This window comes from Bradyrhizobium sp. AS23.2 (assembly GCF_001908185.1).
Classification (GTDB): Bacteria; Pseudomonadota; Alphaproteobacteria; order Rhizobiales; family Xanthobacteraceae; genus Bradyrhizobium.
This window is the reverse complement of record NZ_LGHM01000078.1, coordinates 1-41,365: the sequence shown is the minus strand read 5'-3', so window position 1 is coordinate 41,365 and position 41,365 is coordinate 1. Positions and strand designations below refer to the sequence as shown.

34 protein-coding genes, 4 pseudogenes and 1 riboswitch are annotated in these 41,365 nt (G+C 63.8%); of the genes and pseudogenes, 22 read left to right on the top strand and 16 right to left on the bottom strand.

The annotated features are described in order from the left end of the window. From AC630_RS17490 to AC630_RS17455, 8 genes and pseudogenes are all read left to right on the top strand, one after another. Positions 1-200, top strand: a pseudogene (locus AC630_RS17490) (peptide ABC transporter ATP-binding protein); the annotation flags it as partial. Between the two features lie 59 nt (positions 201-259). Further along, positions 260-1,753: an ABC transporter substrate-binding protein gene (locus AC630_RS17485; RefSeq protein WP_074119735.1), complete on the top strand. Its 1,494-nt coding sequence runs from the start codon at positions 260-262 to the stop codon at positions 1,751-1,753. A gap of 364 nt (positions 1,754-2,117) precedes the next feature. Next, positions 2,118-3,752 carry an amidase family protein gene (locus AC630_RS17480; protein WP_074119740.1) on the top strand — a complete coding sequence of 545 codons (1,635 nt, stop codon included), beginning with the start codon at positions 2,118-2,120 and terminating at the stop codon, positions 3,750-3,752. Between the two features lie 308 nt (positions 3,753-4,060). Further along, entirely contained in the window at positions 4,061-6,550 is a 2,490-nt protein-coding gene (locus tag AC630_RS17475; protein WP_167561232.1) for an arylsulfatase, read from the top strand. 462 nt (positions 6,551-7,012) lie between these two features. Next, positions 7,013-7,258: pseudogene (locus AC630_RS47040) on the top strand (arylsulfatase); the annotation flags it as partial. An 83-nt stretch (positions 7,259-7,341) separates the two neighbouring features. Next, positions 7,342-7,674: an HAD family hydrolase gene (locus AC630_RS17465; protein WP_083636303.1), complete on the top strand. Its 333-nt coding sequence runs from the start codon at positions 7,342-7,344 to the stop codon at positions 7,672-7,674. Between the two features lie 274 nt (positions 7,675-7,948). Continuing rightward, positions 7,949-8,542 carry a nucleoside deaminase gene (locus tag AC630_RS17460; protein ID WP_083636302.1) on the top strand — a complete coding sequence of 198 codons (594 nt, stop codon included), beginning with the start codon at positions 7,949-7,951 and terminating at the stop codon, positions 8,540-8,542. Positions 8,543-8,737: 195 nt separating this feature from the next. Beyond that, positions 8,738-9,040, top strand: a complete 303-nt coding sequence (locus AC630_RS17455) for a hypothetical protein (RefSeq protein WP_074119731.1) — start codon at positions 8,738-8,740, stop codon at positions 9,038-9,040. Between the two features lie 17 nt (positions 9,041-9,057). Here the strand turns inward: AC630_RS17455 and AC630_RS45480 are convergent, their stop codons facing one another. The 4 genes from AC630_RS45480 to AC630_RS17440 form a co-directional block, all read right to left on the bottom strand. Next, positions 9,058-9,261: a hypothetical protein gene (locus tag AC630_RS45480; protein ID WP_167561231.1), complete on the bottom strand. Its 204-nt coding sequence runs from the start codon at positions 9,259-9,261 to the stop codon at positions 9,058-9,060. Positions 9,262-9,268: 7 nt separating this feature from the next. After that, on the bottom strand, positions 9,269-9,493 hold the full coding sequence (locus tag AC630_RS47035; protein ID WP_074119730.1) for a GDCCVxC domain-containing (seleno)protein: 225 nt from the start codon (positions 9,491-9,493) through the stop codon (positions 9,269-9,271). Positions 9,494-9,559: 66 nt separating this feature from the next. After that, positions 9,560-9,790: a heavy-metal-associated domain-containing protein gene (locus AC630_RS17445; protein ID WP_502691521.1), complete on the bottom strand. Its 231-nt coding sequence runs from the start codon at positions 9,788-9,790 to the stop codon at positions 9,560-9,562. Between the two features lie 116 nt (positions 9,791-9,906). Further along, positions 9,907-10,290 (bottom strand): mercuric transporter MerT family protein, encoded by a 384-nt coding sequence (locus AC630_RS17440; RefSeq protein ID WP_083636304.1) that lies wholly within the window; start codon positions 10,288-10,290, stop codon positions 9,907-9,909. Positions 10,291-10,372: 82 nt separating this feature from the next. Here AC630_RS17440 and AC630_RS17435 point away from each other — a divergent pair, with 82 nt between their 5' ends. Then, complete coding sequence (locus AC630_RS17435) at positions 10,373-10,771, top strand: MerR family transcriptional regulator (protein ID WP_143198109.1); 399 nt, start codon at positions 10,373-10,375, stop codon at positions 10,769-10,771. Between the two features lie 332 nt (positions 10,772-11,103). Here AC630_RS17435 and AC630_RS17430 read toward each other — a convergent pair whose 3' ends face one another. After that, complete coding sequence (locus tag AC630_RS17430; protein WP_245330429.1) at positions 11,104-14,406, bottom strand: adenylate/guanylate cyclase domain-containing protein; 3,303 nt, start codon at positions 14,404-14,406, stop codon at positions 11,104-11,106. A gap of 664 nt (positions 14,407-15,070) precedes the next feature. On the opposite strand from AC630_RS17430, the gene AC630_RS47815 reads away from it, so the two are divergent. Next, the gene (locus AC630_RS47815; RefSeq protein ID WP_083636301.1) at positions 15,071-15,331 is read left to right on the top strand and encodes a CorA family divalent cation transporter; all 261 of its coding nucleotides are present in this window, start codon (positions 15,071-15,073) and stop codon (positions 15,329-15,331) included. 45 nt (positions 15,332-15,376) lie between these two features. Here AC630_RS47815 and AC630_RS17420 read toward each other — a convergent pair whose 3' ends face one another. Further along, positions 15,377-16,003 carry an alpha/beta hydrolase gene (locus AC630_RS17420; RefSeq protein ID WP_074119727.1) on the bottom strand — a complete coding sequence of 209 codons (627 nt, stop codon included), beginning with the start codon at positions 16,001-16,003 and terminating at the stop codon, positions 15,377-15,379. Beyond that, positions 16,000-16,938 carry a ring-cleaving dioxygenase gene (locus AC630_RS17415; RefSeq protein ID WP_074119726.1) on the bottom strand — a complete coding sequence of 313 codons (939 nt, stop codon included), beginning with the start codon at positions 16,936-16,938 and terminating at the stop codon, positions 16,000-16,002. The genes AC630_RS17420 and AC630_RS17415 overlap by 4 nt, the downstream gene beginning before the upstream one ends. A 129-nt stretch (positions 16,939-17,067) precedes the next feature. Here AC630_RS17415 and AC630_RS17410 point away from each other — a divergent pair, with 129 nt between their 5' ends. The 6 genes and pseudogenes from AC630_RS17410 to AC630_RS47030 form a co-directional block, all read left to right on the top strand. Next, positions 17,068-17,979 carry a LysR family transcriptional regulator gene (locus AC630_RS17410; RefSeq protein ID WP_074119725.1) on the top strand — a complete coding sequence of 304 codons (912 nt, stop codon included), beginning with the start codon at positions 17,068-17,070 and terminating at the stop codon, positions 17,977-17,979. Positions 17,980-18,291: 312 nt separating this feature from the next. After that, the gene (locus AC630_RS48345) at positions 18,292-18,573 is read left to right on the top strand and encodes a hypothetical protein (RefSeq protein ID WP_502691520.1); all 282 of its coding nucleotides are present in this window, start codon (positions 18,292-18,294) and stop codon (positions 18,571-18,573) included. Between the two features lie 244 nt (positions 18,574-18,817). Then, positions 18,818-20,548: a PQQ-dependent dehydrogenase, methanol/ethanol family gene (locus AC630_RS17400; RefSeq protein ID WP_074119724.1), complete on the top strand. Its 1,731-nt coding sequence runs from the start codon at positions 18,818-18,820 to the stop codon at positions 20,546-20,548. A 135-nt stretch (positions 20,549-20,683) separates the two neighbouring features. Next, the gene (locus AC630_RS17395; protein ID WP_074119723.1) at positions 20,684-21,115 is read left to right on the top strand and encodes a hypothetical protein; all 432 of its coding nucleotides are present in this window, start codon (positions 20,684-20,686) and stop codon (positions 21,113-21,115) included. 17 nt (positions 21,116-21,132) lie between these two features. After that, the gene (locus AC630_RS17390) at positions 21,133-21,705 is read left to right on the top strand and encodes a QcrA and Rieske domain-containing protein (protein ID WP_074119738.1); all 573 of its coding nucleotides are present in this window, start codon (positions 21,133-21,135) and stop codon (positions 21,703-21,705) included. A gap of 78 nt (positions 21,706-21,783) precedes the next feature. Then, positions 21,784-22,123 (top strand): annotated as a pseudogene (locus AC630_RS47030) (PQQ-dependent dehydrogenase, methanol/ethanol family); the annotation flags it as partial. A gap of 75 nt (positions 22,124-22,198) precedes the next feature. Here AC630_RS47030 and AC630_RS17385 read toward each other — a convergent pair. The 7 genes and pseudogenes from AC630_RS17385 to cobU all read right to left on the bottom strand — a co-directional run bounded on the left by AC630_RS17385 (position 22,199) and on the right by cobU (position 31,248). Continuing rightward, positions 22,199-24,533 (bottom strand): annotated as a pseudogene (locus tag AC630_RS17385) (xanthine dehydrogenase family protein molybdopterin-binding subunit). Between the two features lie 2 nt (positions 24,534-24,535). Beyond that, entirely contained in the window at positions 24,536-24,988 is a 453-nt protein-coding gene (locus AC630_RS17380) for a (2Fe-2S)-binding protein (protein ID WP_074119722.1), read from the bottom strand. Positions 24,989-25,493: 505 nt separating this feature from the next. Further along, positions 25,494-28,187: a hybrid sensor histidine kinase/response regulator gene (locus AC630_RS17375; RefSeq protein WP_074119721.1), complete on the bottom strand. Its 2,694-nt coding sequence runs from the start codon at positions 28,185-28,187 to the stop codon at positions 25,494-25,496. Then, positions 28,184-29,227 (bottom strand): ABC transporter substrate-binding protein, encoded by a 1,044-nt coding sequence (locus AC630_RS17370; RefSeq protein WP_074119720.1) that lies wholly within the window; start codon positions 29,225-29,227, stop codon positions 28,184-28,186. Before AC630_RS17370 ends, AC630_RS17375 begins: the two co-directional genes overlap by 4 nt. A gap of 98 nt (positions 29,228-29,325) precedes the next feature. Further along, positions 29,326-29,958, bottom strand: a complete 633-nt coding sequence (bluB, locus tag AC630_RS17365) for a 5,6-dimethylbenzimidazole synthase (protein WP_074119719.1) — start codon at positions 29,956-29,958, stop codon at positions 29,326-29,328. A gap of 4 nt (positions 29,959-29,962) precedes the next feature. Next, positions 29,963-30,745 carry an adenosylcobinamide-GDP ribazoletransferase gene (gene cobS, locus AC630_RS17360; RefSeq protein WP_074119718.1) on the bottom strand — a complete coding sequence of 261 codons (783 nt, stop codon included), beginning with the start codon at positions 30,743-30,745 and terminating at the stop codon, positions 29,963-29,965. Further along, positions 30,742-31,248 (bottom strand): bifunctional adenosylcobinamide kinase/adenosylcobinamide-phosphate guanylyltransferase, encoded by a 507-nt coding sequence (cobU, locus tag AC630_RS17355; RefSeq protein WP_074119717.1) that lies wholly within the window; start codon positions 31,246-31,248, stop codon positions 30,742-30,744. Before cobU ends, cobS begins: the two co-directional genes overlap by 4 nt. Positions 31,249-31,375: 127 nt before the next feature. Between cobU and cbiB the strand changes: the two genes are divergently transcribed. Both cbiB and cobD read left to right on the top strand, forming a co-directional pair. After that, on the top strand, positions 31,376-32,317 hold the full coding sequence (gene cbiB / locus AC630_RS17350) for an adenosylcobinamide-phosphate synthase CbiB (protein WP_074119737.1): 942 nt from the start codon (positions 31,376-31,378) through the stop codon (positions 32,315-32,317). 11 nt (positions 32,318-32,328) lie between these two features. Continuing rightward, positions 32,329-33,294, top strand: a complete 966-nt coding sequence (gene cobD / locus AC630_RS17345; RefSeq protein ID WP_074119736.1) for a threonine-phosphate decarboxylase CobD — start codon at positions 32,329-32,331, stop codon at positions 33,292-33,294. Here cobD and AC630_RS17340 read toward each other — a convergent pair. Together AC630_RS17340 and cobO are read right to left on the bottom strand one after the other, a co-directional pair. Then, positions 33,283-34,731 (bottom strand): cobyric acid synthase, encoded by a 1,449-nt coding sequence (locus AC630_RS17340; protein ID WP_074119716.1) that lies wholly within the window; start codon positions 34,729-34,731, stop codon positions 33,283-33,285. The genes cobD and AC630_RS17340 overlap by 12 nt on opposite strands. 13 nt (positions 34,732-34,744) lie before the next feature. After that, a complete protein-coding gene (cobO, locus tag AC630_RS17335; RefSeq protein ID WP_074119715.1) occupies positions 34,745-35,380 on the bottom strand; it encodes a cob(I)yrinic acid a,c-diamide adenosyltransferase in 636 nt (211 codons plus the stop codon). 39 nt (positions 35,381-35,419) lie between these two features. Continuing rightward, positions 35,420-35,639: riboswitch (cobalamin riboswitch) on the top strand. 95 nt (positions 35,640-35,734) lie between these two features. On the opposite strand from cobO, the gene AC630_RS17330 reads away from it, so the two are divergent. The 4 genes from AC630_RS17330 to cobG form a co-directional block, all read left to right on the top strand. Further along, on the top strand, positions 35,735-36,109 hold the full coding sequence (locus AC630_RS17330) for a DUF1636 family protein (RefSeq protein WP_074119714.1): 375 nt from the start codon (positions 35,735-35,737) through the stop codon (positions 36,107-36,109). Beyond that, complete coding sequence (gene cobW / locus AC630_RS17325) at positions 36,106-37,155, top strand: cobalamin biosynthesis protein CobW (RefSeq protein ID WP_074119713.1); 1,050 nt, start codon at positions 36,106-36,108, stop codon at positions 37,153-37,155. Before AC630_RS17330 ends, cobW begins: the two co-directional genes overlap by 4 nt. Further along, positions 37,155-40,403, top strand: a complete 3,249-nt coding sequence (cobN, locus tag AC630_RS17320; RefSeq protein WP_074119712.1) for a cobaltochelatase subunit CobN — start codon at positions 37,155-37,157, stop codon at positions 40,401-40,403. The genes cobW and cobN overlap by 1 nt, the downstream gene beginning before the upstream one ends. Continuing rightward, the coding region (gene cobG, locus AC630_RS17315; RefSeq protein WP_074119711.1) for a precorrin-3B synthase at positions 40,400-41,365 on the top strand (966 nt) is incomplete at its 3' end. The genes cobN and cobG, both read left to right, overlap by 4 nt.

Sequence of the window (41,365 nt, the reverse complement as noted above, 5' to 3'; positions counted from 1 at the left end):
GGCGGCGGCGCGGGGCGCAGGCGATTGCCTCGCAATCGGCCGCTGCGGCGGGATGCCCCTATGTTGCGCGCTGTGCGCTGGCCGACCAGCGTTGCCGCGAGGTTCTGCCTGAGCTACGCAAGGTCGGAGAAGCGCATTTCGCCGCCTGCCACAAGGCGGAGGCGGTGATGGCGTTGCCGCAGGCTGCCATGGAAGGTTAGTGTCCAGGGCGGAATTGGCGTAGGTTGAAAGAGAAGAGAGAAGGCCGGGGAGTTACGAAATGTTCAGGAAACTATCGATCGTCGCATTTGCCGCCGCGCTCGCCGCAGCGCCGCTGCCGGTGCTGGCACAGAGCAAGAAGGACAGCGTCGTCATGGGCATGACGCTGGAGCCGCCGGGGCTCGATCCGACGACGGCCGCGGCCGCAGCGATTGCCGAGGTCACGCTCTACAACATCTATGAGACGCTGACCAAGATCAACGAGGACGGCTCGGTGTCGCCGCTGCTCGCCGAGGGCTGGCAGGCTTCGCCCGATCTGAAGACCTATACGTTCAAGCTGCGCAAGGGCGTCAAATTCCAGAACGGCGAGCCGTTCGACGCCGCGGCGGTCAAGTTCTCGTTCGAGCGCAACGCGGTGCCGACCAGCACCAACAAGGACAAGAGCCTGTTCCAGGCCTTCGAAAAGGTCGACGCGCCCGACGCCGACACGGTCGTGATATCGGTGAAGTATTCGGAGCCGAACCTGCCGTTCCTGCTGGGACAGGCGAGCGGGTCGATCGTCGAGCCCAAGAGCGCGCCGACCAACGGCACGCAGCCGGTCGGCACCGGGCCCTATCAGTTAGGGGCTTGGGTCAAGGGATCGTCGATCACGCTGAATAAATGGGCCGATTACCGCAATGCTGCGGCGATCAAGCTCTCCAAGGTGACGATCCGCTTCATCTCCGATCCGGCCGCGCAGATTGCAGCCCTTCTGTCCGGCGACATCGACGCGTTTCCGCGCTTCACGACTCGCGGCGTCGCTCAATTCAAGTCCGATCCGCGCTTCACCGTGCTGGTCGGTGGCTCCAAGGCCAAGACCATCGTCGCCATCAACGAGAAGAAGAAGCCGCTCGACGACGTGCGGGTGCGTCGCGCCATCCTCGCTGCGATCGATCGCAAGGCGATCATCGACGGCGCCGTCGACGGCTTCGGAACGCCGATCGGCAGCTTCTACACGCCGGGATCGCTCGGCTATGTCGATACCACGGGCATCAACCCCTATGATCCCGAGAAGGCCAAGAAGCTTCTGGCGGAAGCCGGCGTCACCACGCCGCTCGAGCTGAGCCTGCGATTGCCGCCGCCGCCTTATGCGCGGCAGGGCGGCGAGATCCTGGCGGCCCAGCTCGCCAAGGTCGGCATCATCGCCAAGATCGAGAACGTCGAATGGGCGCAATGGTTGTCGCAGGTCTTCGCCCCGAACGGTCCGCACAACTACGACATGACCATCGTCAGCCATGTCGAGCCGTTCGATCTCGTCAAGCTGACCGAGCCCGACTTCTATCTCGGCTACAACAGTGAGGCGTTCAACGCGCTCTACAAGCAGATCGTGACGACGCCGGATGAAGCTGGCCGCGCCAAGCTGCTCGGCGATGCCCAGCGCATGATGGCAACCGACGCGGTGGCCGGGTTCCTGTTCCAGCCGCAGTGGCCCACAGTCATCAACAAGAAGCTGAAGGGCGTCTGGAAGGAAGTCCCGCAGTTCGAGAACGATTTCTCGGCGTGGTCCTGGGAGTAGGGACCGCTCGATCAAGTCCAGCTAGCGTTCGTGTCTACCTCTCCCCATCGGGGAGAGGTCGGATTGCGCCTGGCGATGCGAAGCATCGTCCAGTGCAATCCGGGTGAGGGGGCCTGAGTGCCCAGTGAGGCCGTAACCCCTCACCCGGATCGCATCTGTCGATGCGATCCGACCTCTCCCTACGGGAGAGGTGACAACAGGCCAAAACAAAAATCTGAAAAACAACCCCATGCACAGTAGCCGGTGATAGACATTTCAATGGTTTGCGCGGTCCGCGATGCCATTGACCCGTCGGGCAAAACACCGGCATGATGCCATCATCGCGGCCTCATGGTTCGAGACGCGCCGTCAGGCGAGGCACGCCGTGAAGAAGCCAACCCGCCGTGATGCTCGCCTCGCCGCGGCCAACGCCGAGGCGCCGACCAATCTAAAGCTCGATCATTCGCCTATGAGCGATATCGCCCATGCCTTGACCAGTGGGCGGGTCACTGCCACGGCGCTGACCAAAAATTATCTCGCGCGCATTGAGGCCTACGACCGCGATGGGCCCGCGCTCAACTCGGTGCGCGAGCTCAATCCGGACGCGCTCGCGATCGCGGGCAAGCTCGACGACACCAAGCCGTCGGTCAAACGGCCGCTGGCCGGCATCCCGATCCTGCTGAAGGACAACATCGCAACTGGTGACAAGCAACCGACGACGGCGGGTTCTCTGGCGCTGGAGGGCGCGCGCGCCAGGGACGACGCCACCCTCGTCAAGCTGCTGCGGGGCGCCGGTGCGGTGATCCTGGGCAAGGCGAACCTGACGGAGTTCGCCAACATGCTCGCGATCGACATGCCCGCGGGGTATTCCTCGCTTGGCGGCCAGGTGAAGAACCCCTACGCGCCGACACTGGTGGGCGATCACGGCATCCCGGTCGTGTCGCCAGGCGGATCAAGCTCGGGTTCGGCGGTTGCTGTAGCGGCTGGTCTGTGCGCGGCCTCGATCGGCACCGAGACCTCGGGCTCGCTGCTGTACCCCGCCAGCCAAAACGGCCTCGTCACCGTGAAGCCGACCGTCGGACTGATCAGCCGTGCCGGCATCGTGCCGCTCTCGCACAGCCAGGACACCGCAGGGCCGATGACGCGTACGGTGCGCGACGCGGCGATGCTTCTGAATGTGCTGGCCGCCAAGGACCCGCTCGACCCGGTGACAGAGCGGCAGAAGCGGCCGGCCGATTACACCGCCGACCTCGCAACCGATGCGATGAAGGGCGCGCGCATCGGCGTGCCGAGCGATCCCGCCGACGCGCTGAACGATTGCTACTACGGCAAGCTGCCACCCAAATGGGTGAAGGTGATGACGGAGGCGATCAAGGTGCTGGAGGATCTGGGCGCCGTCATCGTGCGCGCCAGCATGCCGACGCTTGGCTGGATCGGCGGGCCGGGCACGACCATGGCCGTGCTCAACCGCAATCCGCTGAGCCGCCACGCAGGCACTGTCGCGAGGCCGTCGATCGTCTTCCTCTATGAACTGAAGCGTGATCTCAACCTCTACCTGAAGGACTGGGCCACCAACACGGAGATCAAGAGCATCGCCGATATCGTGGCGTTCAACGAGGCGAACGCTGCCAGGGCGCTGCGTTTCGGTCAGGACCATTTCCTCGCCGCTGACATCACGAGAGGTGACCTAAGCGAGCGCGAATACAAGTCGGCGCGTGCCATGGACCTGCTCTCCGCCAGGACGCGCGGCATGGACGCCTACATGAATCAGCACAAGCTCGACGCGGTGCTGTTCGCCGGCAGCGGAGGCTGCGTGATCGCCGCGAAGGCGGGTTATCCCAGCGTCATGGTGCCGGGCGGTTTCGTCTCGGGAGCGGACGACAAGGACACGCCAGACTATCCGCTCGGCATCACCTTCGCGGGGCGTGCCTGGAGCGAGCACAAGCTGCTGCGTCTGGCCTACGCCTTTGAGCAAGCCTCCAACATGCGCAAACCGGCGCCCGGCTTGCCCGCGCTTTAGGCTTCACTGGCAGGCGCCCCATAGGGCATGCATTGATGAATTCGGATGTCTGCTTTCGGAAGACAGAGCGGACCAAGCATCTGGCAACCCCAGAGCTCCGCTTGTGGACCCGACCCGGACATTGTGGCCCCGACAACAATTCGGGTTCGAGCCGCTGCGCCGTCGCACTGGATCAACGGCCCACGAGCGGGGCGGTCATCGACCTAAAGCCAGTGCAGGTTGGCCGAAACCGCATAGCGCAGGGATCCTAGTCGCGCTCAGACTGCGGCTCCGCATCGGCGTGGACGGAGGGAACCATGAGCACGACAATGCGCATTCGGCTCGGACTACTGGCAGCGCTTACCACCGCAGCGACAATGTCGGGTCTGCCAGCAGCCGCGCAGCCAACCACCGGCACGCCAGGCTCACCCAGCGCCACAACGACGATTGATGGAAAGTATCTTCCGCCGCCACCAGCGAAGTTCGGCGGCGAGATCAACCTTGAGGCCAGCCAGTCGAAACCGTATTGGCCTGCCCGAGTAGTGCCGCCCAAGGGTGCGCCCAACGTGCTCTTGATCATGACAGACGATCAAGGCTATGGAGTTTCGGGGACCTTCGGCGGCGTAATCCCAACTCCTGCAATGGATCGCATTGCGAACGCCGGACTGCGTTACACGCAGTTCCACTCAACTGCTCTCTGCTCGCCGACACGGGCAGCGCTGATTACAGGACGCAACCATCACTCGGTGGGCTTCGGCGTGATCACCGAAATGTCCACTGGATACCCGGGGTATGACTCCGTCATCGGACCGGAGAGTGCCACCATCGGCACGATCCTGAGGGAGAATGGCTACGCGACGGCGTGGATCGGCAAAAACCACAACACTCCCAGCTATCAAATTAGTTTGGCGGGGCCTTTTGACCAATGGCCCAACGGAATGGGGTTCGATCACTTCTATGGTTTCTTGGGCGGCGAGACTGACCAGTGGACGCCGTTTCTCTTCCGCGACCAGACGCAGGTCTTTCCGTGGGTCGGACACCCCGGCTACAACCTCACCACCGACATGGCGGACGACGCGATCAACTATATGAAGGGGCTGAGTAACGCCGCGCCAGACAAGCCGTTCTTCATCTATTACGTGCCCGGGGGATCGCACGCACCGCACCAGCCTACGCCTGAGTGGACCAAAAAGATCAGCGGCATGCACTTGTTCGATCAGGGCTGGGAAAAGTTGCGCGAGACCATTTTCGCCAACCAGAAACGGCTCGGTGTAATTCCAGCGAATACCCAACTCACACCGTGGCCGGATGGCCAGCCCGAGTACGGCGGAGCGAAACTTCAAAAATGGGAGACACTCAGCCCCGACGAGAAGAAGCTTTTCATTCGTCAGGCGGACGTGTTTGCAGCCTACACGGCCTATACCGACCATGAAATCGGCAGGGTCATTCAGGAAGTCGAAGACGAAGGCAAGCTCGACAACACAATCATCATCTATATCAGCGGCGACAACGGCAACAGTGCCGAAGGCTCGATCCTCGGCACCCCGAACGAAATGGCTGCGATCCAAGGCGTCAACATTCCAGTCGCGGAGCAGTTGAAATTCTACGACGTTTGGGGGTCGGACCAGACCACGCCGCACATGGCGGTGGCGTGGACCTGGGCGTTCGATACGCCGTTCAAGTGGACCAAGCAGGTTGCGTCGCACTTCGGCGGTACCCGCCAAGGCATGGCCATCTCATGGCCCGGCCACATCAACGATGTGGGTGGCATCCGCACGCAGTTTCACCACATCATCGACATCGTGCCGACGATCCTCGAAGCCACCGGCATTCAGGCGCCAGTGATGGTCAACGGCGTTGCTCAGAAGCCAATCGAAGGTGTCAGCTTGGGCTACACCTTCGATAAGGCCAACGCGAACGCTCCATCAGCCCGCAGCACGCAATATTTCGAGATGGTCGGCAACCGGGCGATCTACCACGACGGTTGGCTCGCCGCCACCACGCCGCCCGAGCCGCCCTGGGATCTGGGCTTCGGCAAGTATCCCGACGTCGTCAACGGTTATACTTGGGAGCTTTACAAGCTCGCCGACGATTATTCGGAGGCCAACGACCTCGCCGCCAAGATGCCGGACAGGCTGCGCGACATGAAGGAACTCTTCATGGTCGAGGCGGCGAAATACAGCGTGTTCCCTCTCGACAACAGCTTCACGGCTCGCGCAGCCACGCCGCGACCGAGCGCAACCGCGGGTCGGACCGTATTCACCTACTCGGGTGAATCGTCTGGTCTTCCGTACAGCAGCGCCCCCGACATCGCCGGGAAGTCTTACTCCATCACCGCTGAGGTCGATATTCCGCAGGGAGGTGCGGAAGGCATGATCAATACGCTCGGGGGCCGCGGCGGTGGCCATGGCCTCTACCTGCTCAAGGGCAAACCAGTCTTCGTATATAATTTCTTTGACGTGGAACGCTTCCGATGGGAAGGCCCAGCGACGCTCACGCCGGGCAAGCACACCGTCGTGTTTGATTTCAAGTATGACGGTCCCGGTTTCGGCAAGGGCGGCACGGGCGTCCTGTCGGTGGATAGCAAGGAAGTCGCCAGTAGGACGATCCCGCACACCATTCCGTTCGTCGAGACGATCTACGAGACCTTCGATGTCGGTGTAGATACTCGCACGGGCGTGGACGACAACGACTACCAGCCGCCTTTCCGTTTCACCGGCATGATCGATAAGCTAACGGTCAAGCTGGCCCCGTTGAATGCTGCAGAGGAAAAGCTCCACCAGCAAAAGGTCCAAGAAACGATAAACAAGGCACAGTAAATCGCTCCGCCTGTGTTGCGTGGCACTTGGCCTTGAACTCGAAATTGCGACAGTCAAGTAAAAGGCGTCACTTCCGCTTGTGGCTCCTGAGCCGACGTGCAGCGAAAGCCCTTGGCATGTCCGCTATCGAAGACAGAGCGGACCAAGCCTCTGGCAGCCCCAGCCTTCCGCTTCTGACCCAATCGGACATCCCCGAGCGACGGCTAGCAAGCAGCATAGACGACGCTGCCCCAACGGTCTTTCGTTGGCGTGTTGCGATCGGTGCATTGATCTAAATCAAACAACCACGCGTTGAAGGCAGCGTGACGTTGGTGCTAAAACACAATTGCGACATACAGGGCGCTCCAGAGAGGTGTGTCGCAAATGACCGACTGTTGAGGAGCAGTCATGAGTATTCCAAGGAGCATCACGCACGGCATGCTTGCATTGTTCGGTGCCAGTAGCGAGCCCCAAGCAACGGTACACCATCTCGACGGGTACAATCAGATGGACTTGCTCACCGGCAAAGGTCGGTCGAAGCGCCACGAGCTGTTCTACTTCGGCGGTCCGAACCTCGGTGCGGTTCGGATCGATGATATGAAGATCATATTCTTCGACCGACCTTGGGGCTGGCCGGGCGAAAAGACCACCACGGACATGCCCACCCTAGTCAACCTTCGCTGGGACCCGTTCGAGCGCACGCCGCAAATGCGGGGTGAGTCGGCTAACACTGGCGCCCGCGTGGCGCGGGCGCGCTCCCGGCCCCATAGTTCGCATTCTGGTGAGTCCAATCTGACAATGGAGTGATTGCCATGAAGCGTTTGCCATTAGCTATCGGAATTCTCGCAGCTCTCGCTAGTACTGGCGCGTCGGCGCAGTCGGTCAACCTGACCGGCGTCTATACGTGCGTTGACATGTGCCGGGGGCAACTGCCTGCCCATGTCACGCAGAATGGATATGAACTCAATCTCTTGACCGAAGCAGGTGTGCCCGCACGCGCATGGCCGGACTGGTTTTCGCCGACGAGCCGGATCTGGATTGATGCCTTCAACCAAGGTGCGGTCTATTCGCCGGATGGTATGGTCATTCAGTTCGACAATGGGACCATCTGGCATCGCGGCGTGCCGCTGCACCGACCCCGATAGTTTGCTTGATCGTGGCCTTCATCGGCGCATTTTTTTAATTGCGCCACGAGTATGGAGTTGCGGTCCTTTTTATCGTCGCCCTCAGCTTCTTCACGCCGTCGCTGGTGGATCTGGCGCGCGAGGCCCGCATCTCATTGCATGACATCGGCCAGCACAAACGGTAGCTCGGATCGAGCATCGCGAAGGTCAGTCGCCGGATGGCCGCGGTACGGATTGATGGGGGATACTGCACCACGTGAGCAACTGTGATCTCCAGGCACCCGATCTGCAGTTAATGCGCCGCTGCATTGCGCTCGCAAAATCCGGCCGATCGGATGGAGAATACCCGTTTGCCGCCGTTGTCGGCCGATATGGAGAGTTCGTTTGCGAAGCGTCCAACATGGTGCGCCGCACAGGTGACGTGACACGTCATGCCGAGATGGTCGCCTTGTCGGCCGCCCAACAAAGGCTGCGCACCAGGTCGCTCGATGACTGCACGCTCTATTCTACGATCGAACCCTGCGCCATGTGCGCCTATGCCATTCGCGAAAGCAGGATCGGCAGGGTGATTTTCGGCCTGCAATCACCGCTTATGGGGGGCCATTCGCGATGGAACATCCTGAGCGACACGACGCTGTCGTCCGTGATGCCGGAAGTGTTTGCACCGCCACCTTTTGTGCTCGCAGGCTGCATGTGCCAGGAGGTGCGCAAGCTGTTTCGTTCGCAGCATCCGCTTGCCTGGCGCGTGATCGAGGGCCGAAGGATATTCGTCGAGCAGGCCGATGGCACCGAACCGGCTGCGGCCAACCCCGAACCGGCCCCGCGATGGAAGCGCCAATTCGCAAACTGGGCCAGAAGCCAGATCTTCGACCGCCTTTGGCGCGCCTAGCCGAATTGCGAATGATTTCGACGGCGAGTTGCAAACTGCTTGGGTCAAATACTGCCAGCTGCTGGAGCCGGTCTTTTCCAAAGTATCGGCGAGAGCGCAACAAGTGGCGGCCTACTCAGCGTTGCCAAATCGGTCGTAAACGTCAGCTATTGTTGCTGTGGACGGCTCCTCCACCGGCACGAGAGTGCTAAGGATGTGGGCGCCGTCATCGTGCGCGCGAACATGCCGACGCCTGACTGGATCGGCGGGCCGGGCACGACCATGGCCGTGCTCAACCGCAATCCGCTGAGCCGCCACGCAGGCACCGTAGCGAGGCCGCCGGTCGTCTTCCTCTACGAATTGAAGCGTGATCTCAACCTTTACCTGAAGGATTGGGCGACCAACACGGAGATCAAGGCCATCGCAGATATCGTAGCCTTCCACGAGGCAACGCCGCCAGGGCGCTGCGTTTCGGCCTGGACCTTTTCCTCGCTGCCAACATCACCAAAGGCGATCTAAGCGAGCGCGAATACAAGTCAATGCGTACGCCCGCAGCGCTGCGCATTGAAGATGCAAGCCACGCCCATCCAGGTAAGGGAAATAATCCAAATAGTGGTACGAACACCCGCGGGCACGAAGAGACCAGCAATGATCCCAGCTTGCGGTATCCACCACGCCAGCAGGTTGGCGCGCGTGCTGCCGAGCCAGTCGCGTGAGGCCCGAACAGAGTTGTCGGTCATAATGTCCTCACCCCGGACAACAGTTGGCAGCTCCGACGCCGGCACGCTCTGCCTGTATCGGCGGGCACGGCACTGAACCATATGAACAGAATACACAGCAGTCGCCCTGCTTGGGCCGCAGCCGAGCGCCACAGCCGGTGCATTCATAGAAGAACTGGCACGCATCGGTCGGCATGGTTTCCGATTTGGCGGTGGCGCAGTGCGGACAGGTGATGATGGATTCCAGGATCATGGGATTTCCTAAAGCATGTGCCGATGTCTGACGCTCCAGTAGGCTAACCGAAGTTTGTCGATGGCGTCAGCGGCGGCCCCTTCGCCGCGCGGCATACGGTCTACTTGCATCGCTAACCCTTGGGAGCGGACGGAACCCTGCGTTAGTGGTAGCGGTGGTCAATGCATCGAGGCCAGCCTTCGCGTCATCGAACGTTACGGTTGCGGTTTTATCCCTGTAGGAGACGGCGACCTTGGCCACGCCAGGCACTGCTTCAAGGCTTGCTTTCACCGTGTGAGGACATGCAGCGCAATACATGTTCTTAACGGCGAGGGTAACCGTCCTCTCGGCGGAGAACGCAGTCGAAGATCCAGCCAGGCACACGGCGAGCGCAACAGAGTTGAGCAGCAGTTTGTTCATGTGAAACCTTCCGTTCATGAGTTGAGAAGCAACGGCGCGAGCAAATCGAAGCCAATTGCAGCAACGACCAGGACGGTCGCGATCACGAGCATCCCTTTCACCAGCCGGTTTGGCAGGGGCCGGGCGCAAGCCTCGCCTGCAGCGCATGCGCGCTTCGATGCGCGGTGTACGAGCCAATAACCCGCTCCGAGACAAAACAGTGTCGCCGCGAGGAAGTAGGGTTGAAACGGCGCAAGCTGAGTGAAGTTGCCGATCCATGCGCCGCTAATCCCAAGGCTGAATAGAGCTACAGGCATAATGCAGCAGGAGGAGGCGGCGAGCGCACCAAGCAAGCCTCCTGCCGCCGTGATCGCTTGCCCGCGCCCTGAAGCAGCAGTGAAATGTTCCTTGACCGTCATGCCGGCGAGGCTACATCCTGTAGTGACTACAGGATCAAGGGGCCTTTCCATGCAGCAAATCACGGGTCCGCGAGCGGACAGGATGACCATCGGCGAGCTGTCACAGCTTACTGGGGTGAACATTGAAACGATTCGGTATTACGAAAAAATTAAGGTGCTCCCAGTCGCCTTGCGCGCCGAAAATGGGCGTCGTGTATACGGCCCGACGGAAAGACGTATTCTCGCGTTCGTGCGACGCTCGCGCGAGCTCGGGTTCTCGCTCGACGAGGTGCGCGCACTCCTGCGGCTTGGCGGTCCCGACAAGGCTTCCTGCCGTGAAGTTCGGGAGATTGCCGCACGCCACCTTGATGATATCCGGGCCAGGATTGGCGACCTCCGAAAGCTGGAGCGCTTGCTGACGAAAACCGTCGCCCAATGCACCGGCACGACGGCACCCGACTGCCCGGTGCTAGACATTCTCGACGTCCAGGGTTCGAAATGAGCTTTCGTTGTCATGTCTGCCTTTGGGCCCGCAGCGGACGCTGCAGCCGGCTCTGGCCTATGTCGCCTTTGCCCCCCAGGAGACCTTCACCTCTGTAGTTAGCAAAGGTTCGCGGTTGCCGATCAGCCGTTGGGTTGAAGAAGAATGGCAATTGCCTCTCGCAACCTAAAGATCCGTTTGATAAGTCGGAGTCACCTTACCGGATAGGAACGACCCGGACGTTTGCGGGTCCAACCAGGCTCGCCCTGGCAATGGGTTAAATCCCGATCTTCTTTTTTTGGGGCGTTCCGGCGAAATGGCTGCTGGCCAATGACTATGCTCGAAGCAGCTCTTCAGCTTCTTTGATTTCGGGAAGATCTTGCCCCGTGGCGACATCGACGAGGACCGGCGCGAGCACCTCGGATGCCGCCCCCCGCTCGGCCATTTGTGCTGTAAAGGCGCGCAAGTCCAAGTGCGGCGCGCAACTCGAAAGTCTTTGTCTGTTGGCCTTTGGCGATTTCCAGGGCTCTATTGAAGGACTCTTCGGCACGGGAGACGTTGGACGGGTCACGACGCAACATAAGCGTAGCCTGGACACGATGCAGTTCGGCATCGAGCCAATGCTGGCCGGATTGTTCCGTCCAGACGATCTGCTCCCTCAAAATCTCCAACCCAGTCTCGGGTTGCCCTACCTCTGCATTCGCCGCGGCAACCTGCATCCCCCAGAATGGTTCACAAAGGTAGCAGTCATTTTCGTGAAGTAATGTCCAGCCTCGGCGCATTTCCGCGAGGCCATCCGCTCGATCGCCGGCACGCCACTTTGCCAAGCCGTCCAAGTAGGTGCCGGCGGCCACGTACAACGGCATCGCATGCTCGCGGGCGAGGGCAAGCATCGTCTCGGTCTGTTGCAACATGCCCCCGCATAGCCCGTCGAAAACGGCCTTGTGCACGAGCGCATTGGCTTGAGCAAGCGCACGCTTTTCTCCCGGGACGCTCACCGCTTCCGCGGCGAGCCGGCGCGCTCGATCAATCTTCCCAAGCGGCCAAAGCACAAGGGCAAGAAACCGCATGATGACGTAGGGCAGGTCCAGCGTCGACGCCTTGAAGGTCGCGGGAGTCGGATCAGAGCCATAGATCGCGAGTGCCTGTTCAAGATGCACTCGCGCGTTCAGGTAGTCGCCCCCGAACCAGCAGGTGACCCCGCTCGTCCAGTGTGCGACGACCGCGGCCACCGGCGATTCCGGTCGCCGGTCGGCGGCGTTCATGATTGCCTCCGCCAACTCCTGCATCGGCGCGATCTCGCCGTGGGTCAAGCTCGCATTGAACAGGCCCGAATGGATGGGCGCCATTTCAGCCGGGTCACTGATGTCAGCTACGAACTGTCTGGCGCGCGTCCATGCTGCCACCGTTTCAGGGGCGCTGTGCCCAAGGCTGCCTCGCAGCGCACGGCCATAGGCGATTTGAAGATGGAGCCGGTTCATGGTCCGGCCTGGCTCATCAGGCAGCTCATCGGCGATGGCAACCGCCTTGCCGAGATGTGCGATTGCCTCGGAATATGCCGAGCGCTTCAACGCCTGCTGGCCGGCCTTGCGCCACCACTCGAGGGCTACTCCGCTCAGCCCCGCTTGGGTGAAGTGGAATGCCACGACTTCCGGCTCGGTCTCGGCGATGTCCGCAAACCGATCGCGAAGGACATCGCCAATGTGCTTATGCAGCAGTTGCCGGCGGCTCTTGAGTAAGCTCTCGTACGCCGCCTCCTGGACGAGTGCATGCTTGAAGCTATAGCTCGCTTCCGGCGGCGTCCCGTGGCGCAACAGCAGTTCGGCCTCCTCCAACTGCGCCAGCGCGGCGTTCAGTGTCAGATCATCCCGGCCCGCCACACATCGCAGCAGCGTGTATGAGAAGTCGCGGCCAATGGCGGCACCTATCTGGGCTACCTCCTTGACCGGCGCCAGCCGGTCAAGCCGCGCCATAAGCGAGTCCTGCAGCGTGGCGGGAATGGCGAGCGGTGGTAACGGAATATCGAGGCGATAGCGCCCGGCCTCTTCCACGAGCAGTCCGGACTCCAGCACCATCTTGGTCAATTCCTCGATGAAGAGCGGGATACCATCCGTCCTGTTGATGATCTGCGTCATCATTTCGCACGGCAATTGTCGACCGACAGCCACCTGCTCGACGAGTGCACGTGTGTCGTGCCGGTCAAGTCGATCGAGCCGCAGCAGGCTGACATTGGTAAGGCCCGCCCAAGCCGGCTCGAACTCAGGCCGGAATGTCATGAGCACGAGGATTGGCAGTCCCCTGATCCGATCGACCGCGAGGTCGTACAACTCGAGCGAGGTGGCATCAGCCCAATGCATATCCTCGCAGACAATCAGCACAGGTTGCTGCCGTGCCAAGCCCTCAAGCTGGTCAAGGAGGGCGGCGAATGTCTGTCTCCGCTGTTGCGCCGGACTCAAGCCGAGCGGCGGATATCGCTCGTCGGTTGGGATCGACAGAAGCGCGGCAATGAGCGGCGTCGCCGTGGCCACCTGCCGCGTTCCGAGCGCCAGCATTGCCTCAAGCTTGTCGAGCGTTTGCCCGGGCGTGTCCTGTGAAGTGATGCCGGCTGCCCGCTCGAGTTGAGCGATGAAGGGATGAAGCGCACTGTTCGTGTGGTAGGGCGAGCATTGATACCGCACCCGGCAGTACGACCCCAACGCGAGGCTCTCGACCAGCGTAGCCACGAGGCGCGATTTGCCGATTCCGGCCTCGCCGGAAATCAACACCACTTGCCCCTGGCCCTGCCACGCCAACTGCTGGCGCGACAGCACGAATTCGATTTCCGCCTTGCGCCCGACAAAGCCGATCGAGCGCGCCGTGCGCACCGCCTCGAAGCGGCTCTCCGATGCGGTTGCACCTTTGACGGCCCAGACCGCGATAGGTTTGGAAATACCCTTGACCTCGCGGTCGCCGAGACTAAGAAAAGTGAATAGGTCGCCGAGGAGCAGGCGCGTCGAATCGGCAACCACAACCACACCCGGCTCCGCCAGGCTCTGGAGCCGGGCGGCGACATTGGGTGTATCACCGACCAGCGCCTGCTCCTCCGACGCGCCTCCGCTAATGAGGTCGCCAACCACCACAAGCCCGGTCGAGATCGCGATCCGCACTTCGACCCGCTGCTTCACGCGCGTTTCGAGTTTCCCGATTGCGACGATGATATCGAGGCCCGCCCGTACTGCGCGCTCCGCGTCATCCTCGTGTGCGCAGGGGTAGCCGAAATAGGCGAGTATTCCATCTCCGACAAACCTGGCGATCACGCCGTCATAGGCGGCAATGACCCTCGCACAGGCGGCCCGGTAGGCTCCGATTACCTCCCACATGTCCTCGGGGTCGATGCGCGCCGAGAGCGCGGTCGAGCCCACCAGATCGCAAAACATAACGGTGAGGTGGCGTCGCTCGGCGTCGTGCCGACGCGCGGTCTCGGCCATTAATTCGGCTTGATCGAGTTCGGCGACCGCACGCAGCATTTTACGGCGATGGCCGAGCAGTACTCCGAGCCTGTCGAAGTCCTCATCCTTCAGATCAGGAAGGATACCAATATCGATCCCATTCTCGGCAAAACGCTTCGCGTATTGCCCAAGCCCAAGCTTCTCGAGCCAGTCCGCAATCTGCTGCATGGCACCACCCACCGTCTGGTTGGCGGCTAGCCGAACTGATTACCGTGCTCTGACCACGATCAAACCAATAACGATCAGCGCCGCTACGCAAGCGATAGTCACCGGGGTACTGTAGCTCTCACCGACGCGCATCCTCTGTCTTCCAGACCGATCATCCTCAGGTTTGATAGTCCGGTTGGTCCCGAACGAAAGTGAGCTGGCTGACAGAGGGCGAAATTTTTCTGCCGAGGCAGAAAGAAGAACCACCAGCGCACCGCCAGCTCATGTGAGGGCGGAGGAGGGACATGCAGGCCCATCATCTGTTAGTACGTCTGCGCCCATTGGCTAAAGGTTCATGGCTAAGGGCACGTGCGCTGAATGGGCGAGCCTGAAGCGGCCGTGCGGAGGGCGTTGAGGCGATTGACGCAGGCCCGCTCAGAGGGCATCACGGCTTCTCCTCGTCACGTAGATGGCTTGCTAGATGCTATTTCCAGGCCGAGAAAGTCATCCTAACTGACGTTTGCTTTTGCCTTTGTGCCAGCGCCTGGCGCGCTGCGGCCTCCAGATCTGTCGCGCTCGTGAACCAGAGAGTGCGGAGCGATTGGTTGCTACTTTTCGTATTGCCGTGTCCCGCACATGTCATCTGGCCAGCGCATGAGGAGCGACCAGATCGAAAACCGTCGCCATGCGTGACCTGCTAGACTCGCCGTGTAGCGTTGCGAAAGCGGACCTCGCTGGAGGTCCGCGTCGGGTCAAGGCGGGCGGTCGGACTGCCATTTCCGCTGTGCCGCTCAAAGCGGAAGTAAATTCAGGCGTCTGGGGCATGAACTTCAAGCATATGCCCGAACTGGGCTGGACGGGCGGCTATCCGCTTGCATGGTTCGCAATCATCGCCAGCGGTGTGTCTCCGCTGATCTGGTTCGAGCGGCGCGGCTGGTTCGAGTGAAGCAGCGGCGCACCGTTCGTGAGCGATGCGCCGCTGCCCGCTAGTTTACGCCGCTTCCGCGTCGACGTTGGTGATCCAGTTGCGGGCCAGCGTCACGTCGGCCTGCGACAATTGATGGCCTGCCGGCAGGACCTTGTGGTCGACACGCGCTCCCGCTTCCGACAACAGCGCCGCAAGCCGTGTCGAATTGCTTGCCGGCACGATCGGATCGGCCTGCCCGGAGAGGAGCAGAACAGGCTTACCCCCGAGCTCCGCTTGGGGCGGATCCGACAGCGGCACCATGGCGCGTAGCAGGATCGCGCCCGCCAGCACGTCCGGTTTCAGCAACAATAACGCGGCGGCGATGTTGGCGCCGTTGGAGAAGCCGATTGCGACCGGCGCGGCGATGCCATATCGATGCCGCGCATCCGCGACGAAGTCGCCGAGCTCGAGCGCGCGGCGGCGCACATCCTCCTCGTCGAACACGCCTTCGGCAAGGCGGCGGAAGAAGCGCGGCATGCCGTGCTCGAGCACGCGGCCGCGCGGCGAGAGCAGGGCGGAGCCGGGCGAGATCATCCGGCCGAGCCCGAGCAGATCGTTCTCGTCACCGCCCGTGCCGTGCAGCAGCAGCAGTGGAGGGGAGCCCGCGTTGGTCGCGGGCTCGAAACGATGGATGAATGAGCTCTCGGTCATTGCACGCTCTCTTCCAAACTCGGCAGGACACCCTCGATCTGCTTGCGATGCGCTTCGAGGAAGCCCGGCAGCTTCAAGTCACGCCCCAGCGTCGCGACGGGTTCGTCGACGGCGAAACCGGGGATATCGGTCGCAATCTCGAACAGCACGCCGCCGGGCTCGCGGAAGTAGATCGAGCGGAAGTAGTTGCGGTCCCTCTGCTCGGTCGGGTGCAGGCCGTGATTGGAGACGAGCCTCTGCGCCATCTTGCCTTGCTCGGCGTCGTCAGCCGCGCGGAAGGCAATATGGTGCACCGAGCCGCCGCCCTGATGGCCGCGCAAAAAGCCCTTGGCCTCGTAGATGTCAACGACGCTGCCTTCGACATCGCCCGGCGCCTTGAAGCGGATCACCGAGCCTTCGCGTCCCGTCTCCTTGAAGCCGAACACGTCGGTGAGGACGGCAGCCGTCTTCGTCGCGCTGTCGAGCAACAGCGTCACGCCGTGGAAGCCGCGGATCGCGTGCTCGGCCGGCACGTCGCCATTGCTCCAGCCGGGCTCGTTCTCGGCACCTGGCACGCCGACCAGCGCGAGCGCCATCCCGTCCGGGTCGGTGAACGGCAGCACGGATTCACCGAAGCGCTTCTCCAGCGCTTCGTAAGGAATGCCCTTCTCGGTGAAGCGCTGCGTCCAGTAGCCGAGTGAGCGCTGCGGCACGCGGAAGGCGGTCTGATGGGCCTCGCCGACGCCGCGCCGCCCGGCCGGCACGCCGGCCCACGGGAAGAAGGTCAGGATGGTGCCGGGCCGGCCGGTCTCGTCGCCATAGTAGAAGTGATAGGTGCCGGGGTCGTCGAAATTGACCGTCTTCTTGACGAAGCGCAGGCCGAGATCACGGGTGTAAAAGCCGAAATTGCGGATGGGGTCGCCGGCAATCGCGGTGACATGGTGCAGTCCAGACATTGTCGTCCTCCAAAATTCGTGGAGCGGTCTTGCTCTGCCGGGAAATATCGTTCCGCTTTGGATTGGAGACAATCCATGCAAATATGACGGCTATGTCTACGATTTGGAAACAATCGGCGAGGCCGCGCCTTGGATAAAGTCGCCAGCCTCCGGGCCTTCGTGAAGGTGGTCGAAAGCGGCAGCTTTGCCGAGGCCGGCCGCCAGTTGCGGCTGTCGCGTTCGGCAATCAGTAAGTATGTCGCCGACCTCGAGGAGAGCCTCGGAGTCCAGCTGCTGAACCGAACCACGAGGCACGCGAGCCCGACCGAGAACGGCCAGCAATATTTCGAGCGCGCGGCCGTGATCCTCTCCGAGATCGAAGCCGCCGACCAGGCAGTGACGCAAGCCCAGTCGGCGCCGCGCGGACTATTGCGCGTCAACGCGCCGATGTCGTTTGGCACGATGCGGCTCGGACCGGTGCTGGCCGATTTCATGGCGAAGTACCCGGAGCTTCAGCTCCAGCTCGTGCTCAGCGACGACCTGCTCGATCCCGTCCAGGACGGTTTTGACGTGACGCTGCGGATTGCGGAGCTGGAATCCTCCAGCCTGATCGCGCGCAAGATCATGCCGGTGGCGCGCTTGATCTGCGCTTCGCCCGATTATCTGGCGCGCCACGGCACGCCGAAGCATCCGCAGGACCTGCGCGAGCACGCCTCGCTGACCTACGGCTTCCTGCTCACCGGCAATCAGTGGAAGCTTACCGGCGCGGACGGCGATCACTGGATCCAGCCAGCGTGGTCGCTCTGCGTCAACAATGCCGAAGTGCTGCGCGACGTCGCGATCAGGGGCAGGGGACTCGCGCTGCTTCCCCAGTTCATCGCCGCCGACGCTTTGAAGAAAGGCGAGCTGCGCGCCGTGCTCACCGACTATTTTGCGCCGCCGCTCGCGCTCTATGCGGTCTATCCGCCGACGCGGCATTTGTCGGTGAAGGTGCGGCTCTTCATCGACTTTCTCGTCGAGCGGTTTGGGCGTGAGGATGGGGCAGGCGTGCGGCCGGGCTGACACTGGAGGCCTGGACTCATCACGCGGCCAAGCGGCCGATGTCTGCTTGGCCCAACGGCCTGGGTCAGAATCGTCGATCCGTGGAGCATGTGCCTCGAAGCCGCGGGGAGGATCGCCGTGCCAAGCTCTCGGCGGATCATCGCATGCTGCAATGAGTTTGGCAGGTGACGGAACCATCAGCGGATGTTCGTGTTGATTTGCAATAATCTCCACCAGTCTGCACTCGAAAAGCTATGGCGCGATCGCGCGGGAGCGTCCCTGGCGGGGGGGGGGGCAGGTCCGCTGCGGCGTCGGAAGATCAGCCCGCCAGTGATGAGCGACCGCAAGAGGGTGACTTACTTGTTCTCTCCGAAGGGGATCGTCAAGCCTAGTGAACTGACGCTCGGCGGACCGCCGGTGCATGCTTGGCCAAAGGACCCGAAGACCTCGGTGATCCGCAAGGGTTTGCGGCTGAACGAGATCCTGGTCGTAAAGCTGGATCCCGGCGAGCTGGACGAGGAAACACGATCACGCTCCGCTGACGGCATCGTCGCCCATTCGGTGAGTTGCACTCACGCCAGTTGTTCCGTGACCGGCTGGCTGAAGGCTAGTTAGGCGACAAAGAAGTTTTGAAATGCAACACCGAATTCGATCCGCGGGAAAGCGCACAGGTCGTGTTCGGACCTGCGCCCTGACGTTTGGCCGCGCTTCCGACGCAGATCACGGACGGTTCCCTGACGATCACTGGGACCTTTGTAGGAAAGGTAGGTGATCGGCGGACTAAATAGATCAACAAGATCGGATCGGGTTTTTCGCACTGCCAAAGAAACAAAGCGAAGTGAACCAGGGAGGTTGCGCCATGACTATGAAGCAATGGCTCTTACCGAGCTCTGTCGCATTGACATGCCTCGTTTCGACTGCCGCGGTCGCAGGATCGATCGAGAGTTACAGTCCGGTGACCGCAGCCCGGCTGGAAAATCCCGAGCCAGGAAATTGGCTGATGACGCGCGGCAACTACAAGGGATGGAGCTACAGCTCGCTCGATCAGATCAACACCAGCAACGTGAAGTCGCTGGTACCGGTGTGGAGCTTCTCTACTGGTGTGGATTCTGGTCACGAAGCGCCGCCGATCGTGAACAACGGAGTGATGTTCATCTCGACGCCGTACCGCCAGGTGATCGCCCTCGATGCGGCCACGGGCGATCTGCTCTGGCGCTACAATCCCAAGCTTCCCGAGGGGTTCAGCGCCCTGCACAACACCAATCGTGGCGTGGCGCTGTACGGCGACAAGGTCTATCACGCCGGGCTCGATGCCGTACTGGTCGCGCTCGACGCCAAAACCGGCAAGGTCGCCTGGGACGCGAAGGTCGAGGATTGGAAGACCGGCTACTACATGACGGGGGCACCGCTGGTGGTGAAAGGCAAGATTCTGGTCGGCGTGGCGGGCGGCGAGTTCGGCGTGCGCGGTTTCGTCCAGGCATTCGACGCCGAGTCCGGCAAGCCGGTGTGGAAGACCTACACGGTTCCGGCACCGGGCGAGCCGGGAAGCGACACCTGGGAGAAGCCCGACACCTGGAAGACCGGCGGGGCGTCCACTTGGATGACCGGCAACTATGACGCCGACTCCAACACGGTCTATTGGGGGACCGGCAACGCCTCGCCATGGTTCGGCGATCAGCGGCCTGGCGACAACCTGTACACCTCCTCCACACTCGCGCTCGATGGCGATACCGGCAAGATCAAGGGCTATTTCCAGTACCATCAGAACGAGTCGTGGGACTGGGACGAGATGAACGCCCCGTTGCTGGTGGACTTCCAGAAGGACGGCGCCACCACCAAGGGTCTGCTCAAGGTGGCGCGCAACGGCTACCTGTACTGGTTCAAGCGCAATCCGGACGGCGGGATCTCCTACGTCAACGCCAAGGCCTACGTGCCGCAGAACGTCTTCAAGAGCATCGACCCGAAGACCGGGCGGCCTGACGTCGACGTGGCCCACAAGCCGGCCACCGGCAAGGCGGCCCAGTTCTGCCCCGGCCTGTGGGGCGGCAAGGACTGGCCGTTCGAGGCCTATAACCCGAAGACGGGAATTGTCTACATTCCGTCCAACGAGAACCACTGCAACAACCTGGAAGGCAAGGTTGAGGAGCGCGTTCCCGGACAATGGTGGACGGGCGTTGCCATCCCGGATCTGCACTTCTCGGTCGACACTAAGGCGAGCTTCTACGGCGAGCTCCAGGCGTACGACGTCGACAGCGGCAAGCGGGTTTGGCGCAACCTTTATCCGGCCTCGATGATGTGGGGCTCGATACTTACCACCGGCGGCGGCCTGCTCTTCACGGGCGGCACCAACGACCGGGAGTTCCGCGCCTACGATGCCAAGACCGGCGAGCAGCTTTGGCACTTCAAGACCAACTCCGGGATCATGGCGCCGCCTTCGACCTACGAGGTCAACGGCGTGCAATATGTGGCGGTGCAGTCTGGCTGGGGAGTCGACGCGGCCTTCCAGCAGGGGCTGATGAGCGAACTGGTAGGTTGGCAGAAGGACGTGCCGCAGGGCGGCGTCGTCTGGGTCTTCGCCGTCTCCAAGTGAGTCCAACTTTGTTCCGGCCGCCAGCAATGGCGGCCGGTTTCTCGGCCGGCGGAGTTTTCGTTGTCTTTTCAAGCAACCTGGTCGGGCCTCACCTGTTAGGGGATTCTGACGATGCACCATGTTCGAGCAGGATCGATGCTGATCCGCTTCTCTGCCTTTACACTGGTCGCCGCGCTGGCTACCTCTCCGGCCTCGCTTGGGTTCGAACCGGCGCGAGCCGATGAATCGCCCGCCTACGTGGTCGAGGTGACCGACGTGTCCGCCAAGGTCGGCGAGTTGGCCGTGCTGCACGCCACGTTGCGCATTCGCGACGGCTACCGCGTTCTCCAGGGTTACAACAATCGCGTGATCGAGCTCTCGTCGTTTGACGATGGGGTGGCGTTCGAGCGACGCGTGGTGCGAGGCACCATTCAGGAGGGCGGGCTCGACTTCGCAATCGGCGTGCGGGCCACGAAGCCCGGCAGACACCCGATCAACGGCTATTTCAGGGTCGGCTACATCCATGGCCCCGACGAGCTGGCAATGGTTTCGCTGCGCCTGATCGCGAACGTCAATGGCACCGAATAATGGAAGGAGCGGGCCACATGCCGTGCGATGATTGGCCATACTGTCGTTGCTACAAGCGTCGGACGATCCTCGGGCTATTGCTTGCGCAGCTGTTGGCCGGTTCGGCGCGCGCGGAAGAGGGGGAGGCTGCCAAGCCGCCTGCGCCGGACGATCGCTTCGCGTTTCTGACCGGTCCGAAGAAGGGACAGGCGGTGCGGGCCGAGGACCTTGCGCTCGGCGGCCCGCAGGTGCAGGCCTATCCGATGGCTCCGGACGGCACGGTGCGCAGTGATAACCGCCTCAATCTGGTGATCCTCGCGAGGTTCGACCCCGCCGCACTGACCGATGAAACGCGGGCGCGCGCCGCAGACGGCGTCGTTGCCTATTCGGCGATCTGCACGCACCAGGGCTGCCCGGTGAACATGTGGTCGAAGGAGCGCAACGCGTTCGTCTGCTCCTGCCACGCCTCCATCTTCGATCCCAGAAACGCCGCCGAGGTGATCGATGGGCCGGCTCCGCGTCCGCTTGCGGCGCTCGGGCTGAAGCTCAAGGACGGCGTCGTGACGGTCGCTTCGACCTTTTCGGGTCACGTCGGCGTCACGCAGAACTGATGCGCGCCTCACATTGCGAACAGGTTCATCTCGGATGTGCTTGCCTTTCGGCGAGAATTCCCGATTGAAGGTCGACGGGATCCCTCGACCGGAAAGAAAGTCTGACCGCATCTTGCCGAAGTCTCAGCTGTTCGGTCGGTGACGGTGACCGCTAGTGAATTGGTCCTTGCCGGCGCCGCATGTTCCGCGCCTTCGATGCCAAGAGCGACAAGCTGCTCTGAGTGAAGAAGACCAACTCCGGCATAATGGGAATGCCGGTCGCCTATGAAGTGGATGGCACGGAGTATATCGCGGTCCAGTCGGGCAGGGATGTTGACGCGCAACGTATCCGGGATGCGCTGACCACCAACAACAACATCGGTCTGGAGAATAACGTTCCCCAGGGCGGCGTTGTCTGGTTTTCGCGCTCAAGAAATAGCGCCGGAAAAAAGGTGCCGGCAAGAAAAAGCGGCGGACCGCGAGGTCCGCCGCTTTTTCTTGGGTTATTCCATCCTCACGCCTCGAGTTGCTTGCCGATTGGCAGCGCCCGGATGCGCTTGCCAGTGGCCGCGAAGATGGCATTGATCAACGCCGGCGCGAAGGGCGGCACGCCCGGCTCGCCAACGCCGCTCGGCGGCGTATCGGGGCTGGGAGGCACGATGTGGACGTTGGTTACAAGCGGGGCCTCGTCAATGCGGGCCACAGGGAAACTGTCAAAATTGCCCTGTTGCACCTTGCCGTCCTTGAAGGTGATCTCGCCATGCTTGGCGAGGCTCAGGCCCATGATGGCAGCGCCCTCGATCTGAGCCTGGATGCGCTCCGGGTTGATGTATGTTCCGCAATCGATGGCTGTGTCGACCCGGGGCACCGTCAGCTTGCCCTTGTCGTCAACAGACACCTCGACCATCGTCGCGATATAGCTGACGAAGCTCCGGTGTACGGCAATGCCGAGCCCGTGTCCTTTGGGCACGGACCGTCCCCAGCCGCCTTTGTCCGCGACGAGTTCGACCACGCGCCGCAGCCGAGCCGTGTCGATGGGATAGCTGTCGTAGGGCTCGCCGTAGTTCCAGAGGTCCTTCACGGAAGAGAGATTGACGAGCCGTGGAGAGCCGATGAGCTCCAGCAGCATGTCCTTCTGGTCGCGATTGGTGGCGTGCGCAAGCTCGCCGACCATAGACTGCACGGCAAAGGCGTGCGGGATATTCGACACCGAACGGAACCAGCCGATGCGGGTATGCGCCGCTGCTTCCGGGTTCTCGCACTGGATGTTGGCGATCTCGAACGGCATGTCGACAAATCCCATGCCGAGCTCGAAGGGGGCCTCATGCACCGTATCGGCCGCAAAGGTCGAGGCGATGCTCGGCGCGACGCTGCGGTGCCGCCACGCGATCACCTTGCCGTTCTTGTCAAGGCCAGCTTCAATGCGTTCCGCGGACACCGTGTGCAGGAAGCCGTTACGGACGTCGTCTTCCCGCGTCCACTGCACCTTCACCGGCGCGCCCAGCTCTTTTGAAAGCAGGGCCGCTTCGAGCGCGTAATCGCACTTCGACTTGCGCCCAAATCCGCCGCCGAGCAGCGTGACGTTGATGATCACGTTCTCTTCGGGAATGCCGAGCGTTTTCGCGACGTCTTCGCGCGTTCCTCCCGGGCTCTGCAAGGGCGCCCAGATCTCCGCCTTGTCACCCTTGACGTCTGCGACCGCGGTGGGCGGCTCCATGGTGACATGGGCAAGATGCGGCAGGTAGTACTCACCCACGATCACCTTGTCGGCACCCTTTAAGGCGGCGTCGACGTCGCCTTCCTTGCGCACAATCAGCCCCGGTTTGCGCGCGGCTTCCTCGAGCTGGGCCCGGTAGGCAACCGACTCGTATTTGCCGTTGGGTCCGTCGTCCCAGACGATCTTCAGCGCGTCGCGCCCCTTGACGGCGGCACCGGTGTTGCGCGCGATCACCGCCACCCCGCCGAGTGGCTGGAACTTGGAGGGCCACGGCCATCCTTTGACCTCCATGACCTTTTCGACGCCGGAAACCTTCGTGGCCTCGGTCCCGTCGAAAGACACGAGTTTGCCACCGGTTACCGGCGGCCGTGCTATCACGGCATACTTCATGCCCGGCAGGCGGACGTCGGCGCCATACTGCGCTTTGCCGACCGTGATGTCGCGGAGGTCTACGATGCGGATCTCGCCCTTGCCGAGGTAGCGGAAATCCTTTGGGTCCTTGAGTTTCAGACTTTCGACGCTCGGCACCGACTGCTTCGCTGCATCGGCAGCCAGGTCGCCAAATCCGATGCGGCGTCCGCTCGCATCGTGGACCACCTCGTGATTGATGGCCTTCACTTCGGTGGCCGGCACGCCCCAGCGTTTCGCCGCGGCGGCTTCCAGCATCGTGCGCGCCGAAGCGCCGATCTGGCGCATCGGCATCAGATAGTGCCGCGTGCTGCGTGATCCGTCAGTGTCCTGGTTGCCATATTTGACTTCGTCGCCATGCGCCTGCTGGACGCGGACGCGTGACCAGTCGGCTCCCATTTCTTCGGCGACGACAAGGGGCAGGCTGGTTCGCACCCCCCGTTCCCATCTCGGAGCGGTGCGCGACGATCGTAACTATTCCGTCCGGTGCGATCGCCACGAAGACACGCGGGTCGACCACGGTACCGTGCGGCATCTTGTCCGCGCCGGTCTTGTACTCCGCGAAAGCAGGGCGTGACATCACGGGAGCGGCCAGTACGAAGCCACCGGCGATGCCAAGACCCTTCAGGATGCTGCGACGCGAAACGTTCTCGACTTTGACTTTCTCGACCTTGATATGTCGCTCAAAGCCACGGAGTTTGTTGGGATTGGTCAGGATATTCATGGTCACACTCCCGTCGATGCGAGATGGACAGCGTTTTCGATGCGCTGGTAAGTACCGCAGCGGCAGATATTGCCCGCCATCGCTTCACGTATCTGGTCGCGGGACGGTTTTGGATTTTGGATCAGCAGCGCTGCCGCCTGCATGATCTGACCGGCCTGGCAATAGCCGCATTGCGGAACGTTGAGGTCGCGCCAGGCCTTCTGAACCGGATGATCGCCCGTCGGATGGAGGCCTTCGATCGTCGTGACCTCGCGGCCGACCGCGTCGGAAACCGAGGTGATGCAGGCGCGTACGGCCTCCTTGTCGACTAGGACGGTGCAAGCGCCGCAGAGGGCCTGACCGCAGCCAAACTTGGTGCCGGTCAATCCCACCTCATCCCGGATAAACCAGAGTAGCGGGAGATCCGGGTCACCGTCCCAGCTCTGTTCCTGGCCATTAATCTTCAATTTGATCATGATCGTCCCTCGCTCTTCTTAAGCTACTGATGTCCAGTTCGGTGCAAGCCGGAACATGCTTCCATTCGCCCGCATCGACCGCTCGACTTCCCGCACGATTGAATCGTGTCAGGAAGACTGACTGGCCTCAGTGCACGACCTGTTCGGTAGTCTGTTCTTGCGCGCGCCTCCTGCCCCTATTTAGTTCTTGGTTGTCGTGCAGGCGGACCTTCGTCGCGCAGGCCGTGACGTTATCAGAAATTGACGTGGAGCCGACCTCACAGACAGTTGTTTTTGCTTTTTTTTCGTTTGTCGAAAGCGGGTGACGTTGCCAGAGCTCTTCACCTTTCCAAACAAACAAGGGTCTGAGAGACTGCGGCAGCGCTCGAGAGACTGCAGCGTCGACATGATCTCTGGTGGCGGTGCGACGCGCATGACCGGTTTGGGGTCACAAGCGGAAACTGCGGTCGGATCAGAAGGTCCGCTGAGGGCCCAAATGCGGACTCGGAACCTAGTGTTAGTCTCTCTAGCCGACCGAACTCTGCCCGGCAGGCTGCAGCACATCGTACAGCGCGCTCATCGAGGCCTCTCGAAGCGCGGCGAGTTCGCGGGCGGCACCCTGGCACTCGGGCGGGGACATCGTGGCTGCCGCCAGCTCGACCTCGCGGCAGTGCTCGAACAGGCGGACGAGGCCGAGCGCGCTGGCCGCGCTGCCGAGCTGATGCGCGGATCGCGCGAGCTGCTTGTGATCGCCAGCCGCCGCAGCCTTGGTGATGTCTTGGACCAGTTGTTCGCTCGTCTCTCCCAGCAAGCTGTGGAGCTTTTCGATCTGCGCGGCGCCCAACAGCTCCCTCTGGTCGTCGAGGAAGTGCCGGTCGATCAATGCACCTGCGGCAAGTTGCACTGCTGCCGGTTCGTCCTTCGGATCGTCCTCGATCGCTTCGCGAAGCGCGTTGATCAGGATCGGCTTGCCGACGACCTTTTCGATCCCTGCGCCTGCGAGCCGCTCGCGGGCGCTGCGCGACACGTCGGCAGTCACGGCGATGATGCGCGGCATCGTTGCCAGACCGAGCCTACGAATTCGCGACGCCGCCTCCACGCCATCCATGTCGGGCATGTGCAGATCCATCAGGATGACGTCGAATGATTGATCGCGGGCGCGCTCGACGGCGGATGCACCGTTCCGCGCAATCGTCGGGCGGTGGCCGAGCCGGTTCAGGATCGCTTCGCCGACCTCGCAATTGACGGGATCATCGTCAACCATCAGCACGCGAAGCTGCCGCGATGGCGGCTGGACCGCGCCTTGCGCGATGCCGCTCGCGGCAAGGCCGAGCGGCACTTCCAGCGTGAACGAGCTGCCCGCGCCCGGCGTGCTCTCCATGGTCAGCTCGCCGCGCATCAGGCGTGTGAGGCGCCGCCCGATCGCCAGCCCAAGCCCGGTGCCGCCGAAACGCCGTGCGATGCTGTCGTCCGCCTGCACGAAATCCTCGAAGATCCGCTCGTGCATGTCGGGCGCGATGCCTATACCGGTGTCGCGAACGGTGACGCGCAGCCAGACATGATTGTCGTGCCGCTCGGCGGCCGCGTTCAAGCTGATCCCGCCATGCGGGGTGAACTTGATCGCGTTGCCGATCAGGTTGAGCAGGATGCGATTGAGGCGCACCGGATCGCCGTGAACGGAGGTGTTGACCGTCGCATCGCAGGCAAGATCGAAGATCAGCCCCTTGCCGAAGGCCTGCGGGCGCATCAGGTCTGCGGCCGTCTCGATCAGCTGGTCGAGGCGGAAGTCGCGCGTCTCCAGCGTTTCGGCGCTGGCCTCCAGGCGGGCATACTCCAGGACGGCGTCGACCAGCGCGATCAGCGTCTCGCCCGAGGCGGCTGCGGTGGCGAGGTGGCGGCGCTGCGCTTCGCCGAGGCTGCCATCGTCCAGCAGTTGCAGCACGCCCATGACGCCGTTCAGCGGCGTACGCAGCTCGTGGCTGACGACGGCGAGGAAGCGCGATTTGGTCTCATTGGCCTGCACGGCAACGCTGCGCGCGCGTTCGGCTGCATCATGCTCGGCAAGGGCGTGATCGCGTGCCTTCTCGAGCTCGGAGGTCCGCTCGATGACCTTGCGCTCGAGCGTCGCGTAGGATTCGCGCAAGTGAGCGGCCATCCGGTTGAACTGGTCGCCAAGCGCCTCCAGCTCGTCACCGGTCTTGATCGCGAGCCGCAGGCCGAGATCGCCGCTCCCGATCCGCCGCGCGCCTTGCGTCAGGATCTGGATCGGCACGGTCATGCGCCGGCTGAGCAGCAGGGAGACCAGGACCGCCAGGGCGAGCAGGATGACCAGCAGAAACGTCGACCGTCCGATCGATGCGTAGATCGGCGCGTAGGCCTCGCTGAGGGGAAGCTCGACGAACACCAGCCAGCCGAGCGAGGGGACCGTCTCGTAGGTCGACAGCACGCGCTGGCCCGACAAATCCTCCTTCACGAGGCCCCCGGCCGGCGGCGCTCCGCCGTCGAGTGCGGCGCGGACGTCCGGATGCCCGGAGAGATCGCTGCGGCGAAGTGCCGGCCACAAATCCGGATGCGCGATCAGCACTCCCATGCGATCGACGACGTAGGCCTTGCCGGTATTGCCGACCTTGATGCCGGCGACGAGGTCCCAGATGAAGCGGAGATTGACCTCGGCGACGATGACATTGGGATCGCGTCCGGCGCCGCGCGCGGCGATCGTCATGAATGGTTCGGTGTCACCGAAGAAGTAGACCGGCCCGTAATACGTTCGGCTCTCGTTCGCGCCGCGAAAAGCCGCCGTAGCGGAGAGATCGGCCTTGCTGCCGATCCTGTCCGCGACACGGCGTGACACGCGCACCAGCTCCCGGCCCTGCGAGTCGAGCTCGGCAATCTCCGCGATCGCAGGCGAGAGGCGCAGGAGGCGGATGGCGTTCAGGCGCTCGTCTTCGTTCGTCGACAATTCCGGAGGCAGATGCGAGAGCCATCTGATCTGGTTTTCGATCTGGCCGATGAACTGGCCGATCTGGACGGCCGCGGACGCGGCCTGCTCGCGCTGGGTCGCGGCGAGAAGCTGCTTCTGCTCCCGGTAGGAGAACCAGACGTCGAAGGCGGTGCTGATGGCGAGCGCGGCGAAGGCAAGCGCGACGATCGAGTAGAGATATTTGCGGAACAGCCGGCCGGCCGGCGCCCGCAAATGTCCCTGGTCGATCGCCTCGTTCACTCGCGGATCTGGTCAGCGCGCGCGAGCAGGGTGAAAGGAAGCTTCAACCCGAGCGCCTGGGCAACCGTGCGGTTGACCAGGAGATCGTATTTCCGGGGCGATTGCACCGGCAGATCGCCGGCCTTGGTGCCGCGCAGGATCAGGTCGACATAATCGGCCGAGCGGACTTCGAGCGTCGGTCCGTAGCTCATCAGCCCGCCCGCATCCATGAAATAATGAAACGGGTAGATCATCGGAACGCGATATTTGGCTGCCGCCGCGACGACCGCCTGGCGGTTGATCACGAGGAAGCTGTCGACCAGCGCGATCATCGTGGCCTTTGGCGGTTCGGAAAAACGCCTGATCGCCTCGTCGATCTCCGCTGGAGCGTCGACGGGAGCGGGGACCACGGACACTCCTGATACGGTCGCCTCCTGCTCGATGGAATCGAGGAAGAAGCGCCCGGCGCGGGGCGTTGTGTCCGGATTGAACAGGATACCGACGCGCGAAAGATCCGGCACAGCCTCACGGATGAGCTGAAGCCATTTGCCGCCCATCTCGGCGGTGCTGTTGGTGAAGCCGGTGGCATTGCCGCCGGGATGCGCGAGGCTTTCGACGAAGCCATTGCCGACAGGATCATTTGCGGTGGCGAAGACGATCGGGATCGTCTTGGTGGCCGCCATGACGGCCGCGGTTTCGACCGTCGATCCCGTCAGGATGACGTCCGGCTTGAGGTCGATCAGCTCCTTGACTGCCGCCTTCAGCTTGTCCGGTCCGCCGAAGCTCGAACGGAGCTCGAAACGGATGTTGACGCCCTCGACCCAACCTCGCTGCTTCAAGCCTCCGATGAGCCCGCCCAGGCGCGAGGTCTTGGCCTCAGTCAAGTTTCGTCGGGTGAGTTCGTCGTCGAGCGGCAATGCGGTCAGCGAAACGACGATCCGGATGCGATCCGACATTGCGCCAAGCGCAAGCCAGCCTGCGGCAGTTGCACCCGCGAGGCGAAGGAAATCGCGGCGGGCAACCGCCGGCACAGTGTGGGCAGAAGCGGGCCGCTCGATCATGAAATGTTTCGCAAAACTAACCCCAAGCGTGTGAATAACGCGAAAGTCTGACGACCACAATTGATGAAAAAATGCGCTTGTGAATGTTCATTCGCAGCTTAGCGCCGCAGCGTGAACTCGTCCGCGCCGCGCCGGTGTTCCCATTTCGCCTGCTCGAGCTCGGGCTTGTCGCATTCGGACTCGGGATAGCCGATGCAGAGATAGGCGATGAATTTCCAGGAGTTCGGCACGTCGAGAATAGTGTGCATGCGCGCGGGGGTCAGGATCGACACCCAGCCGAGCCCGATGCCCTCGGCGCGCGCGGCGAGCCACATCGCGGTGATCGCGGCGACCACGGAATATTCCGTGGTCTCCGGCATGGTCGCGCGGCCGAGGCCGTGACCGATATCGCTCGCCTTGTCTGCAAAGACGGCGAGGTGGCCGGGGGCCTGTTCGAGGCCCGAGAGTTTTAGCGCGGAATAGCGAGCGGCGCGCTCGCCGGCATAGGCATTCAGCGCGTCGGCGTTGCACGCCCTGAAGTCGTCGACCACGGCGCACCGGCGGACAGCGTCTTCGACGATGACGAAGCGCCAGGGTTGGCTCAGGCCGACCGAGGGCGAGAGACACGCGGTTTCGATCAGGCGATCGATCGTGCCGTCCGGCAGCGGGTCGGTTCGAAAACGGCGCACGTCGCGGCGCCACACGAACAGCTCGCGCAAGTGCCGGCGAAAGGTGTCGTCGAACTCGGCCATGGGGTCATCCTCCCATCTGGAAGGCCGCGGCAACGAGCAGGATGAGGATCTCGCCGGTCTGCTCGAACGCACCGAGGATGTCGCCAGTCTGTCCGCCGATCTGGCGGATGGCAAGCCGCGCCACAATCAAACCGGCGAGTGACAGCAGGATCAGGCCGACCAGCGCCTTGCCCGGCCCGAGCGCGAGGGCCAGGGTGAGAGTTCCAATAGCGAAGGCGATGGCGACGCTGCGGCCTGGCGGCGATCCGGCGCTTGCCGATAGACCGTCAGGCCGCGCCGGTGGCACCAGGGACATGAAGGCCGGCACGCCTGCGCGCGCCGCGGCATGCGCAGCGCACAGCGCGAGCGTTACTGCCCACGGATTGGCGATCGCCGCGAGCGCGCTCCAGCGCAGGCCGAGCGACAGGAGCAGCGCGCAGCCGCCATAGGTCCCGATCCGGCTGTCGCGCATGATCTCGAGCTTACGTTCGCGCGTCCGGCCGCCACCGAGTCCGTCAGCGGTATCGGCAAGGCCGTCTTCGTGCAGCGCGCCAGTGATGAAGATGGTCGTGCCCAGCGCGAGTAGGGCGGCCGTTGTCGGCGCCAATCCCAGCTTGCTCGCGACCGCATAGGCCGCGGCGCCTGCGAGGCCCACCAGCAGTCCCGCGACCGGCAGCGCCCAGGTCGCGCGCGCGACGGCGCCGTCAGCCGCGGGCTTCGACGACGCCACCGGCACGATCGTGACGAAGGACGCCGCCATCCTGAGATCGGCGATGATGTCTTTCAGCGGCTCTGCGCGCGGCATCATTTCAGCTTCATCGGCAGGCCCGCGACGACGAACTCGACCTCGTCGGCGACCGCCGCGATGATCTGATTCATGATCCCGGCGGCGTCGCGAAAGCTGCGCGCCAGCGCGTTGTCGGGCACGATGCCGAGGCCGACTTCGTTGGTGACGAAGACGACGGGGCTCTTCTGGCCGCCCAGGAAGGCGGCGAGTTTCATAACCTCGTGTTCCCAGTCGCGCTCCGCATGCATCATGTTGGAGAGCCACAAGGTCAGGCAGTCCACGAGCCTCGGGCCGCCGCCGTCGGTTGCGATCAGCTCCTGCAGAAGATCAAGTGGCACCTCCCGCTCGATCCAGTCGACGGCCTTGCGCTTGGCACGATGCTTTGCGATGCGCGCTTCCATCTCGGCATCGAGCGCCTCGGCCGTCGCGATGTAGACGGGCTGGCCCGGAAAGCTGCGCGCGCGCGCTTCCGCCCGGGCGCTCTTGCCCGATCGCGCTCCGCCCGTGATCAAGATGACCGCCATGAAATCCTCCCGTCGGCCAGCACTAATCACCAAACGCGGCCAAAGACAAAGCCGAAATCCGCCAAGGAGGGGCTTGCGCTCGGTCGCCGTCTTGCGCAACAGGGGCGGGGTGAGACGGGAGACGCGTGTGGGGTTTGCGGGCGCGATGGTGGTGGCGATGGCGGTGGATGCCCTGTTGGGCTGGCCGTCGGGGCTGTTCGCGCGGATCGGCCATCCCGTGACTTGGCTGGGCCGGCTGATCACCGTCATCGATGCCGCCTGGAATCGCGCGTCCGATCCGCCGGCACTTCGCCGCGCTGCTGGCGTCGCCGGCGCGCTCCTGGTGATCGCACTCTCCGTCGCGCTCGGCTGGGTGCTTCAATCCTTGCTTCCCTCGGGCTGGATCCAGATCGTGCTGGTGGGTGTCCTGGCCTGGCCGCTGGTCGCACTGCGCTCGCTGCACGATCATGTCGCCGCCGTCGCAAATCCTTTGCTGGGTGGCGACATCGCCGGTGCACGCGACGCGGTCTCGCGCATCGTCGGCCGTGATCCCAAGGCGCTCGATGAAGCCGGGATCGCGCGCGCTGCAATCGAGAGTCTCGCCGAGAACGCGTCCGACGGCATCGTGGCGCCCGTATTCTGGGGTGCGCTGTTCGGCTTGCCGGGCATTGTCGGCTACAAGGCGATCAACACGCTGGATTCCATGATCGGACATCGCAGCGAACGTCACGAAGCTTTCGGCTGGGCCGCAGCGCGGATCGACGACGTCGCCAATTTCATTCCGGCGCGTCTGACCGGCTTTCTCTTCGTGCTGCTTGCGCCGCGGCGATCCGAGGCGCTGTCGTGCATGACGCGGGATTCGCGCCGTCACCGTTCCCCCAACGCTGGCTGGCCGGAAGCGGCGATGGCCGGTGCGCTCGGCGTGCGGCTCAGCGGCCCCCGCATCTATCATGGCAGCATCACCAACGAGCCCTGGCTCAATGAAGGTGCGCGCGATCCGCTCGCCGCCGACATCAGCGAGGGACTGGCGGTCTACCGTCGCGCCATGTTGCTGCTCGCCGGAATCCTTGCGATCCTCGCCTTCGCGTGAAAGAACAGGACATGCGCGAGCACGGTGGAAATCTCGATCTGGCCCAGCAGCGTTTCGGTGGACGCGCGGAGGACTGGATCGATCTGTCGACCGGGATCAACCGGCTGCCTTATCCCGTGGGCGAGATCGGCGCGCATCATTGGCAGGCGTTGCCGTCGCGATCCGAGATCGACGCCCTGCACCAGGCGGCCCGGCACGCCTATCGGACGAGCGAACCGATCGTTGCGATGGGCGGCGCGCAAGCCGCCATTCAACTGTTGCCGCAACTCGCGCCACCCGGACGGGCCCGCATCCTCGCGCCGACCTACAACGAATATGCTCCCGTTCTCTCGGCCGCGGGATGGGAGGTCGAGGAGGTGAGAGAGCTCGATGCGTTGGTGGGGGCGAACCTCGCCATCGTCGTCAATCCAAACAATCCCGACGGCCGCCGTTATGCCCCGAACGATTTGCTCGAGCTGTTGCCGCTTGTCGGTCGCCTCGTCATCGACGAGAGTTTTGTTGATGCCGTTCCCGAGCTCTCGCTCGCCTCGGAAGCGGAGCAGCCTGGGCTGCTGATCCTGCGCTCGTTCGGAAAATTTTATGGTCTTGCCGGCCTGCGGCTTGGGTTCGTGATCGGCAACTCGGCCGACATCGCCAAGCTCGCGGCGGCGTCAGGTCCGTGGCCGGTGTCGGGCGCGGCGATCGCGATCGGCTGCCGCGCATTGCGCGATGACGCTTGGGCCAAGGCTACGTCAGCGCGCCTCGTGCGGGACTGTGCTCGCCTCGACGACATGGTGCAGTCGCAAGGCTGGCGGCTCGTCGGCGGCACGCCGCTGTTTCGTCTCTACGAAACGCCGGACGCGCTTGCTGCGCAGGAGGAGCTAGCGCGCGGCCAGATATGGTCGCGTGTGTTCGCGAAGGAGCCGACGTGGTTGCGGCTGGGGCTTCCGGGCAGCGAATCCGAATGGACGCGTCTCGCCGAGGTGCTAACGCGCTAGCGCGAGCAGGCCTTCGACGTCGAGATGCTTTTCGATGTGATCGGCGAGCGCATCTAGCGCGCCTTCGACCCTCGCCTGATAGGGCTCGTCGCCTGCGGGGATGTCGAGCTTTGCCAAAAAGGCCTTGCGGAAATCATCCGATGTGAACAAGCCGTGCAAATAGCTGCCTTGCACACGGCCATCGATCGAGATCGCGCCTTCCGGCTCGCCGTTCAGTCTCGCAAACGGGCGGGCGCGGTCCGGTCCGTCGGTGCGGCCAATGTGGATTTCGTAGGCCTCGATCGGCTGATCCGTGGCGGCATGCACGGCCGCAACACGCGTCAGCGTTTTCTGCGGGCTCATCATCGTCGCCACATCCAGAAGGCCGAGGCCCGGCGTGTCGCCCGCAGGACCTTCGATCCCGTCGGGGTCGGCGACGCTGCGCCCCAGCATCTGATAGCCGCCGCAGAGGCCGAGCACATGACCGCCTCTGCGGTGATGCGCCAGCAGATCGATGTCCCAGCCCTGCGCGCGCAGGAAGGCGAGATCGCCGCGCGTGGATTTGGAGCCGGGGATGATGACGAGGCTGACGTCGCCGGGGATAGCTTCGCCGGGACGCACCATCACGAGATCGACCCCCGTCTCGAGCTTCAGCGGATCGAGATCGTCGAAATTGGCGATCCGCGACAGCGCAAGGCATGCGATCTTGCATTGACCCGGCTTCCGCGCATCGCGCAGGCCCAGCGCATCCTCGGCGGGCAACTCGCCCGCGCGCGCAAACCAGGGTAGCACGCCAAAGCCGCGCCAGGCAGTTTTCGCTTCGATCAGCCTGTAGCCATCGTCGAACAACGTGGGATCGCCGCGGAACTTGTTGATGACAAAGCCCCGGATCATCGCGGCATCGTCTGGGTCGATTACCGTCTTGATACCGACGAGCTGGGCAATGACGCCGCCGCGGTCGATGTCGCCGACGATCACGACGGGGACGTCGGCCTTGCGCGCAAAGCCCATATTGGCGATGTCGGCCTTGCGTAAGTTCACCTCAGCCGGACTGCCGGCGCCTTCGACCAGCACGAGATCGGAGCGCGCCTTCAGCCGCTCAAAACTTTCCAGCACCGCGCCCATCAGCGAAGGCTTCATTGCCGCGTATTCGCGCGCACGCGTGGTCGCGATGCGCTTTCCCTGGACGATTACCTGTGCGCCGACATCGGTCTCGGGCTTCAGGAGCACCGGGTTCATGTCGGTGTGCGGCTCGACGCCGGCGGCGAGCGCCTGGAGCGCCTGGGCGCGGCCGATCTCGCCGCCGTCGACGGTGACGGCCGCGTTGTTCGACATGTTCTGCGGCTTGAAGGGGAGCACGCGCAGGCCGCGCCGCCTAAAGGCGCGCGCGAGACCGGCGACGATGAGCGACTTGCCCACGTCCGAGCCGGCCCCCTGGATCATCAAAGCGCGCGCCATCGAAGGGTGTCTTTTAGAACTCGACGCCGGCTTGCGCCTTGATGCCGGAGCGGAAGGGGTGCTTGACCAGTGTCATCTCGGTGACGAGATCGGCAAGCTCGATCAGCTCGTCCTTGGCGTTGCGCCCGGTGAGGACGACATGCGTCATCGGCGGCTTCTGCGTCTTGAGGAAGTCGACGACCTCCGCGATGTCGAGATAGTCGTAGCGCAGCGCGATGTTGATCTCGTCGAGCACGACCATGCGCAAGTTGGAATCTGATATCAGCTCCTTGGCCTTCTCCCAGCCGGCGCGCGCGGCGGCGATGTCGCGGGCGCGGTCCTGCGTCTCCCAGGTAAAACCTTCGCCCATCGCATGGAACTGGCAGAGATCGCCGAAATGGCCGGTGAGCAGACGCCGCTCGCCGGTGTCCCAGGCGCCCTTGATGAACTGCACGACTGCGCAGGGGAAGCCATGGGCGACACAGCGAACGATCATGCCGAAGGCCGAGGAGGACTTGCCCTTGCCGGCGCCGGTGTGGACGATGATGAGGCCCTTTCCGCCGCTCTTGGTCGCCATGATCTTGTCGCGGGCGACCTTGATTTTCGCCATTTTCGCGTTGTGCCGGGCGTCGGTTTCCTCGGCCGTTTGGGTATCCGGTTCAGGCGTCATCAGACGGGTCCTTCGGCTTGACAAGTGGCGGCGGGGGGCAAATGGTGGCCCGGCGCTGGTTCCTGTCCTATGACAGGCGAAGAGGGAATGCGATAGGGTTCGAATCGCCAAGATTTGGATCCAAAATGCAGCCGCCCCCGCGACCGTGACCGGAGAGATACCCGAAACCACTGATCCCTGCGGGGATCGGGAAGGCGGGGATCGAAGGGCAAAGCCCTGCTCCGCAAGCCGGGAGACCTGCCTGCGCGGACGATTTTGGACCGGCGGACGGGGTGTTCCGCGACGGGGAAACGGGCCTCTCAAACCAGGGTCCGTGTGCCTCATCGCCTCCCGCTCTTTATCCTGGAAGAGGCGATGACCGTCACACTTCACGTCTGCATCACCTGCCGTGCCGGTGAGACGCCTAGCGAGGGCGAGGCGACGCCCGGCAAGCGCCTGCATGGTGCGATCCTCGATGCCGGCGTGCCCGACGGCGTCAATGTGGTTCCCGTTGAATGCCTCTCGGCATGCAGCCAGGGCTGCTCGGTCGCGCTCAGCGCGCCCGGCCGCTGGTCCTATGTCTACGGCCGCCTGTCGGATGCGAATGCGCCTGACGTGGTCGCCGGTGCAGCCGCCTATGCGGCCGCGCCCGACGGCATCGTGCCCTGGCGCAGTCGCCCTGAAATATTTCGCAAGCAGTCGCTTGCCCGCATTCCCCCCATTGCCGTCGTGCCGGAGGCCGCTGAATGAACTCGCTCGCAAAAGTCCCGGTCACGGTGGTCACGGGTTTTCTCGGGTCCGGCAAGACGACGCTGATCCAGCACCTGCTCGCCAATGCCAACGGCAAGAAGCTCGCGGTGCTCGTCAACGAGTTTGGCAGCGAGGGCGTTGATGGCGAGATCCTGAAGTCCTGCGCCGATGCGAATTGCCCTGAGGAGAACATCGTCGAGCTCGCCAATGGCTGCATCTGCTGCACCGTCGCCGACGATTTCATTCCGACCATGGAGCAACTGCTGGCGCGGCCCGTGAAACCCGATCACATCCTGATCGAGACGTCGGGCCTCGCGCTGCCAAAGCCGCTGCTCAAGGCGTTCGACTGGCCCGAGATCCGTTCGCGCATCACGGTGGACGGCGTGATCGCGCTGGCCGATGCCGAGGCCGTGGCCGCCGGCCGCTTCGCGCCGGACCCGGACGCGGTCGAAGCGCAGCGCGCGGCGGACGAGAATCTCGATCACGAGACGCCGCTCTCGGAAGTGTTCGAGGACCAGATCGCCTGCGCGGACATCGTGCTGCTGACGAAGGCAGATCTTGCGGGAAGCGCGGGTATTGAAGCTGCCAAGGCGGCGATCATCGCCGAGATGCCGCGCCGCGTGCCGATGCTGCCCATCACGGACGGGGCCATCGATGCGCGCGTCATCCTCGGTCTCGGGGCTGCCGCCGAGAACGATCTGGCCGCGCGTCCATCGCATCATGACGGCGAGGAAGAGCACGAGCACGACGATTTTGCTTCCGTCGTGATCGACCTTCCGGAAGTTACCGACATCGATACGTTGGTCGCGTCGGTCCAGCGTCTGGCGCGCGAGCAGAACGTGCTGCGCGCCAAGGGCTATATCGCGGTCGCGGGCAAGCCGATGCGCCTGCTGCTGCAAGCGGTTGGTGAACGCGTGCGCCACCAGTTCGACAAGCCCTGGGGGGCAGGCAACCGGCAATCAAAGCTCGTCGTGATCGGCGAGCACGGCGATATCGATGAGGCCGCGATCAAGACGGGACTTGGTCTTTTGGGATCTGGGATCTGATGCACGTCGTCTTCCGCGAGAGTCGCGGGCTCGAAGAGACCGCGACGCCAAGGGACATCGGCCAGGACCCGGCCGACCTCGTGGTGCTCTCGTATTCGGATTCCGATCTGGCCGCATTCGCGGCCGGCTGGCGCCGTGGCCGAGACAGCCTGCCGTCGCTGCGGGTCGCCAATCTCGCGGAGCTGCGTCATCCGCTTTCGGTCGACACCTATATTGAGCGCACCCTTGCGCAGGCGCGTGGCATTCTGGTGCGCCTGATCGGCGGTGAGTCCTATTGGTCATATGGGCTTGCAGCCCTGCATCAGCTCGCCAGGGACCGTAACATCGTGCTCGCCGTACTGCCGGCCGACGGCCGCGACGACACGCGGCTCGACGCGTACTCGACCTTGCCGGTCTCGACACTGCGTCGGCTCAAGGTGCTCTGCGACACCGGCGGTCCGGTCGCGGCGCAGGCGGCGATCGCACAGCTTGCGCTCGCCTCGGGCCTCTATGCCGGTCCGGTCGTTGGTGAGATGATCGTGCCCGAGATGGGGTTTTACGATTCCGAGCGCGGCGCCGTCGCTGCGCCAAAGGACGGCGAGGGCAGGCCGCGCGCGCTCGTGACCTTCTATCGCTCCTATCTGACGGCTGCCGACACTGGTCCGGTCGATGCCCTGATCGCGGCGCTGCGCGAGAAGGGCTTTGACGCGTATGGCGTGTTCGTCACCTCGCTGAAGGCCGCTGGCCTGGCGGATTGGCTGCGAGGCCATCTTGCGCAAAATCCTCCGGCCGTGATCGTCAATGCGACGGCGTTCTCGGCGATTGGCGACGATGGGACGACGCCGTTCGATTCTGCATCGTGTCCGGTGTTCCAGGTCGCGCTCTCGACGGCGCGGCGTGAGGACTGGGCGGAGTCGCTGCGCGGCCTGTCGCCCGGCGACCTCGCGATGCATGTGGTGCTGCCCGAGGTCGATGGCCGCCTGTTCGCGGGCGTGGTCAGCTTCAAGTCGGCCGCGGAGCGCGATCCTGATCTGCAATTTTCGCATCTCGCGCACGGGCCCGATGAGGAACGCGTGAAGGCTGTCGCCGCGCGTGTCGCGGCCTGGCGGCTTCTCGCGGAGAAGCCGGCCGCCGAGAAGCGGATGGCGATCGTGCTCTCGAATTATCCGGGGCGCCCGCACCAGATCGCGCATGCGGTCGGTCTCGATGCGCTGACTTCGGTCGAGGCCTTGTTGTCCGATCTCGCTGAGGCCGGCCTCGATGTTGTGCCAGTCCAGGCGCTCGGCGAGACACTGCTCGAGCGGCAATTGACCTGGAGTGTCGCCGATTACCGCGCGGCGCTTTTGCGCCTTCCGCAATCAATGCAGGACGATCTCGCGCAAGCCTGGGGCGCGCCGGAGAGTGATCAGAACTGCCGCGATGGCGCGTTCCACTTCGCCGCGATCCAATGTGGCCAGTCCATCATCGCGGTTCAACCGGAGCGCGGCGATGTCATCACGCGCGATTCCGATTATCACGATCTCGCCCGAACGCCGCGCCACGTCTATGTCGCGTTTTATCTCTGGCTCCGGGGACAGCGCTGCGATGCCGTCGTGCACATGGGCGCACACGGTACGCTGGAGTGGCTGCCCGGAAAATCCGTCGCGCTATCGTCAAGCTGCTGGCCGGAAGCCCTGATCGGCGATCTGCCCGTCATCTATCCCTTCATCGTCAACGATCCCGGCGAGGCCGCGCAGGCCAAGCGGCGCATCGGCGCCGTCACCATCGGCCATCTGCCGCCGCCGCTTGCGGCGTCCACTGTGCCGGAGGGCCTGCGCCGGCTCGAACGGCTGCTTGACGAATATTCGACCGCCGATGGTCTCGACCCCGCCCGGCGCCAGCGGCTGATTTCTGCGATCCGCGACGAGGCGCGTGCGGTGGGCCTCGAGGATGACCTTGGTCTGGATGCATCGGCCGCGCCGGCGGAAGCGATCCCGCGGATCGATCGCTTCGTCTGCGATCTCAAGGAAAGCCAGTTCGGCGACGGCCTGCACGTGTTCGGGCGCGGCGCCTGCGGCGAAGCGGAGCGGGACGCGCTGCGTGCCGCGCTTGCGGGGCACCGCGTTGCGCCGGGACCGTCGGGCTCGCCCTATCGCGGGCGCCAGGACGTCTTGCCGACCGGGCGCAACCTCTTTGCCGCCGATCCGCGCGCGGTGCCGACGCCGTCGGCGCACGCGCAAGGCGTCAAGCTCGCAGAAGAGCTGCTCCGTCGTCACTTGCAGGATCACGGCGATTGGCCGAAGGGGCTGGTGGTCGATCTCTGGGGCTCGGCGACGATGCGCACCGCGGGCGAGGAGTTTGCGATGGCGCTGCATCTGGCCGGCCTCGCACCGCGCTGGGATCACGCCTCCGGGCGCGTCACCGGCTACGACATCATCGCGCCGGCCGAGCTCGGCCGCCCCCGCATCGACGTCACGCTACGCGTGTCGGGCCTGTTCCGTGATGTTTTTTCCGGCCTTGCGCAATTGTTCGAAGCCGCCGCCGAGGCGCTCGCAGCGCGTGAGAACGAAGGCGACGAGAATCCGTATCGCCACCGCGCGTCCCGCGTGTTCGCACCGCGCCCCGGGCAATACGGCGTGGGCCTCTCGGCGATCCCGGATGCCTTCACGCCCGAAACGCGGGAAGCGGCGGGCGAAGCCTGGTTGTCGGCATCGTCCTGGGCGTTCTCGGCCGATGGCGAGATCAAGCCCGATCGCGCCGGCATTGAGTCGCGGCTCGCGTCGGCCGATGCCTTCGTCCACGTCCAGGATTTGCCGGAGACCGATCTTCTGCTCGCCGCCGACTATGCCGCGCATGAAGCCGGCGTTGCCGCGGCCGCGGCGCATCTCGGTGCGGCAGGACCATCGCTGTATCACCTCGATACGACGCGTCCCGACCAGCCGCACGCGCGCACGCTGACCGAGGAAATATCGCGAGTCGTCCGCGCGCGCGCGGCCAACCCCGTCTGGATCGCCGGCATGATGCGCCACGGTTTTCGCGGGGCCGCCGAGATCACCGCGACGCTCGAACACATGGCCGCGTTCGCCCATCTCGCGGATGCCGTGCCGCCGCATCTGTTCGACCTCTACTACGATGCGACGCTCGGCAATGACGACGTCCGCGCCTTCATGGCACGCGAAAATCCGGCCGCGCTCGCCGCGATGGAGGCCTGTTTCAAGCGCCTGCATGAGGCCTCACTCTGGCGAACGCGCCGCAATTCGATCGCGGCCGCGCTGCGGGAGGCGTCATGAGCGCTTCCGTGGTCAAGGGCTGGTGTCCCGGCGCGCTGCGTCCGATGCTATCGGGCGACGGACTCGTGGTCCGCGTGCGTCCGTTCGGCGGACGTCTCGAAGCAGACCAGATTGCCGGCCTCGCCGAACTCGCCGGACGCTACGGCAACGGTCTCATCGATGTGACGAGCCGCGCGAACCTCCAGATCCGGGGTGTCGACGAACAGGGCCATCCGGCGCTGCTCGAAGGTCTTGCGCGGCTACGGCTGCTCGACCCCGACGCCGACATCGAGGCGCGGCGCAACATCCTGGTGACGCCGTTCTGGAACCCCAGCGACGAAACGCAGTCGCTCGCCGCGGAGCTCGAGGAAGCGCTTGCGGAGAGCGCGCTCGCACTTCCCGGCAAGTTCGGTTTTGCCATCGATGACGGAAGATCGCGTGTGCTCGCCGGCGATTCCGCCGACGTGCGCATCGAGCGCGATGCGGAGGGGCGCCTCCTGGTGCGGGCTGATGCCGCAAGGCTCGGCCGTTCGGTCGGCCGCGGAGAGGCCGTGAGCACGGCGCTCGCGCTCGCAAACTGGTTCATCGCGTCCGGCGGCGCGAAGGACGGGCGAGGGCGCATGGCGGCCCACATCGCAACCGGCGCGGCATTGCCCGAAGCGTTACGTGGCGAGACCGAGCCTGCGCCGGTGATGGCGGCGTCGCGGCCCGGACACTATCCGCAAGGCGCGATGGTCGGTGTCGCGTTCGGGCAGATGCTGCACACCACGCTCGATCAATTCTCCGGCTGCGGACATGCGCTGCGGATGACGCCATGGCGGATGGTTTTGAGCGAGGGCAAGCACGAGATGCCGAGCGCAGTGGGCCTCATCACCGAGCCCCACGACCCGGCGTTGCGCGTCATCGCCTGTAGTGGCGCACCGCGCTGCCGCGAGGCGCATGCCGACACCCGAGCGCTGGCGGCGGCGCTCGCGCCGCGCATC

Bases quoted from the DNA above. Each gene is read 5' to 3' on its own strand.
- AC630_RS17485 (WP_074119735.1), top strand. From the start codon at position 260: ATGTTCAGGAAACTATCGATCGTCGCATTTGCCGCCGCGCTCGCCGCA.
- AC630_RS17475 (WP_167561232.1), top strand. From the start codon at position 4,061: ATGCGCATTCGGCTCGGACTACTGGCAGCGCTTACCACCGCAGCGACA.
- AC630_RS17465 (WP_083636303.1), top strand. From the start codon at position 7,342: ATGAAGCGTTTGCCATTAGCTATCGGAATTCTCGCAGCTCTCGCTAGT.
- AC630_RS17460 (WP_083636302.1), top strand. From the start codon at position 7,949: ATGCGCCGCTGCATTGCGCTCGCAAAATCCGGCCGATCGGATGGAGAA.
- AC630_RS45480 (WP_167561231.1), bottom strand. From the start codon at position 9,261: ATGACCGACAACTCTGTTCGGGCCTCACGCGACTGGCTCGGCAGCACG.
- AC630_RS47035 (WP_074119730.1), bottom strand. From the start codon at position 9,493: ATGATCCTGGAATCCATCATCACCTGTCCGCACTGCGCCACCGCCAAA.
- AC630_RS17445 (WP_502691521.1), bottom strand. From the start codon at position 9,790: ATGTATTGCGCTGCATGTCCTCACACGGTGAAAGCAAGCCTTGAAGCA.
- AC630_RS17440 (WP_083636304.1), bottom strand. From the start codon at position 10,290: ATGACGGTCAAGGAACATTTCACTGCTGCTTCAGGGCGCGGGCAAGCG.
- AC630_RS17435 (WP_143198109.1), top strand. From the start codon at position 10,373: ATGACCATCGGCGAGCTGTCACAGCTTACTGGGGTGAACATTGAAACG.
- AC630_RS17430 (WP_245330429.1), bottom strand. From the start codon at position 14,406: ATGCAGCAGATTGCGGACTGGCTCGAGAAGCTTGGGCTTGGGCAATAC.
- AC630_RS47815 (WP_083636301.1), top strand. From the start codon at position 15,071: ATGCGTGACCTGCTAGACTCGCCGTGTAGCGTTGCGAAAGCGGACCTC.
- AC630_RS17420 (WP_074119727.1), bottom strand. From the start codon at position 16,003: ATGACCGAGAGCTCATTCATCCATCGTTTCGAGCCCGCGACCAACGCG.
- AC630_RS17415 (WP_074119726.1), bottom strand. From the start codon at position 16,938: ATGTCTGGACTGCACCATGTCACCGCGATTGCCGGCGACCCCATCCGC.
- AC630_RS48345 (WP_502691520.1), top strand. From the start codon at position 18,292: ATGAGCGACCGCAAGAGGGTGACTTACTTGTTCTCTCCGAAGGGGATC.
- AC630_RS17400 (WP_074119724.1), top strand. From the start codon at position 18,818: ATGACTATGAAGCAATGGCTCTTACCGAGCTCTGTCGCATTGACATGC.
- AC630_RS17395 (WP_074119723.1), top strand. From the start codon at position 20,684: ATGCTGATCCGCTTCTCTGCCTTTACACTGGTCGCCGCGCTGGCTACC.
- AC630_RS17390 (WP_074119738.1), top strand. From the start codon at position 21,133: ATGCCGTGCGATGATTGGCCATACTGTCGTTGCTACAAGCGTCGGACG.
- AC630_RS17380 (WP_074119722.1), bottom strand. From the start codon at position 24,988: ATGATCAAATTGAAGATTAATGGCCAGGAACAGAGCTGGGACGGTGAC.
- AC630_RS17370 (WP_074119720.1), bottom strand. From the start codon at position 29,227: ATGATCGAGCGGCCCGCTTCTGCCCACACTGTGCCGGCGGTTGCCCGC.
- bluB (WP_074119719.1), bottom strand. From the start codon at position 29,958: ATGGCCGAGTTCGACGACACCTTTCGCCGGCACTTGCGCGAGCTGTTC.
- cobS (WP_074119718.1), bottom strand. From the start codon at position 30,745: ATGATGCCGCGCGCAGAGCCGCTGAAAGACATCATCGCCGATCTCAGG.
- cobU (WP_074119717.1), bottom strand. From the start codon at position 31,248: ATGGCGGTCATCTTGATCACGGGCGGAGCGCGATCGGGCAAGAGCGCC.
- cobD (WP_074119736.1), top strand. From the start codon at position 32,329: ATGCGCGAGCACGGTGGAAATCTCGATCTGGCCCAGCAGCGTTTCGGT.
- AC630_RS17340 (WP_074119716.1), bottom strand. From the start codon at position 34,731: ATGGCGCGCGCTTTGATGATCCAGGGGGCCGGCTCGGACGTGGGCAAG.
- cobO (WP_074119715.1), bottom strand. From the start codon at position 35,380: ATGACGCCTGAACCGGATACCCAAACGGCCGAGGAAACCGACGCCCGG.
- AC630_RS17330 (WP_074119714.1), top strand. From the start codon at position 35,735: ATGACCGTCACACTTCACGTCTGCATCACCTGCCGTGCCGGTGAGACG.
- cobW (WP_074119713.1), top strand. From the start codon at position 36,106: ATGAACTCGCTCGCAAAAGTCCCGGTCACGGTGGTCACGGGTTTTCTC.
- cobN (WP_074119712.1), top strand. From the start codon at position 37,155: ATGCACGTCGTCTTCCGCGAGAGTCGCGGGCTCGAAGAGACCGCGACG.